At 62.7% G+C, this 57,671-nt stretch carries 51 protein-coding genes and 1 pseudogene (2 of these 52 running past the window's edge); 22 read left to right on the top strand and 30 right to left on the bottom strand.

Going from position 1 to position 57,671, the window contains the following annotated elements; translation table 11 throughout:
- The 4 genes and pseudogenes from P9292_RS23145 to P9292_RS23130 all read left to right on the top strand — a co-directional run.
- Positions 1-250 carry the 3' end of an ImcF-related family protein gene (locus P9292_RS23145; RefSeq protein ID WP_309961425.1) on the top strand. Its footprint begins 728 nt before the window's first position, so the window shows 250 of its 978 coding nt (coding positions 729-978); its start codon lies beyond the left edge, outside the window; it ends in the stop codon at positions 248-250.
- 20 nt (positions 251-270) lie between these two features.
- Complete coding sequence (locus tag P9292_RS23140; RefSeq protein WP_309961422.1) at positions 271-1,005, top strand: type VI secretion IcmF C-terminal domain-containing protein; 735 nt, start codon at positions 271-273, stop codon at positions 1,003-1,005.
- A gap of 14 nt (positions 1,006-1,019) precedes the next feature.
- Complete coding sequence (tssF, locus tag P9292_RS23135; protein ID WP_309961420.1) at positions 1,020-2,879, top strand: type VI secretion system baseplate subunit TssF; 1,860 nt, start codon at positions 1,020-1,022, stop codon at positions 2,877-2,879.
- Positions 2,843-3,427: pseudogene (locus tag P9292_RS23130) on the top strand (type VI secretion system baseplate subunit TssG); the annotation flags it as partial. The gene tssF and the pseudogene P9292_RS23130, both read left to right, overlap by 37 nt.
- 341 nt (positions 3,428-3,768) lie before the next feature.
- On the opposite strand, the gene P9292_RS23125 reads toward P9292_RS23130, so the two are convergent.
- From P9292_RS23125 to P9292_RS23105, 5 genes are all read right to left on the bottom strand, one after another.
- A complete protein-coding gene (locus P9292_RS23125; protein WP_244827172.1) occupies positions 3,769-4,551 on the bottom strand; it encodes a metal ABC transporter permease in 783 nt (260 codons plus the stop codon).
- Entirely contained in the window at positions 4,544-5,443 is a 900-nt protein-coding gene (locus P9292_RS23120) for an ATP-binding cassette domain-containing protein (protein WP_309961418.1), read from the bottom strand. Before P9292_RS23120 ends, P9292_RS23125 begins: the two co-directional genes overlap by 8 nt.
- Positions 5,440-6,321 (bottom strand): metal ABC transporter solute-binding protein, encoded by an 882-nt coding sequence (locus tag P9292_RS23115; RefSeq protein WP_309964144.1) that lies wholly within the window; start codon positions 6,319-6,321, stop codon positions 5,440-5,442. The genes P9292_RS23120 and P9292_RS23115 overlap by 4 nt, the downstream gene beginning before the upstream one ends.
- A gap of 76 nt (positions 6,322-6,397) precedes the next feature.
- On the bottom strand, positions 6,398-6,856 hold the full coding sequence (locus tag P9292_RS23110; protein WP_244827174.1) for a Fur family transcriptional regulator: 459 nt from the start codon (positions 6,854-6,856) through the stop codon (positions 6,398-6,400).
- Between the two features lie 21 nt (positions 6,857-6,877).
- Complete coding sequence (locus P9292_RS23105) at positions 6,878-7,189, bottom strand: hypothetical protein (RefSeq protein ID WP_309961415.1); 312 nt, start codon at positions 7,187-7,189, stop codon at positions 6,878-6,880.
- Positions 7,190-7,313: 124 nt separating this feature from the next.
- On the opposite strand from P9292_RS23105, the gene P9292_RS23100 reads away from it, so the two are divergent.
- The 6 genes from P9292_RS23100 to P9292_RS23075 all read left to right on the top strand — a co-directional run bounded on the left by P9292_RS23100 (position 7,314) and on the right by P9292_RS23075 (position 12,937).
- On the top strand, positions 7,314-7,598 hold the full coding sequence (locus tag P9292_RS23100) for a hypothetical protein (RefSeq protein ID WP_309961413.1): 285 nt from the start codon (positions 7,314-7,316) through the stop codon (positions 7,596-7,598).
- Positions 7,599-7,796: 198 nt separating this feature from the next.
- A complete protein-coding gene (locus tag P9292_RS23095) occupies positions 7,797-9,158 on the top strand; it encodes a sugar ABC transporter substrate-binding protein (RefSeq protein WP_244827176.1) in 1,362 nt (453 codons plus the stop codon).
- 74 nt (positions 9,159-9,232) lie between these two features.
- Positions 9,233-10,168 (top strand): carbohydrate ABC transporter permease, encoded by a 936-nt coding sequence (locus tag P9292_RS23090; RefSeq protein WP_244827177.1) that lies wholly within the window; start codon positions 9,233-9,235, stop codon positions 10,166-10,168.
- Positions 10,165-11,016, top strand: coding sequence for a carbohydrate ABC transporter permease (locus P9292_RS23085; protein ID WP_244827178.1), 852 nt, complete (start codon positions 10,165-10,167; stop codon positions 11,014-11,016). The genes P9292_RS23090 and P9292_RS23085 overlap by 4 nt, the downstream gene beginning before the upstream one ends.
- A gap of 55 nt (positions 11,017-11,071) precedes the next feature.
- Entirely contained in the window at positions 11,072-11,740 is a 669-nt protein-coding gene (locus P9292_RS23080; RefSeq protein WP_244827969.1) for an HAD family phosphatase, read from the top strand.
- A gap of 48 nt (positions 11,741-11,788) precedes the next feature.
- Positions 11,789-12,937, top strand: a complete 1,149-nt coding sequence (locus tag P9292_RS23075) for an ABC transporter ATP-binding protein (RefSeq protein WP_244827179.1) — start codon at positions 11,789-11,791, stop codon at positions 12,935-12,937.
- Between the two features lie 55 nt (positions 12,938-12,992).
- Here P9292_RS23075 and P9292_RS23070 read toward each other — a convergent pair whose 3' ends face one another.
- The 4 genes from P9292_RS23070 to P9292_RS23055 form a co-directional block, all read right to left on the bottom strand.
- Positions 12,993-13,940, bottom strand: coding sequence for a sugar-binding transcriptional regulator (locus P9292_RS23070; RefSeq protein WP_250491869.1), 948 nt, complete (start codon positions 13,938-13,940; stop codon positions 12,993-12,995).
- 206 nt (positions 13,941-14,146) lie between these two features.
- Positions 14,147-15,628: a xylulokinase gene (gene xylB / locus P9292_RS23065; protein WP_309961411.1), complete on the bottom strand. Its 1,482-nt coding sequence runs from the start codon at positions 15,626-15,628 to the stop codon at positions 14,147-14,149.
- A 108-nt stretch (positions 15,629-15,736) separates the two neighbouring features.
- Positions 15,737-17,116: a D-arabinitol 4-dehydrogenase gene (gene dalD / locus P9292_RS23060; RefSeq protein WP_250525463.1), complete on the bottom strand. Its 1,380-nt coding sequence runs from the start codon at positions 17,114-17,116 to the stop codon at positions 15,737-15,739.
- Positions 17,117-17,194: 78 nt separating this feature from the next.
- Positions 17,195-17,401, bottom strand: a complete 207-nt coding sequence (locus P9292_RS23055; RefSeq protein ID WP_244827183.1) for a hypothetical protein — start codon at positions 17,399-17,401, stop codon at positions 17,195-17,197.
- 50 nt (positions 17,402-17,451) lie between these two features.
- Here P9292_RS23055 and P9292_RS23050 point away from each other — a divergent pair, with 50 nt between their 5' ends.
- Positions 17,452-18,999, top strand: coding sequence for an FGGY-family carbohydrate kinase (locus P9292_RS23050; RefSeq protein ID WP_250508626.1), 1,548 nt, complete (start codon positions 17,452-17,454; stop codon positions 18,997-18,999).
- Here the strand turns inward: P9292_RS23050 and P9292_RS23045 are convergent.
- Entirely contained in the window at positions 18,996-19,817 is an 822-nt protein-coding gene (locus P9292_RS23045; protein WP_309961407.1) for an EAL domain-containing protein, read from the bottom strand. The genes P9292_RS23050 and P9292_RS23045 overlap by 4 nt on opposite strands.
- A 202-nt stretch (positions 19,818-20,019) precedes the next feature.
- On the opposite strand from P9292_RS23045, the gene hmgA reads away from it, so the two are divergent.
- From hmgA to P9292_RS23030, 3 genes are read left to right on the top strand one after another with little or no spacing between them, the layout of a single operon-like run.
- Positions 20,020-21,357, top strand: coding sequence for a homogentisate 1,2-dioxygenase (hmgA, locus tag P9292_RS23040; protein WP_309961406.1), 1,338 nt, complete (start codon positions 20,020-20,022; stop codon positions 21,355-21,357).
- Positions 21,354-22,640 carry a fumarylacetoacetase gene (gene fahA, locus P9292_RS23035; protein WP_309961405.1) on the top strand — a complete coding sequence of 429 codons (1,287 nt, stop codon included), beginning with the start codon at positions 21,354-21,356 and terminating at the stop codon, positions 22,638-22,640. The genes hmgA and fahA overlap by 4 nt, the downstream gene beginning before the upstream one ends.
- 15 nt (positions 22,641-22,655) lie before the next feature.
- On the top strand, positions 22,656-23,990 hold the full coding sequence (locus P9292_RS23030) for an MFS transporter (RefSeq protein ID WP_250525467.1): 1,335 nt from the start codon (positions 22,656-22,658) through the stop codon (positions 23,988-23,990).
- 201 nt (positions 23,991-24,191) lie between these two features.
- Here P9292_RS23030 and P9292_RS23025 read toward each other — a convergent pair whose 3' ends face one another.
- Complete coding sequence (locus P9292_RS23025; protein WP_409015188.1) at positions 24,192-25,451, bottom strand: MFS transporter; 1,260 nt, start codon at positions 25,449-25,451, stop codon at positions 24,192-24,194.
- Positions 25,417-26,589: an MFS transporter gene (locus P9292_RS23020; RefSeq protein WP_309961402.1), complete on the bottom strand. Its 1,173-nt coding sequence runs from the start codon at positions 26,587-26,589 to the stop codon at positions 25,417-25,419. The genes P9292_RS23025 and P9292_RS23020 overlap by 35 nt, the downstream gene beginning before the upstream one ends.
- Positions 26,590-26,902: 313 nt before the next feature.
- On the opposite strand from P9292_RS23020, the gene P9292_RS23015 reads away from it, so the two are divergent.
- On the top strand, positions 26,903-27,343 hold the full coding sequence (locus P9292_RS23015; RefSeq protein WP_250491877.1) for a hypothetical protein: 441 nt from the start codon (positions 26,903-26,905) through the stop codon (positions 27,341-27,343).
- Between the two features lies 1 nt (position 27,344).
- Here the strand turns inward: P9292_RS23015 and pdeM are convergent, their stop codons facing one another.
- The 4 genes from pdeM to P9292_RS22995 are packed head-to-tail and all read right to left on the bottom strand — an operon-like array spanning position 27,345 to position 33,555.
- A complete protein-coding gene (gene pdeM / locus P9292_RS23010) occupies positions 27,345-28,007 on the bottom strand; it encodes a ligase-associated DNA damage response endonuclease PdeM (protein ID WP_309961400.1) in 663 nt (220 codons plus the stop codon).
- 7 nt (positions 28,008-28,014) lie between these two features.
- Positions 28,015-30,783: a ligase-associated DNA damage response DEXH box helicase gene (locus P9292_RS23005; RefSeq protein WP_309961398.1), complete on the bottom strand. Its 2,769-nt coding sequence runs from the start codon at positions 30,781-30,783 to the stop codon at positions 28,015-28,017.
- A 22-nt stretch (positions 30,784-30,805) separates the two neighbouring features.
- Positions 30,806-32,461: an ATP-dependent DNA ligase gene (locus P9292_RS23000; RefSeq protein ID WP_309961397.1), complete on the bottom strand. Its 1,656-nt coding sequence runs from the start codon at positions 32,459-32,461 to the stop codon at positions 30,806-30,808.
- Positions 32,458-33,555 carry a ligase-associated DNA damage response exonuclease gene (locus tag P9292_RS22995; protein ID WP_309961395.1) on the bottom strand — a complete coding sequence of 366 codons (1,098 nt, stop codon included), beginning with the start codon at positions 33,553-33,555 and terminating at the stop codon, positions 32,458-32,460. The genes P9292_RS23000 and P9292_RS22995 overlap by 4 nt, the downstream gene beginning before the upstream one ends.
- Positions 33,556-33,726: 171 nt before the next feature.
- Here P9292_RS22995 and P9292_RS22990 point away from each other — a divergent pair, with 171 nt between their 5' ends.
- On the top strand, positions 33,727-34,224 hold the full coding sequence (locus P9292_RS22990) for a plasmid fertility inhibition factor family protein (RefSeq protein WP_244827195.1): 498 nt from the start codon (positions 33,727-33,729) through the stop codon (positions 34,222-34,224).
- A gap of 7 nt (positions 34,225-34,231) precedes the next feature.
- Here P9292_RS22990 and P9292_RS22985 read toward each other — a convergent pair whose 3' ends face one another.
- The gene (locus P9292_RS22985) at positions 34,232-35,251 is read right to left on the bottom strand and encodes a 2-hydroxyacid dehydrogenase (RefSeq protein ID WP_309961393.1); all 1,020 of its coding nucleotides are present in this window, start codon (positions 35,249-35,251) and stop codon (positions 34,232-34,234) included.
- 62 nt (positions 35,252-35,313) lie between these two features.
- Positions 35,314-36,324, bottom strand: coding sequence for a LysR family transcriptional regulator (locus P9292_RS22980; protein WP_250491978.1), 1,011 nt, complete (start codon positions 36,322-36,324; stop codon positions 35,314-35,316).
- A 480-nt stretch (positions 36,325-36,804) separates the two neighbouring features.
- Between P9292_RS22980 and aspT (P9292_RS22975) the strand changes: the two genes are divergently transcribed.
- From aspT (P9292_RS22975) to P9292_RS22965, 3 genes are read left to right on the top strand one after another with little or no spacing between them, the layout of a single operon-like run.
- Entirely contained in the window at positions 36,805-38,487 is a 1,683-nt protein-coding gene (aspT, locus tag P9292_RS22975) for an aspartate-alanine antiporter (RefSeq protein ID WP_250508637.1), read from the top strand.
- A 13-nt stretch (positions 38,488-38,500) separates the two neighbouring features.
- Positions 38,501-40,198 carry an aspartate-alanine antiporter gene (gene aspT / locus P9292_RS22970; RefSeq protein WP_309961390.1) on the top strand — a complete coding sequence of 566 codons (1,698 nt, stop codon included), beginning with the start codon at positions 38,501-38,503 and terminating at the stop codon, positions 40,196-40,198.
- A gap of 57 nt (positions 40,199-40,255) precedes the next feature.
- Positions 40,256-41,101: an aldo/keto reductase gene (locus tag P9292_RS22965; protein WP_309961388.1), complete on the top strand. Its 846-nt coding sequence runs from the start codon at positions 40,256-40,258 to the stop codon at positions 41,099-41,101.
- A gap of 28 nt (positions 41,102-41,129) precedes the next feature.
- Here the strand turns inward: P9292_RS22965 and P9292_RS22960 are convergent, their stop codons facing one another.
- The 10 genes from P9292_RS22960 to P9292_RS22915 form a co-directional block, all read right to left on the bottom strand.
- Entirely contained in the window at positions 41,130-41,537 is a 408-nt protein-coding gene (locus P9292_RS22960; protein WP_250491885.1) for a hypothetical protein, read from the bottom strand.
- Positions 41,538-41,613: 76 nt separating this feature from the next.
- Positions 41,614-43,701, bottom strand: a complete 2,088-nt coding sequence (locus tag P9292_RS22955; protein WP_309961385.1) for an ABC transporter ATP-binding protein — start codon at positions 43,699-43,701, stop codon at positions 41,614-41,616.
- A complete protein-coding gene (locus P9292_RS22950) occupies positions 43,698-44,555 on the bottom strand; it encodes an ABC transporter permease (RefSeq protein ID WP_244827202.1) in 858 nt (285 codons plus the stop codon). The genes P9292_RS22955 and P9292_RS22950 overlap by 4 nt, the downstream gene beginning before the upstream one ends.
- The gene (locus tag P9292_RS22945; RefSeq protein ID WP_309961384.1) at positions 44,552-45,583 is read right to left on the bottom strand and encodes an ABC transporter permease; all 1,032 of its coding nucleotides are present in this window, start codon (positions 45,581-45,583) and stop codon (positions 44,552-44,554) included. The genes P9292_RS22950 and P9292_RS22945 overlap by 4 nt, the downstream gene beginning before the upstream one ends.
- A gap of 15 nt (positions 45,584-45,598) precedes the next feature.
- Positions 45,599-47,269 carry an ABC transporter substrate-binding protein gene (locus P9292_RS22940; RefSeq protein WP_309961383.1) on the bottom strand — a complete coding sequence of 557 codons (1,671 nt, stop codon included), beginning with the start codon at positions 47,267-47,269 and terminating at the stop codon, positions 45,599-45,601.
- 115 nt (positions 47,270-47,384) lie between these two features.
- Positions 47,385-47,864 (bottom strand): cupin domain-containing protein, encoded by a 480-nt coding sequence (locus P9292_RS22935; protein WP_309961382.1) that lies wholly within the window; start codon positions 47,862-47,864, stop codon positions 47,385-47,387.
- Positions 47,865-47,991: 127 nt separating this feature from the next.
- Positions 47,992-50,097 (bottom strand): elongation factor G, encoded by a 2,106-nt coding sequence (gene fusA / locus P9292_RS22930; RefSeq protein WP_250463444.1) that lies wholly within the window; start codon positions 50,095-50,097, stop codon positions 47,992-47,994.
- Between the two features lie 259 nt (positions 50,098-50,356).
- Entirely contained in the window at positions 50,357-50,899 is a 543-nt protein-coding gene (locus P9292_RS22925) for a DUF192 domain-containing protein (protein ID WP_370652125.1), read from the bottom strand.
- Positions 50,900-51,134: 235 nt separating this feature from the next.
- The gene (locus P9292_RS22920; RefSeq protein WP_244827208.1) at positions 51,135-51,338 is read right to left on the bottom strand and encodes a hypothetical protein; all 204 of its coding nucleotides are present in this window, start codon (positions 51,336-51,338) and stop codon (positions 51,135-51,137) included.
- A 358-nt stretch (positions 51,339-51,696) separates the two neighbouring features.
- Complete coding sequence (locus tag P9292_RS22915; RefSeq protein ID WP_309845142.1) at positions 51,697-52,266, bottom strand: pseudouridine synthase; 570 nt, start codon at positions 52,264-52,266, stop codon at positions 51,697-51,699.
- Between the two features lie 238 nt (positions 52,267-52,504).
- Between P9292_RS22915 and icd the strand changes: the two genes are divergently transcribed.
- The gene (icd, locus tag P9292_RS22910) at positions 52,505-53,761 is read left to right on the top strand and encodes an NADP-dependent isocitrate dehydrogenase (protein WP_250525475.1); all 1,257 of its coding nucleotides are present in this window, start codon (positions 52,505-52,507) and stop codon (positions 53,759-53,761) included.
- Positions 53,762-53,921: 160 nt separating this feature from the next.
- On the opposite strand, the gene P9292_RS22905 is transcribed toward icd, so the two are convergent.
- Positions 53,922-54,128: a cold-shock protein gene (locus P9292_RS22905; RefSeq protein ID WP_244827210.1), complete on the bottom strand. Its 207-nt coding sequence runs from the start codon at positions 54,126-54,128 to the stop codon at positions 53,922-53,924.
- 529 nt (positions 54,129-54,657) lie between these two features.
- Between P9292_RS22905 and clpS the strand changes: the two genes are divergently transcribed.
- Positions 54,658-54,972: an ATP-dependent Clp protease adapter ClpS gene (gene clpS, locus P9292_RS22900; protein WP_244827211.1), complete on the top strand. Its 315-nt coding sequence runs from the start codon at positions 54,658-54,660 to the stop codon at positions 54,970-54,972.
- Positions 54,969-57,272: an ATP-dependent Clp protease ATP-binding subunit ClpA gene (clpA, locus tag P9292_RS22895; RefSeq protein WP_244827212.1), complete on the top strand. Its 2,304-nt coding sequence runs from the start codon at positions 54,969-54,971 to the stop codon at positions 57,270-57,272. The genes clpS and clpA overlap by 4 nt, the downstream gene beginning before the upstream one ends.
- Positions 57,273-57,346: 74 nt before the next feature.
- Here clpA and P9292_RS22890 read toward each other — a convergent pair whose 3' ends face one another.
- A protein-coding gene (locus tag P9292_RS22890) for a hypothetical protein (protein ID WP_309961380.1) crosses the window boundary here: on the bottom strand, positions 57,347-57,671 show its 3' end. It continues 2,186 nt past the right edge of the window; only the last 325 of its 2,511 coding nucleotides appear in the window; the start codon falls outside the window, past its right edge; the stop codon is at positions 57,347-57,349.

Raw genomic sequence — 57,671 nt, 5'->3', positions numbered from 1 at the left:
GACAGTCGCCACCACCATGCGCCTAAAGCTGCAACAGATCGCCACCGGCGCGGATGCGCAGGCGATGGCGCGTCAAATGGCGCAGGCCGTGTTTCAGGGCAAGCTCTCCGAACTCACGCAGGCGCGGGACGATGCCGCACTCACCGCCGCGAGCCTCGGCTCGCAATGGTCGGGCTTCGGTGACGCGCTGTTCGCTCGTCCGCTCGATGTGGATGGCAAACGATTCTGCAACCCGCTGCGGCCAGTCTGAACGACCTGTGGCGCTCGGCAGTGGCCGCACCGTTCGCCAGTTCATTCGACGGCCATTACCCGTTCGCCGACACGGACGCCGACGCGTCCTTCGTCGAACTTGGCCGCTACATCAAGCCCGATACGGGGCTGATCTCGCGCTTCGTGACGACGCAACTCGCCGGTATCTTGCAGCAGCAAGGCAACGCATGGGTCCCGAACGACCTCGCCCCGCAAGCGCTGCAGTTCGATCCCGAGTTCCTGTCGGCGCTGCGCCAATTAGCGACGCTGGGCGCGCAACTCTACACGCAGGGCGATGCGAACTATCGGTTCCAGCTTATGCCGCATCCGACGCCTGAGGTAACGCGCAATGTGCTGACGATCGATGGCACGAAGATCGAGTACTTCAACCAGTTGGAGCAGTACACGTCGATCGTGTGGCCGAGCAACGGTCAGAATGGGCGCACGACGCTGACGTGGGAATCGGATACGGCGGGCACGCGCATCGCGTTCCAGGCGAATGGTGACTGGGCGCTGTTGCGTCTGCTTGGCACCGCCAAAGTAAAGCCGCTCGACAGCACAAGCTACGCGTTGACCTTCAATCAGGACAGCGGCTTTCCGCTGCACTACGACCTGAAGGCACAGGTTGGCGCGGGACCGCTTGATCTGCTCAAGCTGCGCGGTTTCAAGATGCCGCAGCGCGTGTTTATCGTCGGCAAGGGCGGCGTGGTCGCAGGAACGCCCGTGCTGCCGCCGCTGCCACCCGAGTTGCAGTAACCCGTTTGAACAGAATGAAGCACGACACCACCAGCGGCATCGAACCCGACTTCCCGCCATCTCGCCAGGATCAGGACCCAGTTCTGCGCTACTACGAAGCCGAGATGCGCTATCTGCGCGAGTCGGGCCGCGAGTTCGCGCGCGCTCATCCCGACCGCGCCCGCATGCTCAATCTCGATCGCGTCGGTGACCGCGATCCGTACGTCGAACGCTTATACGAAGGCTTCGCGTTCCTCACCGGCCGCTTGCAGCAGAAACTCGACGACGAACTCCCCGAACTGACCGAAGGACTCGTGAGCCTGCTATGGCCGCATTACCTGCGCATGATCCCGGCGCTGTCGATCGTCGAATTGATCCCGCGTATGGAGAAACACGAGCGCACCGAACAAGTGCCCGCAGGCGTAACGGTCCGATCGAAACCGATTCCGGTGACCCGAGACGCATCGGACGGTATTACGCAGAAGAACGTCCAATGCCTGTATCGCACGACGCAGCCGGTGGACTTGCACCCCGTGCGTCTGGAGCAGGCGGGACCGGGCGTGCGTCACGATGGCCGCTCGATCATCCGGCTTGCCTTCAGACTCGATGCCGCCGCCAAGCGCAACGAAACCGACCTCTCGCGCCTGCGCCTGCACCTGAGCGCCGATCAGCCCGTCGCGTTCGCCATGCACCTCGCGCTCACGCGACACGTGCATGCGATCGACTGGCGTATCCCTGAAATGCGCGATGGCGAAGCTCTACCGCTCGATGGCGTGACGATCGAACCGGCTGGCTTCTCGCCCGAAGAACGCCTTTGGCCCAAGTCCGACGCGGCGTTCGCGGGCTATCAACTGCTGCTCGAATACTTCACGTTCCGCGAAAAATTCCTGTTCGTCGATATCTGCGGTCTCGACGTGAACGAGCTGCCGGAACGCTCCACGCATTTCGAACTGGACATCGTGCTGAAAGAAACCTATCCGCACGACATGCGCTTCAGCAAAGACAACGTGCGGCTGTTCTGCACGCCGGTAATCAATCTGTTCGAACTGGACGCCGAACCGCTCGTGATCGACCATCATGAAACGGAATACCGCGTAATTCCGGCGAGCCATCAGGGCGAGCACATCGAAACCTATTCCGTCGATGGCGTGGTCGGCTTCGATCACGTCACAGCGCAAAGTTTCGAATACGTGCCGTTCTCGAACTTCCGTCATCGCGGCGGCATGATGCGGCACGAGTCGCCCGAGCGCTATTTCCATACGCGCGTGCGCCCCGGCATGGACGGCCTGCATGAGACGTGGCTGATCTTCGGCGGCAACGCATGGGAGTCGATGGAGGACTTGCCGGAAGAAAGCGTGTCACTGCGCGTGACCGGCACGAATGGCCTGTTGCCGCGCAAGGGCCTGCGTGAAGCACGCATCGACGAAATGGTGGGCGGCGCAGCGGAGCTTGTCGGCGTGAGAAACCTCGTCGCGCCGACGATGCCGCTGTACCCGCCGACCGGCGATCGCTTCCAGTGGCGCGTGCTGTCACACCTCGCGCCCAACTTCCTGTCGATGATGAATGCCGAAGTGTTGCGCGGTGCGCTGGCGCTTTACGACTGGACCAATGACGAACTCAATCGCAGGCGGCTGGCGGGCATTCTGTGGGTATCGGAGACGCTGCTCGAAGAGGTGTCGGGCGGGGCCCTAGAGCGTGGCGTGTTGATCGAAGTGACGATCGATTCGCAGGCGTTCTCGGGTGACGGCGATGTGATGTTGTTCGGCGAACTGCTGCATCGGTTCTTCGAGCTTTACGCGGAGATCAACCTGTTCACGAAGCTCGAGGTCATCAGTCTGCCGACGCAGAAGCGCGTCGAATGGCCGCGCGGCAAGACGTGGCGCTCGCCACTATGAAACCGCGCGATCTGCCCGATATGCAACAGTCGATCGAACCGCTTATCGCGGCTTTGCTCGCACATGCGCCGGCGATGAGCTTCACGCAACTGTGCCGATCGCTTGAAGCAAGCCACCCCGAGATGGCAAACGGCTTTGGCTTTTGCGAGCGAGACACGCACGAGCATGAGCCGGTGCGCTTTGGCTCGCATCCTTGCATGGGTTTCCCTGCGGGCGAGATCGCGCGTGTCGAACTCGATGACTCTAGCGATGGCCCGTACGCTGTTCCATTGCCGCCCGTCGTTCGCACGACTTTCATGGGTCTGTACGGTGTCGATGCCGCGATGCCGAGCCATTACCTCGACGATATCGCGCAACGCGAAGAAGGACACGAGGCGGTCGAAGCGTTCCTCGATCAATTCCATCACCGATTCGTGACGCTGCTGTATCGCACATGGAAGAAGTATCGCTATACCGAAACCTTCCGTTACGGCGGGGCCGATACCCATTCGCAAAACCTGCTCTGTCTTGCCGGTTTCGGTTGGGGCAACAAGCCCGCGCGCGCCGGTGAGCGACGGTGTTGGACGGGATGTTGGACGGAAAAAGCCGGATTTCCCTTGTAAATCCCTATCCATGAGGGGTTCAGCCTCAAACCCGTCTTTGCTTTGCAAAGAAAGTAACCCCCCGCCGGGGAGGCGACTACTAAACCAAAACGCAAGATAGCGGCCCAACTTCTCAACCGCGCCGAATAAAGAATGCAACCCGCTAAGCGGTTCGGAAGCTGCTTTCTTTGGTAACTTTTTGCAGCCGCAAAGAAAGCTACTCCGGCAGGAGACGGCTACTAAACCAAAACGCAAGACAACGACAAAACTCCAACCCACCGCGCCCGCAAAAGCAGCAAAAAACCTTCTCAACCCTTCCTCAACAAACTAACCCCATAAACCAAAGCCGCGAGCATCGTAATCCAGAAACTGGTAGGCCAATCCGTGTAGTAGGCAAGCGTCAACCCCACCCAAGCCTGCGCGAGCGCAAAAAGACCAGCCAACACCAACCCCGACGACAACCGCGTCGTCAAATTCTGCGCAGCGGCAGCCGGCCCGACCATCAACGCAAAAACGAGCAACACTCCGACGATCTGCGTACAAGCCGCCACGGCCAACGCGGTAATCGCTAGAAACAACGTCGACACGAGCCGCAGCGAAACCCCTTTCGCCTCCGCCAGCTCCGGCTGTAGCGAAGCAAACAACAGCGGCCGCATGATCACCGCCAACGCGCCCAGACTCACGACCGCAAGCCCCGCCAGCACGATCAACACGCTATGACTCACGCCCAGCACATTGCCGAACAAGAGAGCCGTAGCCTGCGTCGCATAAGCCGTAAAGAAGTGCAGAAACAACAGACCGAAGCCAAGCGATAGCGACAAAATCACGCCAATCGCCACGTCACGTCCCGCGAGCTTCTCGCCGAGCGCGCCCATGCCGACGCCCGCCGCAAGTGTGACGCCAATCATCCCCCAAAGCGGCGGCAGGCCGATCAACACGGCGCCCGTTGCGCCCGTGAAGCCGACATGCGACAACGCGTGACCCGCGAACGTCTGCCCGCGCAGCACCAGGAAATAGCCGACGATCCCCGACAGCACCGCGACGATCCCCGACGCCGCGAATGCGTTGACCATGAAGTCGTATTCAAACATTGTGCGTATGCTTTCCCTTCGTGTCGTGACCGTGCGCATGCGCGTGGCCATGACCATGATCGTGCTCATGAGCATGTTCGTCGCCTTCTTCGTGCGCATGATCGAGCTTGTCGATCTCCACATCGCCCGACATCACGAAGATGCGGCCGTTCACGCGCATCACGTCGATCGGCGAGCCATACAGCTTCGACAACACCGGCTTCGAGATGACTTCATCGACCGTGCCGAGCGCCGCGCGTCCATTGCCGAGATACAGCACGCGGTCGAGCGAGTTGAGCAGCGGATTGAGTTCATGCGCCGAGAACAACACGGTGATGTTCAATTCGCGCTGCACACGCCGCACGAGTTCGACCACGCCCGTCTGATGCCGCGGGTCCAGACTGATGAGCGGTTCATCGAGCAAGAGAAGGCGCGGATCGCCGAGCAGACATTGCGCAAGCAGCAAGCGCTGCCGCTCGCCTCCCGACAACTCGGACAGCGGCCGCCCGGCAAGCTGCACCGCGCCGACGAGATCGAGCACGCGCTCGACATCCGCGCGAATGCGGGCATTGCGATGCGGCACGCCCCAGTGATGTCCGTCCGCCGCCATCGCGACGAAATCGCGGCCCAACACTCGCCGGCCCGCAAGCCCGCTGCGAATCTGCGGCATATAGCCAATGGTCGGATTGCCGCGCACCACCGCCGCGCCGTTCACGCGAATCGATCCGCCGGCGAGCGGCACGAGGCCGAGCAGCGCGCGCATGAGCGTGGTCTTGCCCGCGCCGTTCGGCCCGAGCACGCCGATGAATTGGCCCGTGTGGACGGTGAAACTTGCGTCGTCGAGGATCGTGCGGCCGCCGAGTTCCAGCGTCACGCGATCGACTTCGAGCGCGGGTCCCGAGTGAACGCTCATCTTTGCCATCCTTGCAAGGCGCCCGATAACGAATCGAGCTGACCCAGCATCCATTGCTGATAGGTCTTGTTGGCAGGCAACGTCTCCGTCACGCTGACGCTAGGCAAATGCGCGTCCTTCGCCACGTTGAGCAGGCGTTTCGTGAGCGCGCCCGTCGCCTGGCTGTTGTAGATGAGCACGTGCACGCGCCGCTCGCTCAGGTCTTTTTCGAAAGCGGCGATATCGGCGGGACTCGGCTCGGTCTCGTTCATCTCGGCCATCTGGAAGCGCTGATTGCGCATCTCGAAGCCGATGGCATCGGCCATATAGCCGAACACCGGCTCGGTGGCCGTCACCGGCACGCCCTTGAAGTGTGCGCGCAGTTGCGCGACGCCGGCATCGATCGGCTTGAGCGAATTCAGGAAGGTCGCGAGGCGCGCGTCGTAATCGCTCTTGTGGGACGGGTCCGCGCTTACGAGATACTGGGTCACCGCTTTAGCGACGGCGGGCATGGTCGCCGGGTCGTACCAGAGATGCGGATTGTCGCCGGACTTCTTGCCGACGAGCTGCGCCGCGACGATTATCGTGCGCGTGTCGTTCTTTCTCGATGCCGCGAGCAGTTTGTCCATCCATGGATCGTAGTCCGCGCCGTTGTAGACGACCAGCGCCGCGTGCTGAAGCGCACGCGCGGTCTTCGGGCTGGCTTCGAAGAGATGCGGATCTTCATCCGGATTGCTGAGGATGCTCGTCACCTGCACGTGATCGCCGCCGAGCTGGCGGATCACATCGCCATAGAAGTTTTCAGCCGCCACGACGGGCACGCGCGTGGCTTGCGCGAAAGCTCCCTGGCAAAAGCCGAATGCGGCGACGAGGCAGGTGAGGACATGCGCGAGTTTCATCGGGTTCCTTGAGTCGTTATAGGGCGTGCCGGCGCGGTGCGGCAGGGGCATGGTTCGTGGCTCGAACGACGTGCGCTCAGGCGTGGCGGTGCTTCTTCTGGCAATCGCTGCACAGTCCGCTCAATTCGACGACCTGATGCCGCACTTCGAAGCCATGCGCAGGCGGCGTGGCCGAAAGCGACGAAGCCAGATCGCGGCCCTGTATTTCGAGCGTGTTGCCGCAGTCGTCGCAGATAAGGAACTGGCTTTCGTGCGGCTTGCCGGCATCGCAGCAGGCGACGAACGCGTTCTTCGATTCGATGCGATGCACGAAGCCGTTCTCGACCAGGAAGTCGAGCGCGCGATAAACAGTGGTGGGCGGCACGCGCGCGCCGCGCTTCGGCTCCATTGCGTCGATGAGGTCGTAGGCGCCGATCGGCTTATGCGCCTTCAGCACGAGTTCGTACACGTGCCGGCGCAAGGGTGTGAGCGCGACGCCGCGCTCGATGGCCAGCGCTTCCGCGCGAGCAAGCATGGTTTCGACGGATGCGGTCATGTTGAGGCTCGGTGTCCGGGTTTAATGCATGACACGGCGTTCATGTCGAATGCCGCATCGGAGAATTCCGAGATGATATAACGTATCAGCGTCGAGTGCACCTTTAGGAACGACCGTTGCTCGAAGCAGCGACTGGCGCGGCTTTCCGCCGCGGACGCAATTGCGCGTCGCACCATCGAAACTGGTTTTCCCGCCTTGACACTTCTCTACACAACGCCGATCATTCGACCACACAAAGAGCAATTGATCGAAGCCAGAGCGTTCGCTCACTTCGAACCAAACAAAGATCTCGGAGATGTCGGTGAGATTGAGCGACAAGGTGGCGATCATCACGGTTGCCACGAGTGGTATGGGCGAAGCGGTGGCGCGGTCTTTTCTTGAAGAAGGCGCGAAGCTCGTGGTCGATGACGAGAGCGAACTCCGTCGGCGCTCCGAAGACGCTGGCGAACGCGTACATGTGTTCGAGCGCATCGTCGCCAAGACCGTCGAGCGTTCCGGCGGTATCGACATTCCCTTCAGTCACGCGGCGCTCATCGACATGCATCCAATCCTCGGCAAATCGCGGGAAATCCACGGCCATGTCTTCGCGGTCAACGACATCATGGCCCGCAAGCTCAGCGTCGAAAAGCGGCAAGCGGACGAGTTGACGGCCCTTGCAGCGCGAGGCGCACCGTCTATAGTGAAACGGCACGATAAGCACGCAAGGGTAGGGCGCAAGACCAAAGAAGGCAGCGAAAGGTAAGAGGCGATACCGCAGCGAAGATTCAAAAGAAAACCCGAAGCAAAACCGGAATCCACGCGATATCCATCGCGCATCCCTGAGGCAGCAGGCAGCGGCACACCGGCGCTTGCGAGACAGGCACCGACGGCATCGAAGACATCGCCGCACGGCCTGTTTCCCGCATGGCGCCCATGCCAACAAAAAAGGAGACGCACCACAATGAAACGCATCCACACTATCGTTCGGACAGAGCCGCGTGCACAGCTTGCCGTGACCGGCGTCGTCGCATCGCTCATCGCGGCAAGCGCGGCCTTCGTGCCGCCTGCGCAAGCAGCGACCACCATCACGGTGGCCACGCTCAACAACCCGGACATGATCGAGCTGAAAAAGCTCTCGCCCGCGTTCGAGAAGGCCAATCCGGACATCCAGCTGAAGTGGGTGATTCTCGAAGAAAACGTGCTGCGTCAGCGCGCCACCACCGACATCACGACCAACAGCGGCCAGTTCGACGTGCTCACCATCGGCACGTACGAAGCGCCGCAGTGGGGCAAGCGTGGCTGGCTCACGCCGATGGCCAATCTGCCCGCGAACTACGATCTCGACGACGTGGTGAAAACCGCCCGCGACGGTCTCTCGTACAACGGCCAGCTTTATGCGCTGCCGTTCTACGTCGAAAGCTCGATGACCTATTACCGTAAGGATCTGTTCGACGCGGCCGGCCTCAAGATGCCCGATCAGCCGACCTACGATCAGATCAAGCAATTCGCCGACAAGCTGACCGACAAGGCCAAGGGCCAATACGGCATCTGCCTGCGCGGCAAGGCAGGCTGGGGCGAGAACATGGCCTTCGTTTCGACGGTGGTGAACACCTTCGGCGGCCGCTGGTTCGACGAACAATGGAAGGCGCAGCTCGATTCGCCCGAATGGCACAAGGCCGTGTCGTTCTATGCGGACTTGCTCAAGGCCGACGGCCCTCCAGGAGCAAGCTCCAACGGCTTCAACGAAAACCTCACGCTGATGTCCTCGGGCAAGTGCGCAATGTGGATCGACGCGACGGTTGCCGCCGGCATGCTCTACAACAAGGCGCAGTCGCAGGTCTCGGACAAGATCGGCTTTGCCGCCGCGCCGATCGCCGTGACGCCGAAGGGCTCGCACTGGCTGTGGTCGTGGTCGCTCGCGATCCCGAAGACGTCGAAGCAGCAGGACGCCGCGAAGAAGTTCGCCGCGTGGGCCACGTCGAAGGAATATATCGAAATGGTCGGCAAGGACGAGGGCTGGGCCTCGGTGCCGCCGGGCACGCGCAAGTCCACCTACGCGCGCCCCGAGTACAAACAGGCCGCGCCGTTCGGCGACTTCGTGCTGGCGGCGATCGAAAGCGCCAATCCGAACGATGCGTCGCTCAAGAAGGTGCCGTATAGCGGCATCCAGTTCGTGGGCATCCCCGAGTTCCAGTCGTTCGGCACGGTAGTCGGTCAGTCGATCGCCGGCGTCGTCGCGAATCAGGGCAGCGTCGATAGCGCGCTCAAGGCCGCCAACGCGGCAGCCGATCGCGCAGTGAAACAGGCGGGCTATCAGAAGTAAGTCACGTAGTTCGCAGGCCGCGCGTCTTCGCCCTCCGAAGATGCGCGGCCGGTCAATCATCGAGAGGTGTCACGATGAGTCAACTGAATCCCCCTATCTCCGACCACTACCAGGAGTCCGCGGCCGAGCGCGACAAGAAGCGCGCGAAGTCGGTGCGCTGGCTGATCACGCCCTCGACCGGTCTCCTGTTCTTGTGGATGGCGATCCCGCTCGCGATGACGATCTGGTTTTCGTTCTCGCGCTACAACCTGCTCAATCCCGATGTAAAGGGTTTCGCGGGCTTCGATAACTACGAGTTCCTCGCCACCGACCCGGCGTTCGGCCCGTCCATTGGCCATACGCTGACCCTGATCGGCTCGACGCTCGGCATCACGGTGATCGGCGGCGTGCTGCTCGCCGTGCTGTTCGACCGCAAATTCATCGGGCAGGGCATTGCGCGGCTTCTGGTGATTGCGCCGTTCTTCGTCATGCCGACGGTGTCCGCGCTGATCTGGAAGAACATGATCCTGCACCCGGTGTATGGCCTGGTCGCCTCGCTGATGCGTTCCATGGGCATGCAGCCGATCGACTGGTTCGCCGACTACCCGCTCTTCGCGGTCATCATGATCGTGTCGTGGCAATGGCTGCCGTTCGCGTTCCTGATTCTCTTCACGGCGATCCAGTCGCTCGATCAGGAGCAGAAGGAAGCGGCGCGCATCGACGGCGCGGGTCCGTTCGCCATGTTCTTCTTCATCACGCTGCCGCACTTGCGTCGCGCAATCGCCGTCGTCGTGATGATGGAAACAATCTTCCTGCTGTCGATCTTCGCTGAAATCTATACGACCACCGGCGGCGGTCCGGGCACCGCGACCACCAACCTGTCGTATCTCATCTATGCGCTCGGTCTGCAGCAGTTCGATGTCGGTCTCGCATCGGCGGGCGGCATCCTCGCGGTGATCCTCGCGAACGTGGTTGCGTTCTTCCTCGTGAGAATGCTCGCGAAGAACCTCAAAGGGGAGTACGAGTCATGAGCACTCAACCGGTTTCCACCAGGCCGCCCGTGCCCGTGTTCGAACACGTGAAGCGCATCGTGCCCGGCATCGTGGCGTGGATCGTTTCGATCCTGTTGTTCTTCCCCATCTTCTGGATGACGATCACCGCGTTCAAGACCGAGCAGCAGGCATACTCGTCGTCGCTTTTCTTCACGCCGACGCTCGACAGCTTCCGCGAGGTCTTTGCGCGCAGCAACTACTGGGGCTTCGCGCTCAACTCGGTGCTGATCTCGCTGGGCGTCACGGTGATCTGCCTGTTGCTCGCCGTGCCCTGCGCCTACGCGATGGCCTTCTTCCCCACGAAGAAGACGCAGAAAGTGCTGCTGTGGATGCTCTCCACGAAGATGATGCCGTCGGTCGGCGTGCTGGTGCCGATCTATCTGTTGTGGAAGAACACGGGCCTGCTCGATACGGTGTCGGGTCTCATCATCGTCTACACGCTGATCAATTTGCCGATTGCCGTGTGGATGGCGTTCACTTACTTCAACGAAGTGCCGCGCGACATTCTCGAAGCGGGACGCATAGACGGCGCGACGACGTGGCAGGAGATAGTCTATCTGCTCATGCCGATGTCGCTGCCGGGACTGGCATCGACCGGTCTCCTGCTCGTGATCCTCTCTTGGAACGAGGCGTTCTGGAGCATCAACCTGTCGAGCTCGAACGCGGCGCCGCTTACCGTGTTCATCGCGTCGTATTCGAGTCCGGAAGGCTTGTTCTGGGCCAAGCTTTCGGCGGCGTCGCTGCTTGCCGTCGCGCCGATTCTCATCGTCGGCTGGCTCTCGCAGAAGCAACTGGTGCGCGGCCTGACCTTCGGCGCGGTGAAGTGAGGCGTACCCAGTGAACCTGACACCTTCCAGAGAAGCCGCGCTCGCAGATCGACTGATGATCTGCGACTGCGACGGCGTGCTCATCGACAGCGAAGCCGTGGCGGCGCGCATGCTCGTCACGGAATTGCAGACGCTGTGGCCAGGCGTCGATATCGAACCCGTGGTGATGCCGCTGCTCGGCTTGCGCATCGAAGCCGTGCTCGCGAGCGCGGCGGACACCGTGAACCGCACGCTCACGCAGGATCAGATCATGTCGATCCGCCGCGCGGTCGAAGCGGCGGCGGTAGAAGCGCCGCCGGTCGCGGGCATCGCCGAGGCGCTTGCCGCCGTGCCGCTCACCAAGGCATGCGCGAGCAACAGCTTCGCGGCTTACGTGGATACCGTCCTGAATCGCACGGGCCTCGTGCAGTTTTTCGGCGACAGGCGCTTCACGGCGGACATGGTGGCGAACCCGAAGCCTGCGCCCGACGTGTATTTAGCGGCGGCGCGCGCGTTGAAGGTCGACCCGTTGCGCTGCCTCGTGGTGGAGGACAGCGTGACCGGCGTGACGGCGGCGCGCGCGGCGGGCATGCAGGTGCTGGGGTTCATCGGCGGAGGACATGCGACGGAAGGACAGATCGGCGCGTTGAAGCGCGCGGGCGCGGAAGTCGTCTTCGACGACATGGCGCGCTTGCCCGCACTCGTCGAACAATGGCTGCAGCATGCGACCTTCGAGACGCCTTGAAAAGAGGCTCGGCTAAGCGTCGCAAACAAAGATACATGGAGACGGATCATGGCTAGTCTGACACTGCGTAACATCAACAAGCGATATGAAGACACCGAGGTGATGAAGAGTGTCAACCTCGATATCAACGACGGCGAGTTCGTCGTGTTCGTCGGACCGTCGGGCTGTGGCAAGTCCACGCTGATGCGCATGATCGCGGGGCTGGAGGAGATCAGCGGCGGCGATCTGTCGATCGACGGCGTGCGCGTGAACGAGTTGCCGCCCGCGAAGCGCGGCATTGCGATGGTGTTTCAGTCGTACGCGCTCTATCCGCACATGACGCTCTACGACAACATGGCGTTCGGACTCAAGCTCGCGGGCGAGAAGAAGCCCGCGATCGATGCGGCCGTGAAGAACGCCGCGAAGATTTTGCATATCGATCACTTGCTGGACCGCAAGCCGAAGCAGTTGTCGGGCGGGCAGCGCCAGCGCGTGGCGATTGGCCGCGCGATCACGCGCAAGCCGAAAGTGTTTCTCTTCGACGAACCGCTTTCCAATCTCGACGCCGCGTTGCGCGTGAAGATGCGCCTGGAATTCGCGCGCCTGCACGACGATCTCAAGACGACGATGATCTACGTGACTCACGATCAGGTCGAAGCAATGACGCTGGCGGACAAGATCGTGGTGCTCTCGGCGGGCAATATCGAGCAGGTCGGCACGCCCAACACGCTGTATCACGCGCCGGCCAACAAGTTCGTGGCGGGTTTTATCGGCTCGCCGAAGATGAACTTTCTCTCGGGCACGGTCGAGCGCATTCAGGACGATGGCGTGCTCGTGAAGTATTCCACCGGCGAGACGCAACTGGCCGGCGTGCTGCCAGGCAATGCCAAGCCCGGCGATGCGGTGACTATCGGCATTCGTCCGGAAGCGTTACAGCCGAACGTTTCGGAATACGGCGTGTCCGCTTCGACGATGACCGTGGAAACGCTCGGCGACGCGGCTTATCTGTACGCGGAGACATCGGTGGCGCCGGACGGCTTGATCTCGCGGATTCCGCCCTTGGAGAAGCACACGCGGGGCGAGAAGCTGAAGGTGGGCGCGTCGCCGGAACACTGCCATTTGTTCAACGCCGACGGCATCGCGTTCAGGCGGCACGTGGTGGAAGCTTATCTCGTGGAGCATCCGGAATTGGCTGTGCCGAGCGTGGCGCGGGCTTGATCTCCGCAGTGGCGCCGGTGTCTCGCATGGACGCCGGCGTCATGGGACGAGCGATTCAAGCCGCCAGCGCCGCGCGCGCGCAAAGCTCATCCGTCACCAATCCAGACAACCACTTCCCCTTCAACGCCGCGACCAGCGCCGCGCGCTTGCGCTCGCCGCCGGCAAAGCCGATGGTCGGCCGTTTCGGCGGCGAATCGATCCGGAGGCTCGTCGCGCGCGCGCCTGTTTTCGAATCGACGCGCGCTCCGTTCGCATCGATCGGCAGGCCGAGCAGTTCCGCCACCGCGCCCGCTTTCATCAACTCGTGGACTTCGGCGTTCGAGATGAATCCGTCCTCGTGCAGCGGACAATTGATGCCCACATTGCCGATGCCGACAAAAGCCACATCCGCTTTCTGCGCGAGCGCATCCACGATCCGATAAAGACGGTGATTGCACCATTGCGCGCGCTCGGCTTCGCTATCGGCCATGAGCGGCGCGGGCAGCATGAAGTGCTTGCCGCCGGTCTTTTCGGAGAGCTGCTGCGCGACGTCGTAGCGATTGGACGAACCATCGTGCGCAATCGCGCCGACGAGCGACACCAGCCGATGCTGCGGCCGCTCCAGTTGCCCGATCTGCGCGACCACCGCCTTGAGCGTGCGCCCGCTGCTGATGGAGACGACGAGCGGTTTCTCATCGACGAGATAGCGTTCCATCACCTGCGCGCCTGCTACCGCGAGCTTGCGGTCCACTTGCTCGTTGCTGTCGCCGTCGATGGGCACCACTTCGCACATCGCGAGTCCGTAGCGGTCGCTGAGTTGCTTCGCAAGCGAAAGGCAATCGGCGATCTGATGATCGACTCGCACGCGAATCAGGTTCTTTTCGACCGCGAAGGCGACGAGCCGCTGCGCGACAGGTCGCGAGATTTGCAGTTTTTCGGCGATCTCATTCTGAGTATTGCCCGCGACGTAGTAGAGCCACGCGGCGCGCGTCGCCAGATCGAGTTTTTCGTTGGGCTTGGGCACGGTCGTTGAATTGAGTCTGCTTCAGTTGTAGTTCTTTTTATAGCGCGCGGCGCGGTTTATCGTCGGAAACCATCGCCGAATATTTACCCGCACGACCGAAACGCTGCGTTCAGGCCAAGCAAGGCGGCCAATGAATGCCGTTTGGAAAACGAAACAGCCGGCTACCCGCTTAACGGCAACAGCCGGCTTTCGAACGTCTCTCGGCGTCAGGCTAGTCGCGGACGCGCCGGATCGAACAACGGCCGCACGTGCTGATACAGCTCGCGATAGCCCTTGAGCCGCTGGCGCAACGCCGCGTAGCGCTCGGCATTCGGCGTGAACTCTTGCTTGATGGCAGGTTTGGTCAGCACCGTCGCCGGATCGCCGCCCGCCGCGAGCCAGCCGAGCCGCGCCGCGCCGAGCGCCGCGCCCGTCTCGCCGCCGCCGTGCGTGCGCGTGGGCGTATCGAGCGCATCGGCGAACATTTGGCCCCAGTACGCACTGCGCGCGCCGCCGCCAAGCAGCGACAAGGCATGCGCTTCCGTGCCCGCGGATTGCAAGGCGTCGAGACCATCGGTCAGGGCGAGCGTCACGCCTTCCAGCACCGAATAGCCGAGCAAGGCGCGATCGGTGGCGTGCGTCATGCCGAAGAACACGCCCTGCGCGTAAGGGTCGTTGTGCGGCGTGCGCTCGCCGCTCAGATACGGCAGGAACAAAGGCGCGGTCGATAAGGCATCGGCGGGCAGCGCCTCGATTTCCGCAAGCAGCGTGGGCTCGTCGGTGGACGTGAGCTTGCATACCCAGCGCAGGCAACTCGCCGCCGACAACACCACGCTCATTTGATGCCAGCGGTCCGGAATGGCGTGACAAAACGCATGCACCGCCGATGCCGGATTGGGCCTGAAGCGATCGCCCACCACGCACAACACGCCCGACGTGCCGAGCGAGAGGAAGCCATCGCCGGGTTCGGTTGCGCCGATTCCCACCGCGCTCGCCGCATTGTCGCCGCCGCCTGCCGCAACGATGACGCCATCGGGCAAGCCGAGTTCACGCGCGAGTTCCGGACGCAAGGTGCCCGAAGGCTCGCTGCCCTCGGCGAGCTTCGGCATCTGCTGCCGCGTCATGCTGCACGTGGCGAGCAGTTCGTCCGACCAGTCGCGTCGCGCAACATCGAGCCAAAGCGTGCCGGCGGCATCGGATGGATCGGACACCTTCGTGCCCGTGAGATGCATGCGCAGATAATCCTTCGGCAACAGCACGCAAGCCGTCTGCCGGAAGATTTCCGGCTCGTTGTGCGCGACCCAGAGCAGCTTGGGCGCGGTGAAACCGGGCATCGCCAGATTACCGGCGATCTCGTGCAGATTCGGCGCGCGCTCGTAAAGCTCGGCGCACTCCTTGTCGCTGCGCATGTCGTTCCAGAGGATGGCCGGGCGCAGCACGCGATCGCTCGAATCGAGCAGCACCGCGCCATGCATCTGCCCGGACAGGCCGATGCCGCGCACTTGCGCGAACTCTTTCGGAAACTTGTCGCGCAAGGCGAAGAGGGCGGCGCGCGTGCCTGCCCACCAGTCGAGCGGATTTTGTTCGGACCAGCGCGGTTTCGGGCGCGACACCGTAAAAGGCGTGCCCGCCGTGCCGATTACACTGCCGTCGCTTGCGAGCAGCAGCACTTTCACTTCGGAGGTGCCGAGGTCGATACCTAAATACATGAACGGACCTTTGTCGAAGCCAGGCGCGAAGCCCGGCAGAAAACCGGAGGCGCTAATGTAACGCCGTGCGCCTCAATGCGCCATGAGCACAACACCCAAGCGAGCCAATCAAGGCCGGTTCTTGAGCCACGCATCGACGCGCCCGATTGCCGCGCGCAGCACGCGCTCCAGGCTCTCGGTCTGCGCCATGCTGCCCCAGAGCAGCTTGTCGCCGGCGAAGGCCTTGATCGGATCGTCGGCCGTGAAATAGCCATGCGCGACGGCGGGGTCCATCACGCCATCCTGGTAGGTATAAGGCAGCTTGCCTTCGTGCCAGCGTTCGAGGAAGCGAAAGAAGAGCGCGGGCAGAATCGCGGTCGAGTCGGGATCGACGTTGCGCTCGAAACATTCCGCGAGCGTCGGCGCGATAAAGCCCGGCAGCTTCGAGAAGCCATCGGCGGCGACGCGCTGATTCGTGTCCTTGATATACGGATTGCTAAAGCGGTCGAGCACGACATCGCGATACTTCGCCAGATCGATCGGGCTAGGCGTGAGGCACGGGATGACGTCGTCGGTGACATAGGCTTCGGCGAGAGCGCGAATCTCCAGGTCCTGCGTGCCTTCGTGAATGTACTGCAGGCCGACGAGCGTTCCCGCCCACGCAATGCAGCTATGACTCGCGTTGAGAATGCGGATCTTCGCCTCTTCGTAAGGCAGGACGGACTCGACCATCTCCGCGCCCACCTTCTCCCAAGCGGGCCTTCCCGCGATGAAGTGATCCTCGATTACCCACTGGATGAACTTCTCGCCCATGATCGGCGCGCGGTCGTCGAAACCCGTCGCGGCTTTCACGCGCTCCGCGACATCGGGTGTCGGACGCGGCGTGATGCGATCGACCATCGCGTTCGGGCACGAGGTGTTGGCGATCATCCAGTCGCGCAATTTCGTTTCGCCGCGCAGTTCGAGGAATTCGAGCATGCCCGCCTTGAAGCGGTCGCCGTTGCTGCGCAGGTTGTCGCAGTTCTGCAGCGACAGCTTGCCCGCGTCGTTCTTCATGCGGGCGTCGAGAATGGCGGCAATGGCACCGTAGATGGTGGTCTTCGCGCCTTTCAGGTCGGCGGCGAGATCGACGTTGCCGGTTTCGAGCTTGTCGTGTTCGTCGAGGTAATAGCCGCCTTCGGTGACGGTGAACGATACGATCTTGCATTCGGGCGCGCTGCCCGCCGCGATGAGCCCGTCGAGATCGGCGGTCCAGGGAATCACGCGGCGGATGGAGCGCACCGTTTCGTAGTCGCGCTCGCCTTGCGGCGTGACGGTTTCGAGCGTGTACTCGCCGTTTTGCGCGGCGAGCGCATCGAGCACGGCGTTCATGTCGCCGCGAATGTTGCCCACGGCGAGCGACCAGCTCGCATCGCCCGATTCGATCAGCCGGCTCAAGTACCACGCCTGATGCGCGCGATGAAAAGACCCCGCGCCGATGTGCAGGATCACATTGTTTTCGCTCGTCATGTCTCGCTTCCTTTGATTGGATGTGCGCCCGTTCTTCGCGGACGACCGTTTGCGTTTGCAACGCCTTGCGCTCACAATTTACGCAGCCGTGGTGAGCATTTGCTCTTTGGTTGATCGAATGATCGTATTGGGCATCGCGAAAGTCAAGGCGCGGTGCCGCATGCGGCCGCGCGCGGCAGCGGCGCTGAAGCGCCGGACGTAGCCCAGCGCGCCGTTACAGGACGAATCGGGAATAACCCGGATAGTCAGCATGGCCGGCGTTGAACGAAGGTCTGCATCAACCATAGGCAATGACGCGGCAAACCACACAGAAAGATACGAGTCGGAGACAAAGCATGGATTACGTGATCGGCATAGACATCGGCACGCAGAGCACGAAGGCGCTCCTGGTCGATACGACTGGCGCAATCGTCGCGCAACATTCGAGCGCCTATCATCCGGATACACCGAAGCCGCTCTGGGCGGAACAATGGCCGTCTGTTTGGTTCGATGCCGTGACCGAAGCCTTGAGCGGCTGCGTCGCGAAAGCGCGCGCGAAGGGCGTCGCGGCCGATCAGATCAAGTCGGTCTGCGTGAGCAGTCTCTACGGCGGCTCGGGCATTCCCGTCGACGACGACATGGAAGCGCTTTACCCGTGCCTCATCTGGATGGATCGCCGCGCGACCGCGCAAGTCGAATGGGTGCGGCAGAACGTGGATATGGCGCGCATCGAGGCGATCACCGGCAACGGCGTCGACAGCTACTACGGCTTCACGAAAATTCTGTGGATGCGCGAGCAGCAGCCGGAAGTCTGGAAGAAGACGCGCTATTTCCTGCCGCCGAACGCGTTCATCATCCAGCGCCTCACGGGCGAACTCGCGATCGATCACAGCTCGGCGGGCAATATCGGCGGCGTGTACGACATCGGCCGCCGCGCGTGGTCGGAAGAAGCGCTCGGCATGCTCGGCATTCCCGTGTCGATGATGCCCGCGCGGCTCGTCGAGTCGTCGGAGATCGTGGGCGGGCTGTTGCCGCAGTGGGCGGACAAGCTCGGGCTTGCGGCGGGCACGCCGATCGTCGCGGGCGGCGTCGATGCGGCCGTCGCCACTTTCGCGGCGGGCGTGACGCGCGCGGGTCACCATGTCGCGATGATCGGCACGAGCATGTGCTGGGGCTACATCAACCAGAGCGTCGATGCGCGACACGGTCTCGTCTCCATGCCGCACGTCTACAACGGCAAGCGCGATCTCTACGTGTTCGGTGGCGCCAGCACGGCCGGCGCGTGCGTCGCGTGGTATCGCGATCAGTTCTGTCAGGCCGAGATCGCGGCAGCCAAGCAAATACCCGATGGCGATCCGCATCGGCTGCTCGAAGATGCGGCGGCCAAGGTCGCGGCGGGTTCGGACGGCGTCGTGTTCCTGCCTTATCTGATGGGCGAGCGCAGCCCCGTCTGGGATGCCCACGCGAGCGGCACGTTCGTGGGCTTGAATCTCTTTCACACGCGCGCGACGCTCTACCGCGCGGTGCTCGAAGGCGTCGCGTTTGCGTTGAAGCACAACATGGAAGCAGGGCGGCGCGGCGCGCAATCGCTGGATGACAAGCTGATCGTGGTCGGCGGCGCGGCGCATTCTGATCTGTGGATGCAGATCATCGCGGATGTAACGGGTTATCCCGTGCAATCCATCGAACAGGAAGTCGAAGCGGCGATGGGCGCGGCCTTGCTCGCGGCGCTCGGTGCCAATCTCATCTCACGCGAAACGGCGGAAGGCGGCTGGGTCACGCTCGTGGATCGCGCAGAGCCGGACGAAGCACGGCAACGCGTTTATAGAGACCGCTTCGGCGTCTATCTCGATCTGTATCCGGCGCTGAAGCCGCTGATGCATCGCCTGCGCAGCGACAGCTAACGCAATTCTCCGGGATGCGCGTCGAACACCGGCCCTTGCACGAAGTGCACGTCGTATTGTTCGAGCGCATTGAACTGCGCGGCATCGGCGACATTGCTGAAGATGAGCGGAATGCGCAGCCTATGCGCATACGCCACCAGATGCTTGACCACGGAATCGCGCAAGGCGGCGCGCGCATCCATCTTGATGAAGTCGAGCCGCGCCATGTCCGATACGGCCATGATCTGCCCGGCATTGGGCAGATTGCCCGCTACCTTGAAACCGTAGCGCTGATAGCTTTTGATGAGGTAGCCGAGAAACGTCTTGTGCGCGACGGCCGCCGCCGGCAATTCGATCACGATGCGTCCGGGATTCACGCCGAACTCCAGCAACACCGACGAAAAGTGCAGACCGTGGTCGTACTTCACGCTCTTCAATAACCGCTCATGCACGCGCAAAAACAGCAGACCGGGCTTTTGCGCGCCGAAGAAATTGAACGCATGCAGCGCGCGCGATAACCGGTCGAGCGCGACGAGTTCGCGGTCGTTGTCCAGTTGGCCAAAGGGATCGTGCGGAGTATCGCCTTCGATCAGCGTCTGCGCCTGCACGCCGAGTTCGTCGCCGAAACGCTCGGCGCTTTCGGGCGACGCGCTCAACACCTGCGGAAAGCTATGCGTGCCGACATCGAAGATCGGCTCGTACGCGCTTGCAATACGCAACTCGCCATAGTTCGCGACCGCTTGTCCCGCGTGCTCGCCTTCGCCCAGCACGATATGCACGCCGAGAAACGGATGCGCCTTGGCGCGGTTGACGAGTTCTGTCACGGACGGGGTGATCATGGCGCGTTCGGCGTTAAGGCTTCCAATGTGGGACGAATTCCGTCGATGGTACCAGCGCATGGCGCCGTGGCTTGCGCCAAATTCACATATTCATATGCGGGTGGGATAAGCCACGCTCAGGGTTTACGACAAATTTCACTAAACGTAATTGGTTTTACCATTCGTAAATACCACGCGATGGCACTCATCGAGGATCACGACCATGCCGACGTTCGACACGCATACCGACGCCAGCGCGCACTATCAGTCGGGTTTCGCCAACGATTTCGCGACCGAAGCGTTGCCGGGCGCGCTGCCCATCGGCCGCAACTCGCCGCAGCGCGCGGCCTACGGTCTTTATGCGGAGCAGCTTTCCGGCACGGCTTTTACCGCGCCGCGCGCGCATAACCGGCGCTCGTGGCTGTACCGCATCCGGCCGGCGGCAGTGCATCGGCCGTTCGTGCAACTGACTGGCGATGCCTCGCGCGCGCGGCTCGTCGCCAATTTCGCCGATGTGCCGCCCACGCCGCCGAACCAGTTGCGTTGGGACCCGCTGCCGATGCCCGCCGCGCCGACCGATTTCATCGACGGCTGGGTGACGATGGCCGGCAACGGCGCCGCCGAATCCATGAGCGGCTGCGCGATTCATCTGTACGCGGCGAACCGTTCGATGCACGAGCGCTTCTTCTACAGCGCGGACGGCGAATTGCTGATCGTGCCGCAAGCAGGGCGGCTCGCGATCTGGACTGAACTCGGCAAGCTCGATATCGCGCCGTTCGAGATCGCGGTGATTCCGCGCGGCGTGCGCTTTGCCGTGGCGCTGCCGGATGGCGAAGCGCGCGGCTATATCTGCGAGAACTTCGGCGCATTGCTGCAGCTGCCCGATCTCGGGCCTATCGGTTCGAACGGGCTCGCCAATCCGCGTGATTTCCTCACGCCGCACGCGGCTTATGAGGACCGCGAAGGCGCGTTCGAACTCATCGCCAAGATGAACGGCGTGCTGTGGCGCGCGGATATCGGCCATTCGCCGCTCGACGTGGTCGCATGGCACGGCAACTACGCGCCGTACAAATACGACCTGCGCCACTTCAACGCCATCGGTTCGATCAGCTTCGATCATCCAGATCCGTCCATCTTTCTCGTGCTGCAATCGCCGAGCGATACGCCGGGCGTCGATAGCATCGACTTCGTGATTTTTCCGCCGCGCTGGCTCGCCGCCGAGGACACGTTCCGGCCGCCCTGGTTCCATCGCAATGTGGCGAGCGAATTCATGGGCCTCGTGCATGGTGTCTACGACGCGAAGGCCGAGGGCTTCCTGCCGGGCGGCGCGAGTCTGCACAACTGCATGTCGGGACACGGGCCGGACGCGGATACCTTCGAAAAGGCATCGAGAAGCGATACCTCGAAGCCCGCGAAGGTCGGCGACACACTCGCCTTCATGTTCGAGACGCGCACGCTCATCAAGCCGACGCAGTTCGCGCTCGAAACCGCGCAATTGCAGACGCATTACTACGAGTGCTGGCAAGGGCTCACGAAACACTTCAACCCGGAGCAACGATGAACGACGCGCTTCACGCGACGCGTGCGCCGCAACTCAGAAGCTGGCTCGACTCCGCCAACGATCCGGCGAGCGACTTTCCGATCCAGAACCTGCCGTTTGGCATCTTCAGCGACCCGGTGAATCCGCGGCCGCGCGCGGGTGTGGCTATCGGCGACTGGATCGTGGACCTGGCGGCGCTCGAAGAAGCGCGTCTCGTCGATGGTCACGGCACCTTCAACGCGCCGCGTCTGAACGACTTCATCGCGCTCGGACGCGATACGTGGCGCGCGGTGCGCAGCGCGCTCGGCGGCCTGCTGCAAGAGGGCGCATCCACGCTGCGCGACGACTCCGCATTGCGCCGCCGCACGCTCGTTCCGCGCGCCGATGCAACGCTCCATCTGCCCGTCGAAATTCCCGGCTACACGGACTTCTATTCCTCGAAGGAACACGCGACCAACGTCGGCTCGATGTTCCGCGATCCGAAGAATGCGCTGCTGCCGAACTGGTCCGAGATGCCGATCGGCTATAACGGACGCGCGTCGTCGGTGGTGGTGAGCGGCACGCCGGTGCGCCGCCCGAACGGCCAGTTGAAAGCGCCCAACGAAGAGCGGCCGGTGTTCGGCGCATGCCGCAAGCTGGATATCGAGCTGGAGACGGGTTTCATCATCGGGCGCGGTAATGCGCTCGGCGAACCGATTGCCTGCGCGGATGCGGAGTCGCATATCTTCGGCATGGTGCTGCTCAACGACTGGAGCGCGCGCGACATCCAGCAATGGGAATACGTGCCGCTCGGACCGTTCAACGCGAAAGGGTTCGCAACCACCATTTCGCCGTGGATCGTCACGCTCGACGCGCTCGAACCCTTCCGCACCGCGACGCCCGTGCAGGAGCCGCAACCGCTCGCGTATCTGCGGCATGAGGGCGAGCACGCGTTCGACATCGACCTGGAAGTGACGCTGAGGCCGGAAGGCGCGAGCCGCGCCACGACCATCTCGCGCACCAATTTCAGGCTGATGTACTGGTCGATGGCGCAGCAGCTTACGCATCACACGGCATCGGGCTGCAATACGCGCGTGGGCGATCTCATGGGCTCCGGCACCATCAGTGGCGCGACGCCGCAATCGTGCGGCAGTTTGCTCGAAAGCACGTGGAACGGGCAACGGCCGTTGAGCCTCGTCGAAGGCGGCGAGCGCGCGTTCCTTCAGGACGGCGATGAAGTCACCTTGCGCGGATGGTGTCAGGGCGAGGGTTATCGCATTGGTTTCGGCGAGTGCGCGGGGCGCATCCTCGCGGCGCGCAAATAATTTCAAGGATTGAACATGGCGAATGCGGTCGATGTGGAGAGCGCGCTTGGCCACGCGCACCGGCCCGGCTTTCAGGCGATGCTGCTCGTGTTGTGCGGACTATGCCTCGTGATCGATGGCTTCGACGCGCAAGCGATGGGTTACGTTGCGCCGGCCGTCATCGCGGACTGGCACGTGTCGAAGGCGGCGCTCGGGCCGGTTTTCAGCGCGAGTCTTTTCGGCATGCTGCTTGGCGCGCTCGGCTTGTCGGTGCTGGCGGATCGCATCGGGCGCAGGCCGGTGTTGATCGGCTCGACGTTTTTCTTCGCGTTCTCGATGATCGCAACCGCGTTCACCGACAGCTTGCCGGTGCTCACGGCCTTGCGTTTCGTGACGGGTCTTGGCCTCGGCTGCATCATGCCGAACGCAATGGCGCTCGTCGGCGAGTTTTCGACGGCCGAGCATCGCGTCAAGCGGATGATGCTCGTCTCGTGCGGCTTCACGCTCGGCGCGGCGCTGGGCGGCTTCGTGAGCGCGGCGCTGATCCCTGCTTTCGGCTGGCGTTCGGTGTTCTGGGTCGGCGGCCTGGTGCCTTTGTTGCTCGCGGTGTGGATGGTCATCGCGCTGCCTGAATCGCTGCAATTTCTCGTGTTGAAGGGCCGCGAGGCGCGCGCCCGCGACTGGCTCGCGAAGTTCGATCCGTCGCTTGCCATCGATGCCTCGACGCGGCTCGTCGTTCGCGAAAAAGCGAGTTCGGGCGCGCCGGTCGCCGAACTGTTCCGCGCGGGCCGCGGGCCGGTCACGCTGATCTTGTGGGCGATCAGCTTCATGAATCTCATCGATCTGTACTTCCTGTCGAACTGGCTGCCGACCGTGATGCGCGATGCGGGATACTCGCCGGGCATGGCCGTGCTGGTCGGCACGCTGTTGCAGACGGGCGGCGTGGTGGGCACGCTCATGCTCGGCTGGTTCATCGAACGATTCGGCTTCGTGCGTGTGTTGCTGGCCTGCTTTCTCGTGGGCGCGGTGAGCGTGGGGATGATCGGCGGCGTGGCGCACGTGCAGTTCTGGCTGTTCGTCGCGGTGTTTGCGGGCGGGTTCTGCATCGTCGGTGGACAGCCTGCGGTGAATGCGCTCGCGGGGCATTTTTATCCGACCTCGCTGCGGTCTACGGGCATCGGCTGGAGTCTGGGCATCGGACGCGTGGGGTCGGTGATCGGGCCGCTCGTCGGCGGACAGATGATCGCGCTCGGATGGAGCAATGCGTCGCTCTTTCATGCGGCGGCGTTGCCGGTGTTCTGCTCGGCGTTGCTGGTTGGCGTGCTGGCTTTCGTGCGGCGGGAGCAAAGTGGGGCGGCGCAGACGGCTTGATGTGATGGAGACTTGATTCTTCAGGCGAAGCCTGCGCCGGCGCATGATGTCGCGCCACGCCGCCGCGTGGCCTTCGGTCGGCACGATCCAGATGTGCAACGAAGGCCCACGCGTAACGGCGTGTGCGCCATGCCTGCGAGGGCGACCCATCCGGTGGCGCGCTCGCAGCCGGCTCCGACAGAAAGACGGCGCGTTGGACGTTCAGGAAACGCGTTCAGCGTCATCTGTCGAAGCGCGCTTCTCCCAAGCCGCCGCGCCCAGAAACGCCGCCGCCGCGACCACCAGCACGCCAATCAGCGCATCCGGACTCACGCGATCCATCAATGTCCCCGCGATGATCGGCCCGCCGAAACTCGCCACGCTCCACGAAGCACCGACGATAGCCGTCGCCGACACCAGCGCCGTGCCGCGAAAGCGCTCGCCGCACGCAACGATAGACAGCGTATAGACGCTGCCCGCCGCCGCGCCGGTCACGAACAGGAGCGGCCAGCACAACCACGGATACTCGACCGCCCACGGCAGCAGCGGCAGCAGCAGCGTGACCACCACGCCCGCGCCGACATGCACCTTCGTGCGCCCGATACGGTCCGCCAGCCAGCCGATGGGAAACTGCATCAAGGTATCGCCGAACAGGATGGCGGAGGCGAACAGCACGCCCACGTCCGCGCCAACGCCGTGCGAGATCGCGAAGAGCGGCATCAGCGAAAGCGCGAGCGTGTCGAAGAGCGCGAAGAAACCCGTGCCGATCACGAGCGCGGGCATGCGCGGCAACACATGCCGCCAGTCGCCAGCGGTAGCGTGTTCGTCGTGCGATGCAAGCGTGTGCGGCGTGCCGCGAATCGAGGCGAGCGCGGGCAGCGCCAGCAGAAAGATCGCGCCGCAGACGGCGAAGCGCGCCGAAGTCCAGCCGCCGATGGCGCTGACGAGCACCGGCCCCGTCATCTGAAACAGAGTGAAGTTGGTCGCGTAAATGGCGACGACGCGCCCGCGCGTGGAGTCGTCGGCGAGCTGCGTGACCCATGCTTCGCCAATGGTGAATAGCAGCATCAGCGCCGCGCCGCATAGAAAGCGCAGCACGGCCCATAGCCACAGATTCACGGTGAACTGCATTGCGATGGTCGCGAACGCTGCGACGATCACCGCCCCGACAATCGTCCCGCGTGCGCCCAGCCGACTCGCAACGCGGCTTGCGAAAGGCGCGACGGCCAGCCCGCCGCCTGCCTGCATCGCCGTCATCAGGCCGACGATGCCCGTGCCGAACCCGGCTTGCGTGAGTGCAAGCGCGGTGAGCGGAATGGTTGCGCCTAGCCCGAGGCCGACCACCGCGACACTCAGTATGAGCGCGAGAAAGTCGCGAGAAAGAATGCCCTTCATATACCGCCGTGCCGCTCGCTTCGCCGAGAACCCGTGAGGATCTGCAGCAGCCTCAAGCGGCCTGCCCGAACGCAACGCGCCGCGCACGCTTGTCGAGCGTCGCGGAAAGCAGCGTGAGCGCAAAGGCGCAGCACGCCATCAGCACGCCGACCCACGCCAGCGAAGTCAGCGGCGCGCCTGCGCTGATGACGCAGCCGCCTAGCCACGCGCCCGTGGCGTTGCCCAGATTGAACGCGCCCTGGTTGAGCGTGGAGGCGAGATTGGGCGCATCGCTCGCGCGATTCACGATCAGGATCTGCAGCGGCGGCACGATCGCGAACGCGAGCACGCCCCACAGGAAGATCGTGATCATCGCCGAGACCGGTTCGTGCATGGTGCCCGCGAAAATCGTGAGGATCACGACGATCGACAAGAGGAACGTCAGCAGCGAGCGCAACAGCTTCCAGTCGGCGAGCTTGCCGCCAAGCGTGCTGCCGACCGTGAGGCCGAGGCCGAACAACAGCAGCACGTAAGTCACGGCGTGCGGCGTGAAACCGGTGACATCCTCGAGAATCGGCGTGATGTAGGTAAAGACCGAGAACAGGCTCGCCGAAGCCAGCACGCTGATGCCGAGCACCATCAGCACCTGCGGGTTCTTGAGCACGTCGAATTCGCGCAGGATGCTGGTCTCGCGCATCTCGATGTGCTTCGGCAGGCAAACCGCGAGCGCGCCCGCCGCGGCGAGGCCGATCAAGGTCACGACCCAGAAGGTCGCGCGCCAGCCGGCCGCTTGGCCGAGCGCGGTGCCGAGCGGCACGCCGAGCACGTTGGCGAGCGTGAGGCCGGTGAACATCAGCGCAATGGCCTGCGCGCGGCGGTTCGGCGCGACCAGATCGGCGGCGACCACCGAGCCGATGCCAAAGAAAGCGCCATGACAGAACGCGGTGACGATACGCGCGCCCATCAGCACCCAGTAATTCGGCGCGAGCGCGCAAAGCGTATTGCCGACGATAAACACGCCGATCAGCCCCATGAGCGCCTTCTTGCGTGGCATCTTCGCCGTGACGACGGCAAGAATCGGCGCGCCGATGGTCACGCCGAGCGCATAGCCCGAAACGAGCATGCCTGCCGCCGGAATCGATACCGCGAGATCGCGCGCGACGTTGGGCAGCAGGCCCATGATGACGAATTCTGTCGTGCCGATGCCGAACGCGGCGATGGCGAGAGCGAGAAGGGGCAGAGGCATGGCGGAGGGTGCGAGTGCGGTGTGTCGCGCGGCGCGCGTCGTCGGAATGAGCGGCGCGAATGTCGGCGAGTGAAGGCTCGGATTCTACCGAAAGGTCATTTTTGATGCTGGTGGAAACCCTTAGTCTGCTCGGCCCGGACAATGCACTCCCGCGAACGGATATTTTGACGAATGCCGCCTCGTCGACGGAGTTTTACCCGCGCGGCCGCTAGTTGACGTCAGATGTTTCTAGTAATGTTCTGACAGGACGCCATTGCTTGCGCGAGCGAAGTTCTGGGCGAGTGTTGGAAAAACGCAGCATCCACTGATTGACATGTCCCAACTCAAAAGTTTTTTCGGCGCCGCCTTTGCTGCCGCGCTGCTCGTCTCGGTTCACGCGCAGGCGCAAAGCAGCGCCACCGGACCCATTGCCACGTCGGCGGGCGCGCTCAATTTTCTGCGCGACGAATCGGGCTTCGCCGCCGTGCTCGGAACCGATACCTTCGACCGCTTCGACGCCAAGCGCGTCGTGCATTTCGACCAGACGGGCGCATCCGACACGCTCACGCGCTCGCTCGTGCAGACCGACGTCGGTCCCGTGCTTTACGACTTTCGTCACAAGCCGCCGCTCGTGCAGCGCATCGGCAAGAGGCTCGTCGTCAAACGCGTGTTCTGGCAAGGCGAGGAAGTCGTCATGCAGACGTCGTCCGGCTGGTACGGCTATCAGCGCGGGACATTGATCAAGCTGCAATCGTCGACGTCGACGTATCACTGACTCAGTTGCGCACGTTGAAGACGCGTTCGCCCGCCACGACATAAACCGCTTCGCCGCGCACGTCGCCGTTGACCTCGAAACCGCCAGTGAACGCGCCGAACGCGGGCAGCACGCCCGAGCGTTGGCCGAAGCGAAAGCACGGCAGCCGCACGCTGTCGGCACGCGTCGCGAGCCGGTAAACAGGGTGTTCATGTCCGGCGAGCGCGTAGGCATCGTCCACGGTTTGCGGATGATGACAAAGCGCCCACGGTCCCAGCCGATACGGCTCCTTCACGAGTTCCACGCCGAACGCTTCGGGCAGCGCGCCCGCGTGCTTGTCGTGATTGCCTTCGACCAGCACGAGCCGCATTTGCCGATGCCGCATGCGCCACGCATGTAGCGCCGTGAGCGTTTCATCGGCATGCGACTCGCGCGCATGGAGCAGATCGCCGAGAAACGCGATCGCTTCAGGTTTATGCGTGGCGACGAGCGTATCGAGCCGCATCAGGCTTTCCGCCGTCGTGCCGACTGGCACTGGAATGCCGCGCGCGCGAAACACGGCGTCCTTGCCGAAGTGGGCGTCGGCGATGAAAAGCGTCATCAGAATGGGATCGAAGGCCGCGCGCTCCGCCGAAAGCAGGAGCGCGTGACCGTTCACGTCGACCGTCAGTGCTTCAATTGCCATTTGCATCCTATGCTTGCGCTGCTTTTTCCAGATCGGCAAGCATACGCTCCACGCGGTCCGACAGCTTTTCGGTACTCACCTTTTCACGTAGACGCGCGATGATCAGCGGAAACGCAAAGGGCGTCGGCTTCTTCGGATGCGTGAGCGCGAGACGGCTTTCGCTCATGCGTTGCAGCGCGGCGCGGATGCGGCCGAGTTCGAGTTCCTGCAACATGACTTCTTGATCGGCTTGCGTGAGCAGCAGATTGCCGCTGTCGTGCTTGCGGAACACTTCGTAGAAAAGCCCGCTCGACGCCTGCAATTGCCGCGCGCTTTTCTGTTGCCCCGGATGCCCTTGATAAATCAGCCCCGACACGCGCGCAATTTCCCGGAAGCGCCGCGCCGACAATTCAGAGGCATTGAGGCTCGCGAGAATGTCGTGCTCGAGATTTTCCGCCGAGAAAAGCCCTTCCTCGATGAGCGTCTCCCAGTCGAACGGCCGCGCCGACAGCAGTTCGAAGCCGTAATCGTTCATCGAAATGGAAAAGGTGCTGGGCTGATCGCGCGCGACGCGCCAGCCGATGAGCGAGCCCAAGCCGATGTGCGCCATGCGCCCAGCGAATGGATAACAAAAGAAGTGATGTCCTTCGCGCGACCGCACGCTTTCGACGACCAGCACGCCCGGTCCCGGCAGCGCGGACCATTTCGCCTGCAAGTCGAGCAGCGGTTGCACGGCGCGCATTTCGGGTTCGTCGTAGATGCCGTCGTTGGCGCGCGCGAGCATGACGAGCGCGGCTTCCGAGAGCTCGGACGAGAGCGGCATCTTGCTGCCGGCCCATTGCGGCATCGCGCCGCGCGAGGAGGTCGCGCGTTTCACGTAGGCGGTCATGTCGCGCACGCGCACGAGTTCGAGCGCGCGGCCGCCGAAGGTGAAGACATCGCCCGGTTTCAGGCGCGAGATGAACGATTCTTCCATCGCGCCGATCCGTCCGCCCGTCATGTAGGCCACGCTGATGGTCGCATTGGCGACGATGGTCCCGACATTATTCCGATGCCTGCGCACGAGGTCCTCGCGCGGCACGCGATACACGCCGTCGTCGCCATGAACGACGCGGTGATAGTCCGGATACGCCGAAAGCGAAGTGCCGCCGCGTTCGACGAAGGCGAGCGCCCAGTCGAATTCGGCCTGCGTGAGATCGCGATACGCATACGCCGTGCGTACTTCGTCGAACATGTCGGCGGGCGTGAAGCCGCCGCCTATCGCCACGGTCACGAGATGCTGCACGAGGACATCGAGCGGCTTGAGCGGCATGTCTCGTCCTTCGATACGCCGCTCGCCGATGGCCCAGCGCGCCGCGGCCGCCTCCACGAGTTCGAGCGCATGCGTCGGCACGATGGTCACGCGCGACACACGCCCCGGCGCGTGTCCCGAACGTCCGGCGCGCTGCATGAGACGCGCGACGCCTTTGGGCGAGCCGATCTGAAACACGCGATCCACCGGCAGAAAATCGACGCCGAGATCGAGACTCGACGTGCAGACGACGGCTTTCAGTTGCCCGTTCTTCAGACCGAGTTCGACCCAGTCGCGCACTTCCTTGTCGAGCGAACCGTGATGCAGCGCGATGAGTCCGGCCCACTCCGGCTTCAACTCCAGAAGCGCGCGATACCAGATCTCGGATTGCGAGCGGGTATTGGTGAAGACGAGCGAGCTTTGCGCGTGCTCGATTTCATCGGCGACGGGTCCGACCTGGCGCACGCCGAGATGGCCGCCCCACGGAAAGCGCTCGATGGTCTCGGGAATCAGCGTGTCGACGACGAGCGTTTTCGGCTGCGCGCCGCGCACGATGACGCGTGGCGTGCGCACGGGATGCAGCAGCGCGTCGTGCGCGAGCGCGAGATTGCCGAGCGTGGCGGAGAGACCCCAGATCTGCACCTCGGGACGCCAGCGCGCGAGGCGGGCGAACGCGAGTTGCGTCTGCGTACCGCGTTTGTTGCCGAGCAGTTCATGCCATTCGTCGACCACGACGAGCCGCACGTGCGCGAGTTCTTCGCGCGCGTTGGAGCGCGTGAGCATGAGCGTGAGGCTTTCCGGCGTGGTGACGAGCGCGGAAGGCATGCGGCGGTTCTGACGCGAGCGTTCCGTGGATGACGTATCGCCCGTGCGCAAGCCGACGGTCCACGGCACCGAGAGCGCCGTCACCGCCGTTTGCAAGGCGCGGGCGGAATCGGCGGCGAGGGCGCGCATCGGCGTGATCCATAGCACGGTGAGCGGCGCGGGGAGGGGCGTTTTGTCAGTGATGGTGGCAACGCGGTCGGCGGTCTTTGCGGTGGATTGCGCGCTGTCCTCAGGGTCCGCAACGGCAAGCGCGCGGCCTTTCTCGTCGAGCCGGGAATGGCCGGCGGTTTTGCCTTTACGCTTCGCGCCCGCTTTGGGCTTCGGCGGTCCCGCGTACGCCGCAAGCGCCCCGAGCCACACGGCCCATGTTTTGCCCGCGCCTGTGGTCGCATGCAATAAGCCGCTCGCGCCTCGTTCGATCTCACGCCAGACTTCCCGCTGAAACTCGAACGGCTGCCAGCCGCGCGAATCGAACCAGCGCGTGATGCGTTCGTCCATCGGCTTCGCGGCTTCCTGCGCGTCGTATTCAAACGGCGCGGGTTTGAATAGCTCGGTGGCGGCATCGAGCTTGGCCTGCGCCGCCTGCGTGCGCGGCACGCGACGCGGACGCGGCGCACGGCGCCTGGAGCGCGCCGACGTGACGGGCGTGTCGATACCGTCCGCATCGTCGAGTTCACTCATGCCGATGCTCCGCGCGAGCTTCTCATGCCACCGCCTCGTTCAAAAACCCCTTGAGCATGTCGAGCGTATCGGCGTCCTCGATAGTCTTGTCGGTCCGCCAGCGCAGCATGCGCGGAAAGCGCACCGCGATGCCCGATTCGTGGCGTGGACTCGCCTGAATGCCCTCGAAGCCGATCTCGAACACGAGCGTCGGCGTGACGCTGCGCACCGGACCGAATTTTTCGATGGTCGTCTTGCGCACGATTGCATCGACCTTGCGCATTTCCTCGTCGGTCAAGCCGGAATAGGCCTTGGCGAACGGCACCAGCGTGCGCACGCCGTCCGCTTCGTCCCAGACCGCGAAGGTGAAATCCGTGTAGAGGCTCGCGCGCCGGCCATGGCCGCGCTGGGCGTAGAGCAAGACGGCGTCGATGGCGTAGGGATCGATCTTCCACTTCCACCAGGTTCCCGACGCCTTTGTGCGGCCGACGCCATACATCGACATGCGCTCTTTCAGCATGAGCCCTTCGACACCGCGCGCGCGGCTTTCGTCGCGCAAGCCGGCGAGCGTCTCCCAATCCGGCGCCACCACGAGCGGCGACACGCGCAAGACATCCACCGCGAGCGATGCCGCCAGCGCATCCAGCTTCGCACGACGCGTTTCCAAAGGCTCGGTGCGCAGGTCGCGGCCATCGGCTTCGAGCAGATCGTAGGCGAGCATCGCGGCGGGAGAATCGGCGAGCACTTTCTTCGTCAGCGACTTGCGCGTGATGCGCGGCTGCAGACGCGCGAACGGCAGCGGTGCGTCCGCGCCCGGTTCCCACGCGAGAATCTCGCCGTCGATCACGGTGCCGTCGGGCAGTGCGGCGCCGAGCGCGGCAAGCTCCGGAAAGCGCTCCGTGACGAGATCCTCGCCGCGCGACCAGATCCACACGCGGCCCGCGCGCTTGACGATCTGCGCGCGAATGCCGTCCCACTTCCATTCGGCGATCCAGTCCGATGGCGCGCCGAGCGTCGCCGGATCGATTTGCAACGGATGCGCGAGAAAGAAGGGAAACGGCAGGCCGATATCGCTTTCGTGCGGGGTATCGACGTCATCGCCTTCGGCTGTCGGCGCGATCAGCCGAAGATAACGCGCCGCGCTCGGGCTTTGGCGCGAGTCGGTCCAGCCGACCATGCGTTGCGCGATGCGTTTGTGATCGACGCCCGCCACTTGCGCGAGCGCGCGCACGACGAGTTGCCGCGCGACGCCCACACGAAAACCGCCGCCGATCAGCTTGGTGAGCAGGAAGCGCTCGCCCCAGTTGAGTTCGTCCCAGTAACCGAGCAGCCGCTCACGCAACTCCGCCGGCGACACGCCACGCAAGGTCAGCACGCGCTCCTCGATCCATTGAGCAAGCCCGAGTTCCGATTCGCGCGAGGCGGGCGGGAGCACGTGCGCAATCGTCTCCGCGAGATCGCCGACGGCCTGATACGACTCCTCGAAGAGCCAATCCGGCAGACCCGCGCGTTCGCGGGCGAGTTCGGTCAAAAGGCGCGTCGGCACCGACTGGCGCGGCTTGCCGCCTGCAAGGAAGTACGACGCCCACGCCGCGTCTTCGGCCGCGGCACCCGAGAAGTAGGCGATCAGCGCTTCGAGCTTCTCGTTCGTCGATGTGGTGGCGTCGAGCGCCGTATAAAGCGTCGCGAAGCGTTTCATTGCGGCGCCGTCTCGGCTGACGCGTCGGTCGCGGCTGGCGCAGAGACTTCGGCGGGCGCATCGGCGGCATCGGCTTCGATGGCGTCGTCGCCGTATTCGGTCGTGAACGCGCCTGCTTCGAGACCTTGCTCGGTGAGCCAGCGCACCATCGGCTCGATCTGTCCGTGCGTGACGATCACGCGTTCCGCGCCCGTCGCGCCTATCGCGAGTTGCAGGCCCGGCCAGTCCGCATGGTCGGACAACACGAAGCCGCGGTCCACGCCCTTGCGCCGCCGCGTGCCGCGCAGACGCATCCAGCCGGACGCAAAAGCATCGCTGTAATCGCCGAAGCGGCGCATCCACGTGCTGCCTTGCGCGGATGGCGGCGCGACGATCAGCGCGCCCTTGAACTCGGCCTTGTCGCGCGCGGCGATTTCACTGACGAGGCGCGTCGGCGGCAGGTCGACACCCGCATCGCGATAGGCGCGATTCAGCGGCTCGACCGCGCCATGACAGAAGATCGGCCCGATACTCCTGTCGATGCCCGCGAGCACATGCTGCGCCTTGCCGAACGAATAGCAGAAGAGCACGGAAGCGCGGCCTTCGGCGGCGTTATGCCGCCACCATGCATCGACGCCATCGAACACGGCCTTGGACGGTTCCCATCGATAGATCGGCAAGCCGAAGGTCGATTCCGTGATGAAGGTATCGCAGCGCACGGGCTCGAAGGGCGCGCAAGTGGGATCGGGCTCGACCTTGTAGTCGCCGGATGCAACCCACACGCGGCCGCCGTGCTCCACGCGCACTTGCGCCGAGCCGAGCACATGTCCGGCGGGATGCAGCGAGACCGTCACGCCATTCACGTCGATGCTCTCGCCATAAGGCAGACCTTGAACGTCGATGCCCGGAAGGCGCGACTGCAACACGCCCAGTCCCGCTTCGGCGGTGAGATAGCGCGCGTGTCCGAAGCGTGCGTGGTCCGCATGCGCATGCGTGATCACGGCGCGTTCGACCGGTCGCCACGGGTCGATATAGAAGCCGCCCGGCGGGCAAAACAGCCCTTCGGGCCGCGCGACGATCAGGTCGGAAGAGGTGTCCACGAGACGTTGAGGCATGCAGCTTGCCAATAGTGTTCGATTCCGACCACAAAAGCACGCCACGTGCCCGTCATGGTGCTTTCACGATTAACCGCTAGGGTGTAAAAGTTTAACTGACTCATCTATCGCCGCTTCATCTCGCGATACGCGCGCACGGGGCGCGCGCCGCTCGTCTTTTTGGTGCCGAACATGGATACGATCGTAGCGCCGACCGCCGCAGAAGCGGTCTGGATCGTCAGGCTGCAAGGCCATCCTCAGTACGACTTCGTGCGCCTGAAACGGGTCTTCAACGACCCGGGTTCCCGCCATCAGGTCGTACTCGTCGATGTCAGGAAACTGCTCGAATGCGCCAATCGCGACGACACCGACTACGTGCTCAAGGCCGTCACCGACTGGCACGCGGGCAAGGTACGCGGTATCCGCGAGTTTCTCGACCCGGACAATCCGCGTGTGCCGGAGATGCCTTACGTGACCATCAGCGTGCGCCGCTCGTCGGGTTTTCTCGGCTTGCTGGGCGTGCATCGTGAGGGTGTGATCGCGTTTCGCAACGGGCAGCATCGCGCGCGCTATCTGGCTCATGCGGGCGCGCTTTGCATGCCGGTGGAAGTGCACGAGCGCGAAGCGGCCATGCTGCTTGCCATGTGCGCCGCGCCCGGCGAAGCGAGCGCGGAATACGGCGATATGTGATTGCCGGTCAGGCGGCGGGGGCATCGACCAGATTACGCGGCGTGCCGTTCGCCCATGCGATGAGGTTGCCGAGCGTGGTCGATGCAATCTCGATCAACGCCTCGCGCGTAAAAAACGCCTGATGCGCGGTAATGATGACGTTCGGAAACGTGAGGAGACGCGCGAGCACGTCGTCCTGAAGCAAGTGGTCCGAATGGTCTTCGAAGAAAAGACCGCCTTCTTCCTCGTAGACATCCAGTCCGAGATGCCCTAACTGGCCGCTCTTCAACGCGCCGATCAACGCATTGCTTTCCACGAGCCCGCCGCGTCCGGTATTGATGAGCATGGCGCCGCGCTTCATGCTTGCGAGCGCGCGTTCGTCGATCATGTGATAGGTCGCGGGCAGGAGCGGACAGTGCAGCGAGACGACATCGGAGTTCGCGAGCAGTTCGTCCAGAGCGACATAGCGCGCGCCGCGTTCGAGCAGGTCCGTGGCGGGCGGTCCTGGATCGTAGGCGAGCACCTGCATGCCGAAGCCCGCCATGATCTTGCCGAACGTGCGCCCGATGATACCCGTGCCGACCACGCCGACGGTCTTGCCATACAGATCGAAGCCGAGCAGGCCGTTGAGCGAGAAATCGCCTTCGCGCGTGCGCGCCACCGCGCGATGCAGCCGGCGATTGAGCGTGAGGATAATGCCGGCCGCGTGTTCCGCCACCGCATGCGGCGAATACGCGGGAACGCGCGTGACGGCGATGCCAAGGCGCTTCGCCACATGCAGATCGACATGATTGAAGCCCGCCGAGCGCAATGCGACCAGACGCGTGCCGCCTGCGTGGAGCTTTTCGAGTACGGCGGCGTCGACGAGATCGTTGACGAACGGGCAGACGGCCGTGAAACCTTGCGCAAGGATGGCCGTCTGCGCGTCGAGATGAGCTTCGCGAAAATCGAGCTCGACGCCGAACGATTCGTTAGCCTGACAAAACGTATCGGCGTCGTACTGACGGCTGCTAAAGAGAATGAGGCGATGGGAATGGGCGCTCGACATGTTTCGTCACAGGCAAGAATCGACGCGTACCGGCCTGTGAGATAAGCCGCACGCCTTTGGGGTCAGTGGTGGGTCGCCGAGGTGACGGCAGGCGTCACGCCTGCGCCCGGTGCGGGTTTGAAGGCGGGGGGCGTCGGCCGATAGATTTCATCTGGCTTGGACGATGCCGAGGTCACTTCCTGAGTGAGCCTTTCAAGCGCGTAGTCGATGAAAAAGCGCGTCTTGGCAGGCAGATATTGACGTCCCGGATAGACGATCGACACTTTCATCTCCGGGTCGTCGATGGTGTACTCGGGCAAGAGCCGCACGAGCGTGCCGTCTGCGATATCCCGGTTGACGATGCCTTCGGGCAGGATCGAAAAGCCCATGTCACGCATCGTCGCAAGGCGCACCATCAGCGCACTGTTGACCGAGTAGACGGGAGCGAGGGCAACTTGGTCCGCTGCTCCATGGCGGTGCCGGAAATGCCACGAAGAGCTTCGTATCTCGCTGGGTAGCCCAACGGACGGCATGGACTGTAGATCGGTTGGCGTGGCGGGCGTGCCGTGTTCAGCGAGATACGCGGGCGTGGCAACGGGCACGAGCGCGTTATTGCCGACGGGACGTTCCACGAGCGCGGTGCTCGACACCATGAACGCGGTGACGATTCCCACGTCATAGCCGTCTTCGACGAGATCGACGTGACGTTCGGCGAGCGTCAGGCGCACATTGACTTTCGGATAAAGCTTTCTGAATCCGTCGATTAACGGAGTAAGGGTTAGGAGTGAAAGCGCGCTCGATGCCACCACGCGCAAAGTGCCGCTAGGTTCGCCTTCGGTATGGGTAACTGCCGACTCAAGATGATCCAGTTCTTCCAGCAGAGCCCGACAGCCTTCGAGATAGCGTGTGCCGGCTTCCGTGAGAGAAAGATTTCGCGTGGTCCGGTTAATCAAACGCGTTCGCAAATGCGCTTCGAGCATGGCAATTGCCCGTGTCACCAAGGCATTTGAGACGTCTAGTTGCTGGGCGGCTCGTCTGAAGCTTTCGGTATCGGCTACCCGAACGAAAACTCGCATTGCATGGATCTGATTCATTGTGCAGCCCTCAGGTTGTACAGCGATGGAGTGAGTTAGGCGCATCCAAAGATACGGCCGTTCACTTTTGTTGACCCTCGTTTTGTTCTTTAAACGGATAATATTGACAGGACGAAAGAAATGCAATATTTAATTTTTTAAGGTAAATAGAGTAATTGCGCACATGACGGGTTTTATTTCGGTTTTTCGTAGATGCACGGACTTGATGGTTGATTTTTATACGAATCTGCTCGTGAAGGTGCGATATCGCACGGAACCGCGCTTATGCTTGCCGGCAAAGCCATAACGAAGTCGTATGAAGTATTGTGTGGATACTAAAAAGCAGCATTTTAATTAACCGTGAGATTAGTAGTGGGTTTATGTTAAGAAACGTATCTCCGCTTTGCTGAATTGGATAAAATCCAATCGGGATTTTCCCGGCTTGAGAGCTAATAAACAAACCCGAGGTTTTGTCGACAATCAACCGGATCTACACCAACCATGCTGTGGACTCTGTTAAAGGCGCAACCGGAAATAGCCCTCTTCGCGAGTCTCGCGATCGGTTTTTTTATTGGGTCTTTCAAACTCGGGCCGATTCAGCTCGGCGGCGTTTGCGGCACGCTCATCGTCGCATTGATTCTCGGGCAAAGCGGCGCGCGAATTTCCCCCGATCTGAAAAATATCGCTTTCGCGCTTTTTATCTTTGCGCTCGGATTCACGGGCGGCCCGCAGTTTTTCGCGAATGTCGGACGCGGCTGGCGCTACGGCATCCTCTCACTCGTGGAAGTCGTCGTAGTGGTGGCGCTCGTGCTCCTGAGCGTGCGCCTGCTCAGGCTCGATCCAGGCACGGCGGCGGGACTTCTGGCCGGCGGCGCCACCGAATCGGCCGTGATCGGCACGGCGTCCGAGGCCATCGGGCGGCTTGGGCTTCCGGCCGCGGAAATCGCGCGCTTGCAGGCGAATATCGTGACCGCGTACAGCGTGAGCTACTTGTTCGGGCTCGTCACGATCGTGCTCTTTTCGAGCCAGTTCGCGCCGCTCATCCTGCGCGTTAATCTGCGCGATGAAGCCGAGCGCGTGTGGCGCAAGCTCGGTGGCGACGGCGCGCTGTCCGAAGGGCAGACGCTTGCCGCGCCGCCTCTCGCCGGACGCGAACTGAAAGTGACGGCGGGCGCGGGCCAGTCCATCGGCGATCTTGAAAAGCGCTTCGGCAACAACATCAGCGTGCAGCGCGTGTTGCGCGACCGCTCGGTCATCAAGGCGCAGCCGTCGGTCATCCTGAAGGCGAACGACCGCGTGATGGTCGGCGGCCGCCGCGAGGCGATCGTCGAGGCACTGCCCGCCATCGGCGAGGAAGTGTTCGGCGGCGGCGTCTCGGATGTCTACGTCGAGAAAGTCGATGTCATGCTCACAGCGCGCGCGCTGCACGGCCTCACGCTTGCCCAGGCGCGCGCCCGCGCCGCGCCGGGCGAAGGGCGCGGCGTCTTCGTCGCGGCCGTGACCCGACTGGACAGCACCATTCCCGCGTTGCCCGGCACGCAACTGCATCGCGGCGATGTGCTGACGCTCGTCGGCAACAAGGAAGATGTCGCGCGCGGCGCGTCGAAGCTCGGCTACATCATCCGCGCGACCCAAAAAACCGACTTCGTGTATCTCGGGCTCGGCGTGATCGCGGGCATCGCGATCGGGCGGTTTTCGGCGCGTGTCGGCGGCATCGACATCACGCTCGGCACGGGCGGCGGTTGTCTTCTCGCGGGTCTTCTGTTCGGCTGGATTCGTTCGCGCTATCCGGTGATCGGCTCGTTGCCATCCGCCGCCGCGCAGATTCTCAAGGACTTCGGGCTGTGCACCTTCATCGCGGCGGTGGGCTTGTCGGCGGGCGCGGACGCGCTGCGGCTGATTCGCGAATTCGGTATCGCGCTGCCGCTTGCGGGCATCGTCATCACGCTGGGGCCCGCGCTCGCGTCGCTTTTCATCGGCAGGATGCTGCTCAAGCTCGAAGTGCCAATGCTGCTCGGCGCGATCGCCGGCCAGCAGTGCAGCACGCCCGCCATCAGCGCGCTCGTCGGCGTTACGGGCAACGCGACGCCCGTGATCGGCTACACCATCACCTATGCGATCTCGAACGTGCTGCTGCCGCTGCTCGGGCCGCTCGTCGTCGGGCTGGCGAGCAAGCTCGGCTGAAGGGGACATCGACATGGAATGGCTGCACCTCGTCTTTCAGAAGTCGCCCGAAACGGCGCTCTTTCTTTCGCTCGCGGCGGGTTATCTCATCGGCCAGGTCAACTTCGGCAAGTTCCAGCTGGGCGGCGTGGGCGGCTCGCTGCTCGCGGCGGTGGCGATCAGCCAGATCGGCGTGCAGATCGACAATGGCGTGAAGGCGGTGATGTTCGCCGTGTTCATCTATGCGGTCGGCTACGACTCCGGGCCGCAGTTCTTCAATTCGCTCAATCGCAAGACGCTGCGCGAGATCGCGATGGCCGTGTTTCTGGCCGTCTCCGCGCTCGTCACGGTGATCGTCTGCGCGAAGGTCTTCGGATTGAACAAGGGACTCGCGGCCGGACTCGCGGGCGGGGCGCTGACGCAATCGGCGATCATCGGCACGGCGGGCGACGCCATCGCGCGGCTCGGCTTGCCGGCCGCCGAAGTGAAGGCGCTCCAGTCCGATGTCGCCATTGCCTATGCCGTGACTTACGTCTTCGGCTCGCTCGGCGCGATCATCGTCTGCGTGAACATCCTGCCGAAGTTCATGGGACAGAGCCTGAAGGAAGCATCCGTCGATGCCGAGCGGCAGCTTGCGGGCGGTGGCGCATCCGGGCCCGCGGCGGGCCAGGTTTCCGCGTTGCCCGCGCTCGTCGGGCGGGCGTTTCGCGTGACGGCGGCAAGCGGCGCGGCGGGCCGCACGGTGGCCGACCTCGAAATGGCCGAAGCGGACATGATCACCATCGAGCGCATCCGGCGCGGCGGCAAGGCGCTCGAAGCGCGCCCCGACGTCATGCTCGCGGCAGGCGATATCGTGCTCGTCGTCGGACGGCGCGAAGTAATGGTGAGCGCGGCGGCGCAACTCGGCGAGGAAGTCGCGGACACCGACGGCATCAGCGTCGTCATGCAGAAGCGTCAGGGCGTGTTCACCAAGCGCGGCATGAACCACACGACGATCGCCGCGTTGCGCGCGACCGTGGATCGCGACATGCGGCACGGCGTCTATATCCAGGAGATTTCGCGCGCCGGTTCGCCCATGCCCGTGTTGCCGGAAACGCGCCTCGAACATGGCGATGTGATCACCGTCTACGGCTCGCCGCAAGACACGAAGCGCGCCGTCGATGCCGCCGGTTACGAGCTTCCCTTCACCGACAAGACCGACTTCATCTACATGGGCGTGGGTATCGTGCTGGGACTGCTGATCGGGCTGATCGTGGTGCGCGTGGGCGGCATACCGATCACGCTCGGCTCGGGCGGCGGCTGTCTGCTCACGGGCCTTCTGTTCGGCTGGATGCGCGGCAAGCATCCGATGTATGGCGTCATGCCGCCCGCCGCATCGCAATTGCTGAAGGACTTCGGGCTGGCCGCGTTCGTCGCGGTGGTCGGCTTGAACTCGGGCTTGCAGGCGGTCGTGACGGTGAAGCAAAGCGGCGTGACCATCTTTCTGCTCGGCGTATTCGTCACGCTGTTTCCGCTTCTTCTCACGATGCTGTTCGGCCGATATGTCCTGCGCTACGACAACGCGGCGGTTTTCGCGGGCGCGCTGTCGGGGTCGCGCAGTGCGAATCCGGCGTTCGGCGGCGTGCTCGACAAGGCGGAAAGCCCGGTGCCGACGGCTGCGTTCGCCGTCACCTACGCGCTTGCGAACGTGCTTCTGACCTTGCTCGGGCCGCTCGTCGTCGGACTGGTCTAGCGAAGACCTGGAGTGCTCCTTGCGACATAATCGGCCTTCAGCACAAGGAGGCTTTCCATGGCGCACACACTGCCAACCGTCACGTTGCCGAACGGCGAAACCATTCCAAAGCTCGGCCAGGGAACCTGGGAGATGGGCGAACGCCCGAACACCCGCAAGACCGAGATCGCCGCATTGCGCGAGGGCGTGGAACTCGGCATGACGCTCATCGATACCGCCGAAATGTACGGCGATGGCGAAAGCGAAAAGCTGATCGCCGAAGCGCTCGGCGACCGGCGCGGGGACTTGTTCATCGTCAGCAAGGTGTATCCGCATAACGGCAATGAACGCGGCGTGCAGAGCGCGTGCGAGCGCAGCCTGAAGCGGCTGGCGACGGACCGAATCGATCTTTACTTGCTGCACTGGCGCGGTGGCGAGGATCTGGAAGGCGTGATCGCGGGCTTCGAAAAGCTCAGGCGCGATGGCAAGATTCGCCACTGGGGCGTGAGCAACTTCGACACCGACGACATGGAAGAACTTTTTTCGCTTGATCACGGCGATGCCTGCGCAACCGATCAAATTCTTTATAACGTCGCGCGTCGTGGACCCGAATTCGACCTGCTGCCGTGGTTGCGCGAGCGCCGCATTCCAGCGATGGCGTATAGCCCCGTCGATCACGCGCGTTTACCGAGGGGCGGGGCGCTGGAGAAGATCGCGGCGGCGCGCGGCGTATCGGCGTTTCAGGTCGCGCTCGCGTGGGTGCTGCAACAGCCGCAAGTCTTCGCGATTCCTAAAGCCGCGGATATTGCGCATATCCGCGAGAATCGCGCGGCGCTCGACCTTGCGTTGTCGGCGGATGAACTGGCGGATATCGATCAGCAGTTCAAGCCGCCAAAAGCGAAGCGCGGGTTGGAGATGCTTTGAGCGGACTCAGATGCGAAGCACGTGCAAGTCACGTGCAAGCATGATGCAAATGCACCGACCCCAGCACCGCCACTTCAGCCGGCGTGCGCTTGAGATCAGCTTCGTTCACCTGTTTCGCATCGGTGAGGAAGTCATCGACGATCGATGACACCGACGTATCCGTCAGGCACAGCGACACGCGCTTGGTGTCGCCATCCTGCAGCGACGCGCGTTGCGACAGGAACAGCACGCCGTACTGATAACCCCGCACGATGCCGCGCACGGCGCCCACGCACTGACCTTGCGCGGTGTTGTCGCCCTTCTGGGCGCATTGCTGCGCAAGCGAATAAGCAGTGAAGCTCTGGTCGATGGCGGCAGGCGCCGCCGTCTGCGCGTGAGCGGCGGCCGAACCGAAGGCACAAGCTGCGGCGAGAGCGAGCGAGAGAGTGGGTTTCATCGATTGAATCCTCGTTGTTTTGAGAGTGAACCGATGAGAGGCGCAAACACGCACTTTGGTTCCGGACGCGCGGCGCTTAAGTCACCTTTTCGGGACTTTGCAGCGCGCGCAGCTCCTCGACCGGAATATGACAGTGAATGGCATGACCGTGCCCCGCATCGCGGCAAGGCGGAACCTCGCGTTCGCAGATGTCGCCGACCTTGCGCGGACAGCGCGTGTGGAACACGCATCCCGAAGGCGGATTCGCCGCGCTTGGCAACTCGCCCGACAAGCGAATGCGCTCGTTTTGCACGGGCGCGCTTTCGAGCGCGGGCACCGACGAGAGCAATGCTTCGGTGTACGGATGCTGCGGCCCCGTGAAGACATCCGCCGCGCGGCCGATCTCCATGATGCGCCCGAGATACAGCACCGCAATCCGATCCGACAAATAGCGCACGACGTGCAGATCGTGCGAGATGAACACGTAGCTCACGCGCCGTTCGCGCTGCAAGTCCGCCAGCAGATTGAGGATGGCGGCCTGCACGGAGACATCGAGCGCGGAAGTCGGCTCGTCGCAGACGACGACGCGCGGATCGCCCGCAAAAGCACGCGCGATCGCCACGCGTTGCTTCAACCCGCCGGACAACTGGCGCGTGCGCGAGCCGAGATAGCGCTCCGGCAGACGCACGGCTTCGGTCAGCGATTGCAGGCGCTTTTCCTTCGCTTCGCCACGCAGCGACGCCAGTTTCGACAGCGAACGCGCAATCAGCCGGCGCACCGAATGCGCGCGATTGAGCGCCGAATCCGGGTTCTGAAACACGATCTGCAGCGACTTCACCTGCTCGTCGCTGCGCCGCGTGACGCGTTCAGGCAGATGCTGACCGTCGAGTTCGAGCGTCGCGCCCTTGTCCGGCGAGACGAGGCCCAGCAGCAGCTTGGCGAGCGTGGTCTTGCCGCTGCCCGATTCGCCGACGAGTCCGAGTGTTTCGCCTTGCACGAGATCGAGCGAGACATCGTGAACGGCGCGCACTTCTTCATCGCCGACATGGAAGGTTTTGGACAGGTTGCGTGCGGTGAGCGCGAGCGTCGGTTGCGCTCGATGATCGAGTGGAGGCGCGGCGGGCGTTTCGTCGGTCGAACGCGGCAGCATTTCCGCGCGTTCGTGATAGTGACAGCGCGCCATCTGATCGCCGTGCGCCGCACTCATCCGATACGGCGGCGGCGCTTCCTTCAGACACCGTTCGTCGGCGAGCTTGCAGCGCGCGGCGAAGATGCACCCTTGCGTCACCGATCCCGGCAGCGGCAACGAACCGGGAATGGTGTCGAGCCGGCCATTTTCCTTGCTGCGGCCACTCGTCGGCAGACAGCGCAACAGGCCCACGGTGTATGGATGGCGCGGCTTTGCGAAGACATCGGCGGTTGCGCCTTCCTCGACGAGCTTGCCCGCATACAGCACGCCGACGCGCTCGCACATGCGCCCAATCACCGCGAGATTGTGGCTGATGAACAGCACGGCGGTGCCGAGTTCCTCACGCAATTGCGCAATGAGATCGAGCACTTCGGCTTCGACGGTGGCATCGAGACCGGTGGTGGGTTCATCGAGAATCAGCAGTTCGGGATTGCAGGCAAGCGCCATGGCGATCACCACGCGCTGCTGCATGCCGCCCGACAGTTGATGCGGGTAGCTTTCCATCACCCGTTCGGGCGATGCAATACGCACACGTCGCAGCATCTCCACCGTGCGCTCGAGCGCGTCGCTTTCAGAAGCGCCCGAAGCCTCGAAGGCTTCGGACACTTGCCGCGCGACGGTCAGCGACGGATTCAACGCGCGCCCCGGGTCCTGATAGACCATGGAGACGGCATCGGCGCGCATTTCGCGCAGGGCGTCGGCGGACAGCGCGGAGACATCGCGCCCGGCTATCGAGATGCGGCCCGACTTTACGCGGCCGTTCTTCGGCAAGTAGCGCAGCACCGCGAGCGCCGCCGTCGACTTGCCGCAGCCGGATTCGCCGACGAGTCCGTACGCTTCGCCACGCCGCACGCGCAAGGAGACGTCCTGCAGCACTTCGCGCTCGCGTCCGCGCGAACGGTAGGCCACCGTCAGTCCGACGATGGTGAGCGCGTCGGTCGCTTCGCCCTTGGCGGCGCCGAACGTGGGAAATGCCGATGGCGGCGGTCCGTTCATCGGTCGAGCACTCCTTGCACGGCATCCGCGACGAGGTTGACAGCGACGACGAGCGAGGCAATGGCGGCGGCATCGAACACGACCGTCCACCACGCGCCGCCCGCCATCAGCGTATAGCTTTCGGACAACGCGAGTCCCCAGTCGGCGGACGGCGGCTGAATGCCGAATCCCAGGAACGAGAGCGTCGCGACCGCGAAGATCGCGTAGCCGAGCCGCACGGTGGCTTCGACGATGATCGGCGGCAGCACGTTCGGAAGAATCTCCGCGAACATGATGTAAAGCGCATTCTCGCCGCGCAACTGCGCCGCCATCACGTAGTCGAGATGGCGTTCGCCCAGCACGGCGGCGCGTACCGTGCGCGCGGTGATCGGCGCGAAGGTCAGGCCGATCACGATGATCACCGTCGTATTGCTCGCGCCCACGGCGGCCAGCGCCAGCAGCGCGACGATGACGAGCGGCAGCGCGAGAAGGGCGTCGATAGCGCGGCCGACGACGGCATCGACCCAGCCGTCGAAGTAGCCGACCACGAGGCCGATGGCCGTGCCCGCAGCCGTGCCGATGAGTGTCGCGAGCGGCGCGATGGTGAGAATGTCGCGCGACCCGACGATCACGCGCGCGAACACGTCGCGGCCGAGCTGATCGGTGCCGAACCAGTGATCGCCGGAAGGCGGCGCGAGCGAGTTCAAGGGATCGGAAGCGTAGGGATCGATCGGCACGGCATGCTGACCGAACAAGGCGCACAGCACCCAGAAGAGCAGGATCGACACGCCGACGACGAAGGTCGCCGAGCGCAACAGCGCGAAAAGCGCCTCGAAGCGCTTCGGTTTGACAGGGGCGAGGGCTTGTGTGCTCATCGCCCGTCTCCCGACGAATCCGCCGTGCGCAGACGCGGATTCAGCACGACGTAAAGCGCATCCGCGATCAGATTCGCCGCCGTATAGATCACGCCGATGCTGAGTACGCCTGCTTCGAGCATCGGGAAGTCCTTGGCCTTCGCCGCGTTGTAGATCAGCGAGCCGATGCCCTGATAGTGGAAGAGCGTCTCCACGACGACCAGCCCGCCGATCATGTAGCCGAGCTGCGTCGCGGCAACCGTCACGGTTGGCAGAAGCGCATTGCGCAGCACGTGCCGCCAGATCACGATACGGCGCGGCAAGCCCTTGAGGAACGCGGTGCGCGTGTAGTCGGCATCGAGCGCTTCGACGGTGCCCGCGCGCGCCATCCGCGCGATATAGCCGAAGAACACGAAGACGAGTGGCAGCACCGGCAAAATCAGATGCTGCAATTGCGTGAGAATGCCGGCATCGGCGCTGGCGCTTGCTTCTATCGGCAGCCATTGCAGCCACACGCCGAAGATGAGGATCAGCACGATGGACGAGACGAATTCCGGCACGACCGTCAGCGTGAGTCCGCCAATGCTGATGATCCGGTCGATCCAGCGCCCCGCGTGCAGCGCCGCATACACGCCGCCTGCAATGCCGAGCGGCACCACGACGATGAACGCCAGCGCGCCGAGCTTCGCCGAATTCCACAGCGCCTCGCCGATAAACGGTGCAACCGGCGCGCGAAACGCATACGACTCGCCCATGTCGCCGCGCAGGAAATGCGTGATCCACGCCGAATATTGCGTGAGAAGCGGCCGGTCCACGCCGAGCTGATGATTCAGCGCGGCGACAGCGCGCGCATCCGCGAGCGGGCCGAGAATGGCGCGGCCGACATCGCCCGGCAGCAACTGGCCGCCGGCGAAGACGATCATCGACAAGAGCCAGAGCGTGACGAGCGCAAGCAGCACGCGCACGCCGACGAAGCGCAACACGCGGCGTGCTTTCGCGCCGCCGTTGCGCGCCGGCCCGATGCGGGTCGAGGGCGTGATCGTGCTCATCCTCGCGAACCTCCTTTAAGCCGCCGACACCGTCGCCCGGTCGAACCACATCTGCGAAATCGCATTGAAGCGCACGCCCGAAACATTGGCGCGCGTGACGATCAGCTGGTCGTAGAAGTACGGGATGATCACGGGCGTTTCATCGAGCAACAGACGCTGAATGTCGCCCGACACTTTCTTCTGCGATGCCACGTCGAGCGAGGCCACGAACTGCGCGACGAGTTTGTCGTAAGCGGGATTCTTGAAGTGCGCCGCGTTCCAGGTGCCGTCGCTCGTGAGCGGCGCGTTAAGGAACACGTTCGGCACGCCGCGATGCCCGTAGTCCGTGATGCCGAGCGGCGAATCCAGCCAGTCCGACTTGCCGAACGTGCCCGAGCCGTAATACAGATCCTGACTTTCGACCTTCAGCGTGATGCGGATGCCCACGGCCTTGGCCGCGTTCTGCACGACGACCGCGAGGTCAGGAATCTCCATGTACTTTTCCGTCGTGAGCGTGATGTCGAAGCCGTTCGCCACGCCTGCCTCGCCGAGCAGTTGCTTGGCCTTCGCAACATCGAGATGGCGCTGCGGCACGGAAAGATCGCTCGACGGAAACACGGGCGCAAACGGGCTGTCGTTGCCGACGGTCGCGCGGCCCTTGAACAACCCTTTCACGATGACTTCGCGATTGATCGCCAGCGCCAGCGCCTGGCGCACGCGCTTGTCCTTGAACGGGCCGGTATCGCAGCGCATGTGAATCTGCCGATGCGAGCTCGACTTCGCGCCCAGTACCTTAAACTGCGAATTGCTCAGGATCGAGACGCCGCCTTGCACGGTGAAGTCGCCCATGACGTCGGCCTGGCGGCCTTGCATGGCAAGAAGCTGCGCCTGATGGTCCGCATAGAACGAGAAGTTCACGCGGTCCGGCAGCGCTTTTGCGCCCCAGTAGTCGGGATTGCGCACGAACGACGCGCCCACTTTCGGCGTGTACTTTTCGAGCTTGAACGCGCCAGTGCCCATGAAGGTCTTCTCGTACGAACCCGTGAAATTCGCCGGGAGAATGACGGCGTTGTAGTTGTCGGACGAAACGTAGTAGGGGAAATTGCCGTTGGGCGCGTCCAGATGAAACTCGACGGTGTGATCGTCGATGGCCTTCGCGGAATCCTTCGACAGCACGCCTTTCAGAACCGAGAGCGCGGCCGAACCGGCGTTCGGATCGGCCAGGCGGTTGAAGGTCGCGGCCACGTCCTTGGCGGTCATGGTCTGGCCGTCGTGGAACTTCACGTTCTGGCGCAGTTTGAAAGTCCAGACATCGCCCTTCGCATTCGACGACCACGACAGCGCGAGCGCGGGATTGAGCGCGAGCTTTTCGCTGTCGTCGTCGATCAAGAATTCGCCGGTTTGATTGATCAGCGCGAGACCCGAGGCATCGGTGACGGTGAGCGGATCGACGGCGCCCGCGGGCGTTAGATGCGCCACGCGAATGGTGCCGCCCGGCTTGGCCGCGGCCTGAGCGCGAGCGTTCGTCGCGCCGAGTCCAAGCAAGCCGCCAGCCGAAAGCGCGATACCCAGCACGCTCGCATGCCGCAATAACTCGCGGCGCGTAAGCCGGCCTGCCTTGAATTCGTCGATCGCATGATTACCCAGTTCGCCCGCATGAGTGCGCGCTGCGTCGAGGTGATGTGCGTCGGTCGAGGATTTCTTCATCGGTGGTCGTTCCGTATGCGGGTTGTCGTTATGCGTTCGGCCACGCGAAAAGCGTTGCCGCGTCGTTTCGAGGAAGCAAGGAACGGGCCGCATGCCAAGGCGTGCGGCCGGTATGTCAATGATCGTGCGGATGCTTGTGGATCGGGTCGACCCAGAAGACTTCCTCTGGCGCTTCCACGGCATCGATATTCAGGTTCACGACGACGGCTTCGTTGTCGCTGCGCACGAGCACGCATTCGAGCGGATCGTCGGTGCTCGCGTTGATTTCCTGATGCGGCACGTAAGGCGGCACGAAGATGAAGTCGCCCGGACCGGCTTCGGCGGTGAATTCGAGGTGTTCGCCCCAGCGCATGCGCGCCTGTCCGCGCACGACGTAGATCACGCTTTCGAGCGCGCCATGATGATGCGCGCCGGTCTTCGCATTCGGAAAGATCGTGACCGTGCCCGCCCAGATTTTCTGCGCACCGACGCGCGCCGCATTGATCGCGGCCGCGCGGTTCATGCCCGGCGTCTGCGCGGTGTTGGTGTCGAGCTGGTCGCCCTTGATGACCTTGACGCCGTGCTCGCGCCAATCGGTGTGATGTGCGTCGCTCATAGTGGTCGTGATGGTCGTGGTGATCGCGTCGGGTTTGTCGTTTTGGTCTGCGGATAAAAAAAGTCCGTTGCCGCCACCAACAACGCGCGAGCAACGGACTTCCGATATTACACGTCTTAAGCGGCGATCATTTTCCTTTGGAATTGATGATCGCTTCGGACACGTTGGACGGCGTCTCGGTGTAGTGCTTGAACTCCATCGTGTAGGTCGCGCGGCCTTGCGTAAGCGAACGCAGCGAAGTGGAGTAGCCGAACATCTCGGCCAGCGGCACCTCGGCGCGCACGATCTTGCCGCCGCCGCCCGCGATATCGTCCATGCCCTGCACGATGCCGCGACGGCTCGACAGATCGCCCATCACGTTGCCCATGAACTCCTCGGGCGTTTCCACTTCGACGGCCATGGTCGGTTCGAGCAGCACCGGCCGCGCGCGGCGCATCGCTTCCTTGAACGCGATGGAGCCTGCCATGCGGAAGGCGTTTTCGTTCGAATCGACATCGTGATAGGAACCGAAGGTCAGCGTTACTTTGGTGTCGACGACAGGATAGCCCGCCAGCACGCCTGCCTTGAGCGTTTCCTGAATGCCCTTGTCGACCGCCGGGATGTATTCGCGCGGAATCACGCCGCCCTTGATGGCATCGACGAATTCGTAGCCCTTGCCAGGGTCCGGTTCGAGCGTGATGACCGCATGGCCGTATTGGCCGCGCCCGCCCGACTGCTTGACGAACTTGCCTTCCACGTCCGTGACCTTGTTGCGCACCGTCTCGCGATACGCCACTTGCGGCTTGCCGACCGTCGCTTCGACGCCGAACTCGCGCTTCATCCGGTCGACGAGAATTTCAAGGTGCAGTTCGCCCATGCCGGAGATGATGGTCTGACCGGATTCCTCGTCGCTCGTGACGCGGAACGACGGATCTTCCTGCGCAAGCCGGTTCAGCGCGATACCCATCTTTTCCTGGTCGGCCTTCGTCTTCGGCTCGACGGCCTGCGAGATCACCGGTTCCGGGAAGATCATCCGTTCGAGGATGATGACGTGGTTCGGATCGCAGAGCGTGTCGCCCGTGGTCGCTTCCTTGAGACCGACCGCCGCCGCGATGTCGCCCGCGCGCACTTCCTTGATTTCCTTGCGCTCGTTGGCGTGCATCTGCAGGATACGGCCGAGGCGTTCCTTCTTTTCCTTCACCGGGTTGTAGACCGTATCGCCGGAATTCACGACGCCCGAATACGTGCGGAAGAAGATCAACTGGCCGACGAACGGGTCCGTCATGATCTTGAAGGCGAGGGCGGCGAACGGCTCGTCATCGCTCGGATGGCGTTCCGCTTCCTGGTCGTCTTCCGTATGGCCAAGGATGGCGGGCACGTCCACCGGCGACGGCAGATAGTCGATCACCGCGTCGAGCATGGCCTGCACGCCCTTGTTCTTGAACGCGCTGCCGCAAAGCATCGGCACGATTTCGTTGGCGATGGTGCGTTGTCTGAGCGCCGCCTTGATTTCTTCCTCGGTCAGGCTTTCGTGGTTCTCGAGGTACTTTTCGAGCAGTTCCTCGTTGGCTTCGGCGGCGGCCTCGACCATCTTGCCGTGCCATTCGTGCGCGAGTTCCTTGAGGTTGTCGGGAATCTCCGCATAGGTGAACTTGATGCCCTGGCTGTCGTCGTCCCAGAGAATGGCCTTCATCTTCACGAGATCGACCACGCCCTGAAAGTGATCTTCCGCGCCGATGGGAATTTGAATCGGCACGGCCACGCCCTTCAGACGCTCGCCGATTTGCCGCTGCACGCGGAAAAAATCCGCGCCGACGCGGTCCATCTTGTTGACGAACGCAATGCGCGGCACCTTGTACTTGTTCGCCTGACGCCACACGGTTTCCGACTGCGGCTGCACGCCGCCGACCGAGTCGTAGACCATGCACGCGCCATCGAGCACGCGCATCGAGCGTTCGACTTCGATGGTGAAGTCGACGTGTCCCGGCGTATCGATGATATTGATACGGTGTTCAGGATAATTGCCCGCCATGCCTTTCCAGAAGGCCGTGGTTGCAGCCGACGTGATCGTGATGCCGCGCTCCTGCTCCTGTTCCATCCAGTCCATCGTGGCCGCGCCGTCGTGCACCTCGCCGATCTTGTGCGTCACGCCGGTGTAGAAAAGAATGCGCTCGGTGGTGGTGGTCTTGCCGGCGTCGATGTGAGCGCTGATGCCGATATTCCGGTAGCGCTCGATGGGAGTCTTGCGGGGCACGTGAACCTCCTTTGGAGTAGTAAGCCCTGGCGGCATGCGCATATTCCGTGCACGCCGCCACACGATTGCCGTCCGGGCTCGCAACGGCATCGCGATAATCTTTTCAGGATAGCGCGTTGGCAAGGTCTTTGCAGGAAACTCGCTGGAACGCTCCTGCGGCAATCGAAAAGGCTCGGAGACGGCCATATGCGGCCGGTATGGACGAAAAAAAGGCGCGTTCACGTGACGCGCCTCTTTATCTTTCCAGCGATTGCCGCGATTACTGTGCGGCCGGCAAGCCCGAAATCTTCGTTCCCGGCTTGATGCCTTTGGCCGTGAACCAGCCCTTGCTCATTTCGAGGGCATAAACGCCGTTGTTGCGCGGGCAATGGTTGTTCTCGGTTTCGGCTTGCATCTCGTCAATGTCGGTGACGGTGCCATCCGCGCGAATGAACGCGATCGACAGCGGGATCAGCGTGTTCTTCATCCAGAAGCAGTGGACCGCGTTTTCCTGAAACACGAAGAGCATGCCTTCGTTCGATGCAAGCTGCGTGCGATACATGAGGCCTTGCTCGCGATCGGCATCGTTGGCGGCGACAGCGGCATCGATCACGAACATGCCGGCGGTGAGTCTTGCGCGGGGGAAATCGGAAGGTTGCTTGGCACCGGGCGGCATGGTCTGCGCTTGTGCAAGCGGCATTGCCGCAAACGGCAACAACAACGCAATAGTTAATGCTCGCACGGCGGCAAGCGCGCGGCTCGCAATGCGCGAACGCCAATTTGAATGATTCGGACCGAATGAAGACTTCAAGGCATGAAACAACGGAATCACGACGATGCTCCTTATCAAGAATCGATGCGCCGAGAATCCGGCAGGCTCACGGCAAACTCGCGAATGTTACTCGAAGCGCGTGCCATGAGGCGAGTCGATAAAACAAAAGGGCAGATGCCGTGTTGGCCATCTGCCCTTCAACGCCGTAAAGACGGCGATATTGCTCGTTATTGATTTTGCAGGTACTGCAACATCGAACTTCGCTATACCGCCTCTTACAACGAACTTACTGAGCTGCCGAAGCGGCTTCCGGTGCCGAAGCGGCAGCCTTCTTGTGCGCGTGCTTCTTCGAGCTCTTGTGCGACTTGTGAGCCTTCTTTGCCGGTGCCGACGAAGCAGCAGCCGGAGCAGCAGCTTCCGGTGCCGATGCTTGTGCGAATGCAGCCGTTGCGAACAGGCCAGCGACGAGAGCAGCGATCAGTTTGTTCATTTGTGAATCCTCTAGCTTGAGTTGATTAACCAAACGACCCGGTCATGGAGTCATGTCGGTAAACGAGCCATCCACCTTTCGGTTGACAGTCGTATCGATGATCTGGTCTTCGATACAGCTGTGAGCGCTTTGACCTTTCAAATACCCTGGAGCACACAGCATATTCAATTGGTTTATCGCTCATGCCGGATAGCTTTGTTCGGCATCTGCGGTCCTTAACGCATCGCGTGAAGACTCGGTTGACGTCGTTTCAAAGAGATTTGCGAACGCGCGGCAAAAAGTTTCTCGGCGCTTTGCACGCGTGGTTACACGACACGACATTTAAACGCACGACGTGACGCTTATCGTCGATAAAGCTTTAAGCGCGTCGCCACGGCGCGCGCGCATTCACCTCGATGCATTCGCCCGGCGCGAGTCCGAGCGCGAAGATATCGAGTGCACCGACAGCCACGCGCACGAGCCGCAACGTCGGATAGCCCACGGCTGCGGTCATGCGCCTGACCTGCCGGTTCTTGCCCTCGGTGATGGCGAGCTCGATCCACGTTGTGGGGATTGCCGCGCGATAGCGGATCGGCGGATTGCGCGGCCAGAGCGCGTCGTCTTCTTGGGCGACGAAGGCGCATTGGCACGGACGCGTCACGTAGTCGCCCAGATCGACGCCTTTCGCGAGATGCGCGAGCGCGGCATCGTCAGGGGCGCCTTCCACTTGCGCCCAATAACGCTTGACGAGCTTGTGACGCGGCTCGGCAATACGCGCCTGCAACGCGCCATCGTCGGTGAGTAAAAGCAGGCCTTCGCTGTCGGCGTCGAGCCGGCCCGCCGGGTACACGCCCGGCGTCTTTACCCAGTCGCCGAGCGAGGGACGCGTCTCGTGCGCGGAAAACTGGCAGATGGTGCCGAAGGGTTTATTGAGCGCGATGAGCGGCATCGGAGGAAGGCGCGGCGGAATTCGAAGCGGCATCTTAATGCATAATGAGCCGCCCCCAATCCTGACGCGAGCCGACGCAAGCGCGACGCCAGGCTTCGAACGGCGACCGGCTGTACTCGCGCGTGGTTAGAATGCTGTTCTGGCCATGCTCGCGGGCGCCGTCGACGTTCATGGTCCGCGAATCGTCCGCACTATCGCGCCAGCTTCCATTCGAGCCCGGCCTTCTTTGGAGTCGACCATGCCGTATCAGCACATCCAGGTTCCGGCGGACGGTGAAAAGATCACCGTCAACGCGGATTACTCGCTCAACGTTCCGGATCAGCCGATCATCCCGTATATCGAAGGTGACGGTACGGGCGTCGACATCACGCCGGTCATGATCAAAGTGGTCGATGCGGCGGTTGAGCGGGCCTACGGTGGCAAGCGCAAGATTCAATGGATGGAGATCTTCGCGGGCGAGAAGGCGACGCGCGTCTACGGCCCCGATGTCTGGCTGCCGGACGAAACGCTCGACGTGGTGAAGGAGTACCTCGTGTCCATCAAGGGACCGCTCACGACGCCGGTGGGCGGCGGCATTCGCTCGCTCAACGTCGCGCTGCGCCAGCAGCTGGACCTCTACGTTTGTCTGCGGCCGGTGCGCTACTTCAAAGGCGTGCCTTCGCCCGTGCGCGAGCCGGAAAAGGTCGACATGGTGATCTTTCGCGAGAACTCGGAAGACATCTATGCGGGCGTCGAGTGGCCCGCCGAATCGCCGGAAGCGAAGAAGGTCATCCAATTTCTGCGCGAGGAAATGGGCGTGAAGAAGATCCGCTTTCCGGACTCGTCGGGGCTCGGCATCAAGCCGGTGTCGCGCGAGGGCACCGAGCGGCTCGTGCGCAAGGCAATTCAATACGCCATCGACAACGAGCGCCGCTCGGTTTCACTCGTGCACAAGGGCAACATCATGAAGTTCACCGAGGGCGCGTTCCGCGATTACGGCTATGCGCTCGCGCAGAAGGAGTTCGGCGCGGAACTGATCGACGGCGGCCCTTGGATGAAGGTGAAAAATCCGAAGACGGGTGGCGATATCGTCGTCAAGGACGTGATCGCGGATGCGTTCCTACAGCAGATTCTTTTGCGCCCCGCCGAATACGACGTGATCGCCACGCTGAACTTGAACGGCGATTACATTTCCGATGCGCTCGCGGCGCAGGTCGGCGGGATCGGCATTGCGCCGGGCGCCAATATGTCGGACTCGGTTGCAATGTTCGAAGCCACTCACGGCACCGCGCCGAAGTACGCCGGCAAGGATTATGTGAATCCGGGATCGGAAATTTTGTCCGCTGAGATGATGCTGCGTCATCTCGGCTGGACCGAGGCGGCGGATCGAATCATCGTTTCAATGGAACAATCCATTCTGTCCAAACGCGTTACTTACGACTTCGCGCGTCTCATGGAAGGCGCGACGCAAGTTTCATGTTCGGGTTTCGGCGAAGTAATGATCGAGAATATGTGACTGCACGGCCGCAACGAATCACCGTCATTTGCATTAAAACCCCAAGGGCTTAAAGTCTTTGGGGTTTTGTCTTTGGTAAAACGCGTAGAAACAGGCAATAAAAAAACCCGGCCTGGGCCGGGTTTCAAAGGCTTTGCGCTTCTTACGGTCAGTCCGCGTCTCAGACAGTGTCCTGGATGTTGGAAGCCTGCTTGCCCTTCGGTCCCTGGACGATCTCGAAGGAGACCTTCTGGCCTTCCTTGAGCGTCTTGAAACCGTTCATTTGAATCGCCGAGAAATGTGCAAACAGATCCTCGCCGCCTTCATCGGGCGTGATGAATCCGTAACCTTTCGCGTCGTTAAACCATTTGACCGTACCAGTAGACATTCGTACTTCCCCTCTAACTCTCGTCGCAACCAGAGCACGCTCGAAAAGCTCGTCGGCCACCCCACTTTGTGAACCGCGTCCTCCTCACTAGCTCACCTCGGCTCTTTTTCTATTTCCGGAGGCCCCCGGAAAAAAGTGCCAGTTTGATTGTTGAATCTCTTAAATCGGGTGTCAAGGAAATTTTGAGATGGCCGTTAAGCTCGTTGTGTATGTCGCATTCGTAGGGTAATTCCTGCATTGCGTGTGCGCAGCCGCCCAAGCAAGCCATCTTGAAAAGTCGCATAATCGTCTCACTTGTGTGGTAACCCGGCGGCCCCCGGCACCCGGCACCCGGCGTGCAGTTTGTTTTTTTTGAAGCTGTGCGATACTGGTTTCAACGAGGTGCAAGCGGGCCGCGCTGACGTGATAAGCAGCGGCAGGATTGAATGGACGTTCCATCTGCGAGGGTTGCAGCCAGCAGTAACATCGACCGGGTGACCGGCGCTGGTGCGACGATTGCGATGGAATCGGTGTTGTTTAGAATGGGTGTATGGCGACAAATCCCAACAAGCAGGACGGCACGGTACTTGAGCGGCAGGAGCAGAAGCTCAAGCAGCCGGCGATGTACAAGGTAGTGCTGCTGAACGACGACTTCACGCCGATGGAATTCGTCGTGATGATCGTGCAGGAATACTTCAATAAGGATCGTGAGACTGCGACGCAGATCATGCTGAAGGTTCATCGCGAAGGCAGGGGAGTTTGTGGGGTCTACACGCGAGACATTGCGTCGACCAAAGTTGAGCAAGTCGTTAGCCATGCACGGCAGGCGGGTCATCCGCTGCAGTGCGTGATGGAGGAAGCATGATTGCCCAGGAACTGGAAGTCAGTCTGCACATGGCGTTTATGGAAGCACGTCAGGCGCGGCATGAGTTCATTACGGTCGAGCATCTCTTGCTCGCCCTTTTGGACAATCCGACCGCGGCTGAGGTGTTGCGTGCCTGCGCAGCCAACATTGAAGATTTGCGTCAGAACCTGCGCAATTTCATTCATGACAACACGCCGACCGTGCCCGGCACGGACGACGTCGATACTCAGCCGACGCTTGGTTTCCAGCGCGTGATTCAACGCGCGATCATGCATGTGCAATCGACCTCGAACGGCAAGAAGGAAGTGACCGGCGCGAATGTGCTCGTCGCGATCTTCGGCGAGAAGGATTCGCATGCGGTCTACTACCTGCAACAGCAGGGCGTGACGCGTCTCGATGTCGTGAATTTCATTTCGCACGGTATTGCCAAGAGCAGTAGCGGCGATGCGGCCAAGGCGAGCAGCGAGGCGAATCCGGAGTCGGAAGACGCCGCGGCGCAGAAGGAAACGCCGCTCGCACAATTCACGCAAAACCTCAACCAAAGCGCGAAGGACGGCAAGATCGATCCGCTGATCGGCCGCGAGTCCGAAGTCGAGCGCGTGGTGCAGGTGCTGTGCCGTCGCCGCAAGAACAATCCGCTGCTGGTCGGCGAAGCGGGCGTGGGTAAGACCGCGATTGCGGAAGGCCTCGCCTGGCGCATCACGCGCGGCGAAGTGCCGGACATTCTGGCCGACGCTCAGGTCTACTCGCTCGATATGGGCGCGTTGCTGGCGGGCACGAAGTATCGCGGCGATTTCGAGCAGCGTCTCAAGACGGTATTGAAGGAACTGAAAGAGCGTCCGCACGCCATTCTGTTCATCGACGAAATTCATACGCTGATCGGCGCTGGCGCGGCTTCGGGCGGTACGCTCGACGCGTCGAACCTGCTGAAGCCGGCGTTGTCGTCGGGACAGTTGAAGTGCATTGGCGCGACCACGTTCACCGAATATCGCGGCATCTTCGAGAAGGACGCGGCGCTTTCGCGGCGTTTCCAGAAGGTCGATGTCACCGAGCCTTCGGTCGAGCAGACAGTTGCGATTCTGCGCGGTTTGAAGTCGCGTTTCGAAGAGCACCACGGCGTGAAATATTCGTCGGGCGCGCTGTCGGCGGCTGCTGAACTGTCGGCGCGCTTCATTACGGATCGTCATCTGCCGGACAAGGCGATCGACGTGATCGACGAAGCGGGCGCGGCCCAGCGCATTTTGCCGAAGTCGAAGCAGAAGAAGACTATTGGAAAGAGCGAGATCGAAGAGATCATCTCGAAGATCGCGCGCGTCCCGCCGCAAAGCGTGTCGCAGGACGATCGCAGCAAGCTTCAGACGCTCGATCGCGACCTGAAGGCGGTCGTGTTCGGTCAGGATCCGGCTATCGACGCGCTGTCGGCGTCGATCAAGATGGCGCGTGCGGGTCTTGGCAAGATGGACAAGCCGATCGGCGCGTTCCTGTTTTCCGGCCCGACCGGTGTCGGCAAGACCGAAGTCGCGAAACAACTGGCGTTCACGCTGGGCATCGAGTTGTTGCGCTTCGACATGTCGGAATACATGGAGCGTCACGCGGTGAGCCGGTTGATCGGCGCGCCGCCGGGCTATGTCGGCTTCGACCAGGGCGGTTTGCTGACCGAGGCCGTCACGAAGAAGCCGCATTGCGTGCTGCTGCTGGACGAAATCGAGAAGGCGCATCCGGACATCTACAACGTGCTGCTGCAGGTGATGGACCACGGCACCTTGACCGACAACAATGGCCGCAAGGCGGACTTCCGCAACGTCATCATCATCATGACGACGAACGCGGGCGCCGAGGCCATGGGCAAGGCGGTGATCGGTTTCACCGCGAAGCGCGAGTCGGGCGACGAAATGGCCGACATCAAGCGGATGTTTACGCCTGAGTTCCGCAACCGGCTGGATCAGATCATCAGCTTCCGTTCGCTGGACGAGGAAATCATCCTGCGCGTGGTCGACAAGTTCCTCATGCAACTGGAAGATCAGCTGCACGAGAAGAAGGTCGACGCGGTCTTTACCGACGCCCTGCGCAAGCATTTGGCGAAGCACGGTTTCGATCCGCTGATGGGCGCGCGACCGATGCAGCGTCTGATTCAGGACACCATCCGCCGCGCACTCGCCGACGAGTTGTTGTTCGGCAAGCTGCTGAACGGTGGTCGCGTGACGGTGGACGTCGATGCGGAAGACAAGGTGCAACTGACCTTCGACGAAAACACGGCTCCGCCGCGTAATCCGAATCCGGAAGCGATCGAGGTAGATTGAGTTTTTTGCGGTTGAAGACAAAAACGGCGCGGATTGAATCCGCGCCTTTTTTTTTACGCGTCTCGCCCAGATTCCTAGTGATCGAGCGAGATCGGGTTATCCATGTAGACATTCAGCTTCTGTCTGGTCCACGGTTCCGGGTTGCCTATGGTCGTGACGATGCCCGTCGTCGCGCCGCCGCCGAGCAACAAGGTGAAAATGCCACGCAGTGGAAAGTCGCCGTAGAGGGGGTTGGTGATATCGAACGGCTCGGAGCGCGTGAACATGTCCGCGACCGTGTTGCCCATGTATTGCGTGAACGCGTCCGGGAAAGGCAGCGCAAGCACGGTTGCATTGACGTGGCTTGCATCCGAGCCGATTGCCGGATCGCCGAGAATGCAGCTTCCGCCCGTGCCCCAG

The organism is Caballeronia sp. LZ001, from assembly GCF_031450875.1.
Taxonomy (GTDB): Bacteria; Pseudomonadota; Gammaproteobacteria; order Burkholderiales; family Burkholderiaceae; genus Caballeronia.
Note: the sequence above shows the minus strand (reverse complement) of the source record. Positions and strands in the feature narration are given on the sequence as shown.

Coding starts and splice junctions, on each gene's coding strand:
- P9292_RS23110 (WP_244827174.1), bottom strand. CDS start 6,856: ATGACCGCATCCGTCGAAACCATGCTTGCTCGCGCGGAAGCGCTGGCC.
- P9292_RS23085 (WP_244827178.1), top strand. CDS start 10,165: ATGAGCACTCAACCGGTTTCCACCAGGCCGCCCGTGCCCGTGTTCGAA.
- P9292_RS22915 (WP_309845142.1), bottom strand. CDS start 52,266: ATGCCGCTCATCGCGCTCAATAAACCCTTCGGCACCATCTGCCAGTTT.
- aspT (WP_250508637.1), top strand. CDS start 36,805: ATGCTGTGGACTCTGTTAAAGGCGCAACCGGAAATAGCCCTCTTCGCG.
- P9292_RS23045 (WP_309961407.1), bottom strand. CDS start 19,817: ATGATCACCCCGTCCGTGACAGAACTCGTCAACCGCGCCAAGGCGCAT.
- P9292_RS22995 (WP_309961395.1), bottom strand. CDS start 33,555: ATGCCTCAACGTCTCGTGGACACCTCTTCCGACCTGATCGTCGCGCGG.
- P9292_RS23090 (WP_244827177.1), top strand. CDS start 9,233: ATGAGTCAACTGAATCCCCCTATCTCCGACCACTACCAGGAGTCCGCG.
- tssF (WP_309961420.1), top strand. CDS start 1,020: ATGAAGCACGACACCACCAGCGGCATCGAACCCGACTTCCCGCCATCT.
- P9292_RS23120 (WP_309961418.1), bottom strand. CDS start 5,443: ATGAGCGTTCACTCGGGACCCGCGCTCGAAGTCGATCGCGTGACGCTG.
- P9292_RS22935 (WP_309961382.1), bottom strand. CDS start 47,864: ATGAGCGACGCACATCACACCGATTGGCGCGAGCACGGCGTCAAGGTC.
- clpS (WP_244827211.1), top strand. CDS start 54,658: ATGGCGACAAATCCCAACAAGCAGGACGGCACGGTACTTGAGCGGCAG.
- P9292_RS23095 (WP_244827176.1), top strand. CDS start 7,797: ATGAAACGCATCCACACTATCGTTCGGACAGAGCCGCGTGCACAGCTT.
- P9292_RS23115 (WP_309964144.1), bottom strand. CDS start 6,321: ATGAAACTCGCGCATGTCCTCACCTGCCTCGTCGCCGCATTCGGCTTT.
- P9292_RS22980 (WP_250491978.1), bottom strand. CDS start 36,324: ATGAATCAGATCCATGCAATGCGAGTTTTCGTTCGGGTAGCCGATACC.
- P9292_RS22965 (WP_309961388.1), top strand. CDS start 40,256: ATGGCGCACACACTGCCAACCGTCACGTTGCCGAACGGCGAAACCATT.
- P9292_RS22985 (WP_309961393.1), bottom strand. CDS start 35,251: ATGTCGAGCGCCCATTCCCATCGCCTCATTCTCTTTAGCAGCCGTCAG.
- P9292_RS23125 (WP_244827172.1), bottom strand. CDS start 4,551: ATGTTTGAATACGACTTCATGGTCAACGCATTCGCGGCGTCGGGGATC.
- P9292_RS22945 (WP_309961384.1), bottom strand. CDS start 45,583: ATGAGCACGATCACGCCCTCGACCCGCATCGGGCCGGCGCGCAACGGC.
- P9292_RS22905 (WP_244827210.1), bottom strand. CDS start 54,128: ATGTCTACTGGTACGGTCAAATGGTTTAACGACGCGAAAGGTTACGGA.
- pdeM (WP_309961400.1), bottom strand. CDS start 28,007: ATGGCAATTGAAGCACTGACGGTCGACGTGAACGGTCACGCGCTCCTG.
- icd (WP_250525475.1), top strand. CDS start 52,505: ATGCCGTATCAGCACATCCAGGTTCCGGCGGACGGTGAAAAGATCACC.
- P9292_RS23080 (WP_244827969.1), top strand. CDS start 11,072: ATGATCTGCGACTGCGACGGCGTGCTCATCGACAGCGAAGCCGTGGCG.
- P9292_RS22955 (WP_309961385.1), bottom strand. CDS start 43,701: ATGAACGGACCGCCGCCATCGGCATTTCCCACGTTCGGCGCCGCCAAG.
- hmgA (WP_309961406.1), top strand. CDS start 20,020: ATGCCGACGTTCGACACGCATACCGACGCCAGCGCGCACTATCAGTCG.
- P9292_RS22950 (WP_244827202.1), bottom strand. CDS start 44,555: ATGAGCACACAAGCCCTCGCCCCTGTCAAACCGAAGCGCTTCGAGGCG.
- P9292_RS23005 (WP_309961398.1), bottom strand. CDS start 30,783: ATGAGTGAACTCGACGATGCGGACGGTATCGACACGCCCGTCACGTCG.
- dalD (WP_250525463.1), bottom strand. CDS start 17,116: ATGACGAGCGAAAACAATGTGATCCTGCACATCGGCGCGGGGTCTTTT.
- P9292_RS22960 (WP_250491885.1), bottom strand. CDS start 41,537: ATGAAACCCACTCTCTCGCTCGCTCTCGCCGCAGCTTGTGCCTTCGGT.
- P9292_RS22920 (WP_244827208.1), bottom strand. CDS start 51,338: ATGAACAAACTGATCGCTGCTCTCGTCGCTGGCCTGTTCGCAACGGCT.
- P9292_RS23020 (WP_309961402.1), bottom strand. CDS start 26,589: ATGCCTCTGCCCCTTCTCGCTCTCGCCATCGCCGCGTTCGGCATCGGC.
- P9292_RS23075 (WP_244827179.1), top strand. CDS start 11,789: ATGGCTAGTCTGACACTGCGTAACATCAACAAGCGATATGAAGACACC.
- P9292_RS23055 (WP_244827183.1), bottom strand. CDS start 17,401: ATGGTTGATGCAGACCTTCGTTCAACGCCGGCCATGCTGACTATCCGG.
- clpA (WP_244827212.1), top strand. CDS start 54,969: ATGATTGCCCAGGAACTGGAAGTCAGTCTGCACATGGCGTTTATGGAA.
- aspT (WP_309961390.1), top strand. CDS start 38,501: ATGGAATGGCTGCACCTCGTCTTTCAGAAGTCGCCCGAAACGGCGCTC.
- P9292_RS23000 (WP_309961397.1), bottom strand. CDS start 32,461: ATGAAACGCTTCGCGACGCTTTATACGGCGCTCGACGCCACCACATCG.
- P9292_RS23015 (WP_250491877.1), top strand. CDS start 26,903: ATGTCCCAACTCAAAAGTTTTTTCGGCGCCGCCTTTGCTGCCGCGCTG.
- P9292_RS22990 (WP_244827195.1), top strand. CDS start 33,727: ATGGATACGATCGTAGCGCCGACCGCCGCAGAAGCGGTCTGGATCGTC.
- P9292_RS22940 (WP_309961383.1), bottom strand. CDS start 47,269: ATGAAGAAATCCTCGACCGACGCACATCACCTCGACGCAGCGCGCACT.
- xylB (WP_309961411.1), bottom strand. CDS start 15,628: ATGTATTTAGGTATCGACCTCGGCACCTCCGAAGTGAAAGTGCTGCTG.
- P9292_RS23030 (WP_250525467.1), top strand. CDS start 22,656: ATGGCGAATGCGGTCGATGTGGAGAGCGCGCTTGGCCACGCGCACCGG.
- P9292_RS23050 (WP_250508626.1), top strand. CDS start 17,452: ATGGATTACGTGATCGGCATAGACATCGGCACGCAGAGCACGAAGGCG.
- fahA (WP_309961405.1), top strand. CDS start 21,354: ATGAACGACGCGCTTCACGCGACGCGTGCGCCGCAACTCAGAAGCTGG.